Raw genomic sequence first — 56136 nt, 5'->3', positions numbered from 1 at the left:
TCATCCGGTGGGCGGCACGCGTGAGCGCGACGTACAGCACCCGCACACCGCCGGGCGACTCGCGGGTGACCTCGTCGGGGTCGACGATCACCGTGGCGTCGTACTCCAGACCCTTGGTCGACATCGGGTCGACCAACACGATTCGCTCGTCGCCGCCGTCGAGCGAATCGGCCAGCGCCGCAAAGTGTTTCGCCGGGGCGATCACCGCGACGAGTCCTTCCACCTCGGCCAGCAGGTTGTTCGCGGCCGAGACGGAGCCGGCGACGACGTCGCGCTCACGAACCTCCGCCGGTTCGACGCCGGTCTCGCGCACGGCGTCGGGGATGTCGGCGTCGGGCACCGACCGGCGCACCACCTTCGCGGCGTACTCGAAAATCTCGCGGGCGTTGCGGTAGTTGGTCGTCATGTGGAACGAGCGGCGCTCCTTCTTGCCGAACGCCTCCTCGCGCGCGGCGCGCGCCTCGGCCTCGTCGGGCCACGACGACTGCGCGGCGTCGCCGACGACGGTCCACGACGCGTACCGACCGCGGCGACCGACCATCCGCCACTGCATGGGGGAGAGGTCTTGAGCCTCGTCGACGAGCACGTGGGCGTACTCGCTCCACCGCTCGATGCGGCCCTGCAGCAACTGCTCACGGGCACCGGCCGGACGGCGGCGGTACTGCACCTCCTCGTCGGTGACCAGGGTGCCGGCGGGCCGCACTTCCTGCACGTCGTACTGGGTGGGGTCGTCGAGCAACTCGATCTCGTAGAACCCGCGCTCGGGGTTCTCCTGCTCGACGACGAGCCCGAGACGGGCCGACAGGTCGTCGACCAGGGCGGCGTCGGCGACGCTCCAGGTGCCGGTGGCCAGCGCAACGTCGAGCGACCGGCCGAGTGCCTCAGTCTCGGCGGCGGAGAGCAAGCCGTCGCAATACCGTTGCAGGCGTTGGCGATCGGTCATCCACAGCAGCACCTCGCGCGGGTCGGTCTGCGGCCACCACGCCTGCATGAACGACTCGACCTCGAGGTGGTCGGCGAAGCGTTCGAGGAACTCCGAACGCTCGAGCGTGCCGGCGTGCGGACGCACCTGGGTCCACGCCGCGTCGGCGAGGGCGTCCTGCGCAGCCGCGGTGGCGGTGTTGTGCTGGTGGTTGCGCAACACCCGGCGGCGGATGTCTGCCAACTGGGCGGCGCCGACGTGCACCGGGTGGCCGGACACCATCGCGCGGAACCGGTCGGGGGCGTCTGGGTGCGCGTCGCGGGCGGCGCGTCCGAGCACGGGGCGGATGCGCAGCGATCCCTTGACGACGGCCGCGTCGGGCTCGTCGAGACGGACGGTGGTGAGGCCCTCGATCACGTCGCCGAGCGACCGCAGGGTCACGGTGTCTTCACCCAGCGACGGAAGCACGCGCTCGATGTAGGCGGTGTAGGCCGCCGACGGGCCGATCACCAGGATGCCGCCGCTCTCGTACTTGCGACGGTCGGAGTAGAGCAGGTAGGCCGCCCGGTGCAGCGCCACCACGGTCTTTCCAGTGCCGGGGCCGCCGCTGATCTCGGTGACGCCGCGCGCGGTGGCCCGGATCGCTTGGTCCTGGTGCTGCTGGATGGTCGCGACGATGTCGCGCATGCGTCCGCCGCGGGTGCGGGTCAACGCCGCCATCAGCGCGCCGTCGCCCACCACGACCATGTCGTCGGGCGCCTCGGGCACCATCAGGTCGTCCTCGACGCCGATGACGCGTTCGCCGCGGCAGCGCAGCACCCGCCGGCGCAGCACGCCCTTCGGGTCGGACGGCGTGGCCTGGTAGAAGGCGGCGGCCGCCGGGGCGCGCCAGTCGATCACCAGCGGTTCGTAGTCGTCGTCGCGCACCCCGAGACGTCCGACATAGCGCACCTCGCGGGTCTCGCCGTGCTCGTCGGGCCGCTCGTGCTCGAGGTCGAGGCGGCCGAACACCAGGCCCTCGTACTGGGTCTCGTAGCTGCGTCGCTGGCGGCTGGCGTGGAAGACGAGCACGTCGCGCTCGAAGAGCCCGGTGATCTCCTCCTCGCGCACCTCGCCGGTGCGGGAGGAGCGGCCCCGGGTGTGTCCCTCGGCCTCCACCAGCGCGGCCCGGTCGGAAGCCTTCTTCAGTTCGGCGTAGACACGGTCGACGTGCGCCTGCTCGAGCTCGATCTCCTGCTCGACGGCAGGTGACACCTGTGGTGTCGATGACGTCATACTTCCCCCAGGTCGAAGGTGCGGCGGTTGGTCGGAGCCGCCGAATCAACGAGTTTACGGTCCGGCGTGGCAGCGGACGAAACGTGTCCGGCCGTTGCTCAGATCAATCCCGACTTCGCCGCCAACACGCCTGCCTGGAAACGGGTTTCGGCGCCGACCCGCTGCATGAGGTCGCGCACCCGCCGTTCGACGGTGCGCTGCGAGACGCCGAGCCGCCGGGCGATCGTCGAGTCGGTGGCACCGGCCGCCAACAGTTCCAGGACGCGTCGATCGCGCGGCTCGAGGGTGTGACCGGTGTCGCCGATCTGCCACGGCGAGGCCTGGCGCCAGGCCCACTGCACGGCGTTGTCGATCGCGAGCGTTGCCTCGGGTGTGCTGATCAGCAGGCCGAGGGCCTCGCCGTTCGGCCCGTCGATGTCGACTACCGCCATGCCGCGATCGTTGACCAGCGCCGAGAACGGCAGGAACGGCAGGTAGCGGTGCTGCTCGCCCGATCGCAGGTGGGCGGGCAGCACCTCGGCGGCCCGCGGATATCGCAGGGTGGCGGTCTCCAGGGTGAGACGAACCTCGAGCGCCACGCCGCGCTCGTTGCGCAGCGGTTTGCGGTGGATGTCCATCGGCCGGTCGAACAGGTAGCGCGTGTAGGCGGTGTTCTTGCGCACCCCGATCACGCGTTGCGACGCCAACGCCATGACCTGCTGTGACGCGGCGCCGATCTCCTCCTCGCCCGCGAGCCGGTCGTAACCGCTGGGGGCGGGCTTGTCGCCGAGGCGGCTGGCGTAGGTGCGGGTGATCGCTGCGGTCGATGCACGGATCGTGCTCGCGTACTCCTCCAGGCGGGAGGCGAACGCCGGTAGTGCGATGTCGGGTGGCGTGGCCTCCCAGGCGCCCACCGCCGACTGGCGCGCGAGCCCGCGATGGACGAACGAATCCATCACCCGCTCGACGTATTCGGCGTCGAAGCCGCGCACCACGAGTTCGTCGCGGGTCACCGACGGCGCCTCGACCAACGCCAGGTAGAGCGCGGTGTGGTCGTCGGCGGGGTCGAAGTCCACCCGGGGAGCCCCGGACACCCCCGGTGCTCCGGACGCGGGGTGCGCAGCGGACGTCGTCCGGCTCGGCGTCCGCTTGCTGCTGGTGGGTGGCATGACGGGGTCCTCAGAGCGCTCGTCCGGGTGGGCTGATTCACAGCTTAGTGGCGGTTATACGACACCGTCATACTTCCGACAGCGTTGCGTTGGACAACGATGATTCACGTGAGTAATAGTTGATCCCGCAACCTTCGGGTTGTGCGAGCTGTGAGCGAGTCGCCGAGTCCCCCTACGGCTGACCCCGCGGCTCGCGGATCGGGCTTCTCCCGAGAGACCTCCCCCCTGACTTTCGGGAGGCCCGATCCTTCTTATTTCTTCTGGAGCCTCCTGCGGCGTTCGTCCTGCGGCTCCTTCGTCGCTCGCAGCACGAGCCGTCCCGGCTCCGTGAGCCTTCCGCTGTGGTCCGGCGGTTGCCACCACCGGCGGATTCGATGGCGCGTTCGTTCGTTGCCAGCGGGTGGTCGGTAGCTTTGTGGGCGTGAAGATCCTGGTCATCGGTTCCGGCGCCCGCGAACACGCCATCCTGCGCAGCCTGGCTGCCGACCCTGACGTCGATGCGCTCGTCGCCGCGCCGGGCAACCCGGGGATGGCGCAGTTCGCCGACCTGGCCGCGGTGCGACCGACCGATCCCGACGACGTGCTGCGCCTGGCGCGTGAGACCGGCGTCGACCTCGTCGTCATCGGCCCCGAGGCACCGCTCGTGGCCGGGGTGGCAGATGTGTTGCGCGACAGCGGTTTCGACGTCTTCGGTCCGTCGGGGGTGGCCGCCCGGCTGGAGGGCAGCAAGGCCTTCGCCAAGGAAGTGATGGCGGCGGCCGACGTGCCGACCGCGCTCAGCCGGGTCTGCTCCGACCACGACGAAGCGGCCGATGCGCTCGACGCGACCGGGGCGCCCTACGTGGTGAAGGACGACGGTCTTGCGGCCGGCAAGGGGGTCGTCGTCACCGACGATCTCGACGAGGCGCTCGCCCACGCCGACGCCTGCTTCGCGGCCGGCGCAAAGGTGGTCATCGAGGAGTTCCTCGACGGTCCGGAGGTGTCGCTGTTCTGCATCACCGACGGTGAGACCGTGCTCGCGCTCGAACCCGCGCAGGACTTCAAGCGGGTGGGCGACAACGACGAAGGGCCGAATACCGGTGGCATGGGCGCGTATTCGCCGCTCGACTGGGCACCCGACGGACTGGTGGAACAGGTCGTGAGCACGATCGCGCAGCCGACGATCGACGAGATGGCCCGTCGTGGCACGCCGTTCAACGGGGTGCTGTATGTCGGGCTCGCGCTCACCTCGCGTGGCCCGCGGGTGATCGAGTTCAACGCCCGGTTCGGCGACCCGGAGACCCAGGTCGTGCTAGCCCGGCTGCGCACGCCGCTGGGCTCTCTTCTCTCTGCCGCCGCGAAGGGCCGGCTCGACCAGCACGAGGCGTTGCGCTGGCGGGAGCAGCACGCGGTGACCGTGGTGCTCGCGGCCAGTGGCTACCCGGCCGCCTCGCGCTCGGGTGACCCGATCGACGGTCTCCCCGCCGCAGACGCACCCGCGTACGTGCTGCACGCCGGCACCGCCACGGATGGCGACCGGCTGGTGTCGGCAGGCGGACGCGTGCTCTCGGTGGTCGCCCTCGGCGACGACCTCCCCGACGCGCGACAGACCGCGTACGCCGCGATCGAGGACATCACCTTGGCGGACAGCCACTTCCGCACCGACATCGCGCTGAAGGCCCAGCGCGGCGAGATCACGGTCTAGCCACCAGAACCGAACCACCACGAACGGCAGAAGCCCGGCCCCACCGAAGTGGGGCCGGGCTTCGTGCATCTCGCCGAGATCAGTCGCCGGTGATGGCGTCCTTGGCGTCGCCGAAGGAGTCCTTGGCGTTCTCGCCGGCCTGCTTCAGCTTGGCCTCGGACTGGTCGGCAGCACCGTCGGCCTCTTGGCCGGAGTCGCCGCGGGCCTCACCGATCTTCTCCTGGGCCGCGCCCTTGAGTTCCTCGGCCTTGTTCGAAATCTTGTCACCGATACCCATGTGGGTCTCCTTCCGTCGAACGTCGACCGGCAGGTGCCGGCCGCTGCTGTTTCAATCCTTACCTCTCGGGTGCGCGGATGGGGCGGTGCGCGTCAGTGAATTCGAGCACTGCGCGAGAATGTGCGCATGACTGCCGAACTGCCGGGATATGCCCACGTCTATTCGGGCAAGGTGCGCGACCTGTACGCCCCCCTCGAGGGTGATGTGGTGCGCGACGATCGGGTGCTACTGGTCGCGTCCGACCGCATTTCCGCCTACGACTTCGTGCTCGATTCGGTGATTCCGGACAAGGGCAAGGTGCTCACTCAGCTGTCGCTGTGGTGGTTCGAACAGCTCGCAGACCTGGTGCCCAACCACGTGATCTCCACCGACGTGCCCGACGAGGTGGCCGGCCGCGCCGTGCTGGTCGAGCGGCTGGAGATGGTGCCGGTCGAGTGTGTGGCCCGCGGCTACCTCACCGGCGGTGGCCTCGCCGACTACCAGCGCACCGGGGTGGTGTCCGGGGTGACCTTGCCGGCCGGTCTGGTCGACGGTTCGAAGCTGCCCGAACCGATCTTCACCCCGTCGACCAAGGCGCCGGTCGGCGAACACGACGAGCCGATTTCCTACGAGCAGGTCGTCGCCGAGATCGGCGAGCCGACCGCAGCCCGGGTGCGCGACCTCACGGTGGCAATCCTGGAGCGGGGCAACCGGATTGCCACCGAGCGCGGCATCATCCTGGCCGACACCAAGGTCGAGTTCGGCACCCGCACCGACGGCACGCTGGTGCTCGCCGACGAGGTGCTGACGCCCGACTCGTCGCGGTTCTGGCCCGCGTCGTCGTACGAGCCCGGTCGGGCGCAGCCGTCTTACGACAAGCAGTTCGTGCGCGACTGGCTGACCTCCGCCGAAAGCGGTTGGGACAAGAACTCCGGGGAGGCTCCGCCGGCCCTGCCGGAGGCGGTCATCGAGCAGACCCGCGCGAAGTACATCGAGGCCTACGAAGCCCTCACCGGACGCACCTTCGCCTGAGAATCAACGAAACCGAAGCGTGCCTTCGGTCTGAGCCGGTGGCGCGGGGTCTTCGGACGGGTCGAGCACCGGTTTGGCGGCGCGAGCCCATGCGGCGGTCTCCGCGGGGCCGACCAGGCTCGTCGGGAAGTCGGCACGGGCGATCGCCCGGCGCAGGTCGGTGACGTCGAGGGGCGCGGCGGACGCGACGAGCACGTAGTTGCCGAACCGCTTCTTCTTCAGCACCTCGGTCGTGGTGATCAGCAGCAGCTCGTCGAATGCCGTTGTCGCCGAGGCGAGTACGCGTCGCAGGAACACGCGATCGGGGCGGTCGGCGATGTTGAACAGCAACACCCCGTGCGGTTTCAGCACCTCGGTGCACCGTGCCATCGCCCCGGTGGTCACCAGGTCGCCCGGCACCCGTCCGTCGTCGAACGCATCGATGACGATCGCGTCTGCGCTGTCGGCCGCCAACTGCTGCAGTCCCGACCAGCCGTCGGTGGCCCGCACCCGGATGCGGTGGCCGCGCGGCAACGGCGCCTCCCGCCGCACGGCCTCGGTCAGCGCGGCGTCGGGCTCGAGCACGATCTGCGGCGACCCCGGTCGGGTGTGCTGGATGTAGCGGGGGAGCGTCAGCCCGGCTCCGCCGATGTGGGTGATCGCGAGCGGTCCTACGGGGAGGGCGTCGAGCACCAGCGCGAAGTGCTGCACGTATTCGAAGGCCAGCAGGCCGGGGTCGTCGGGGTCGACGTACGACTGAGGGTGGCCGTCGCGCAGCACCGTCACCCCGCCGCGCTCGTCGGTGCGGAACTCGATGCGATCGGGAGGGGCCACGGACACCGAGCCTAGGGTGCACGCGCTCCCGTGCTCGTCCGAGCGTCATTACGATCGCGGGAGAAACCGACGAAGGAGACCCGACGTGCCCGCACGCCGTATCGACCCGGCGGCCGGCCGGCAGGCCGTGCTCGACTGGTGTGCCGACCCTGCCGCGCCCCGACAGGTGGTCGCCACCGCCGTCCGTTACACGCTGGAGGAGTTGGCGCTCACGGCACCGGGCCGGTCGGTCGAGGTGCGCGTGCCGCCGTACGGTGCGGTGCAGGTGATCGAGGGCACCACCCACCGCCGCGGCACCCCGCCGAACGTCGTCGAGATGACCGCCCAGACCTGGTTGTCACTGGTGGTCGGAGACCTCGCCTGGACCGATGCCGAGGACTCGGGGGAGTTGCGTGCATCGGGTGGACGCTCCGATCTGTCGCGTTACCTCCCGCTGCTTCCCCGTCCCTGAGCACGGCTGCAGCACAACCAATCGGCGTGAGTCCGTGCCGCTCGCCGAGACGAAGGGCACGAACTCACGCCGATTTCGGGTGAGTCGCGCGGTCAGCGCTTGGACGCGTCCCAGTGCCGGAATCCGGCGGCCGTCGCGGTCTGCTCGTCCTTGAAGTAGACCTCGGCCTCGGCGCGCTCGTAGTGCGGCGAGTCGGTGGTGTGGAAGAGCATCGTGTCGGCGTTGCCCTTGATCCAGCCGGCCGGGCCCGATCCGTCGTCCTCCGGCATCGCCGAGCCGGGGCCGAACGGTCCGTCGGCGGGGCCGTCAGCGACCTGCGTGGACGCGGCAGGTTCTGCGGGCGCGGCGGCTTCTGCTGCTGCGGGTTCAGCAGCGCTGGCGGCGGAATCGGCGCTGTCGGCGCTGTCGGCCGCGGGTAGTTCGGGCTGCTCGGCCTTGACCGACTGCACCTCGCGGGTCGGGGTCTCTTCACGCGCCGGTGCCGACTTCGCCGGTGCCTGGTCGAAGTCGCCCAGCGGGAGCGCCGGGGTCGACCAGTCGTCTCCACGGGATGGGGCGGGTGCCTCGTCCTTGGTCGGCTCGGTGGCCGGCTCTGCCGGTGCTTCGTCGGCAGCCGGCTCGGCGGGTGCCTCGGTGGCGGCCGGTTTGGCGGGAGCTTCCTGCGTGGTCGGCTCTGCCGGTGCTTCGTCCTTGGCGGGTGCTTCGTCCTCGGCCGGTGCCTCGTCCTTGGCGGGTGCCTCGGTGGCCGCGGGTGCGTCGTCGAGCGGCGGGGGCGGGGTGGCCCAGTCGTCGCCGCCGGACGCGACCGGCGCTGCGGCCGGTGCCGGTTCTGCGGTGGTCGCGACGGCCTCAGCCTCGGGGGCTTCCTCCGTGGCCGGCTCAGCCGGTGCAGCGGACTCGGTCGGCTCAGCCGATGCTTCGTCGGCAGCCGGTTCGGCGGGAGCTTCCTGCGTGGTCGGCTCGGCCGGTGCTTCGTCCTTGGAGGGTGCCTCGGTGGCCGCGGGTGCGTCGTCGAGCGGCGGGGGCGGGGTCGCCCAGTCGTCGCCGCCGGACGCGGCCGGTGCTGCGGCTGCAGCGGTCTCAGCCTTGGGCGCCTCGTCCGTAGTCGACTCGGCGGCCGGCTCAGCCGGTGCGTCATCCTTGGCGGGTGCCTCGTTCTTGGCGGGTGCCTCGGTGGCCGCGGGTGCGTCGTCGAGCGGCGGGGGCGGGGTGGCCCAGTCGTCGCCGCCGGACGCGGCCGGTGCTGCGGCCGCGGGCTCGCTCGGCTCGGCCTTCGCAGGCTCGGCGGACGCGTCTGCCTTGGCCAGGTTGGCCGCGGGGGCAGCGTCGTCGAGGGCGGGCGGCGCGGCGTCCCAGTCGTCGCCGGAGGACGCGGCGGCGGGGGCAGCGGGAGTCGTCTCGGTGCGCGCAGCCGGCTTGTCGTCGAGAGCCGGGGGCTCGGCGTCCCAGTCGTCGCTCGAAGAAGCGGCGGCGGCGGGCTTGGTGTCGGCGACCGGTGCGGGTTCGGCGTCCCAGTCGTCGCCCGAAGAAGCGGCGGCGGCGGGCTTGGTGTCGGCGACCGGTGCGGGTTCGGCGTCCCAGTCGTCGCTCGAAGAAGCGGCGGCGGCGGGCTGGTCGGCGACCGGTGCGGGTTCGGCGTCCCAGTCGTCGCTCGAAGAAGCGGCGGCGGCGGGCTGGTCGGCGACCGGTGCGGGCTCGGCGTCCCAGTCGTCGCCCGACGAAGCGGCAGCGGGCGCTGCCTGCTCGGAACCGGCGGGCTTGTCAGATGCCTTGTCGGCGGCGGCCACGGCGGCGGTCGTGCCGACCGCACCGGCAGCCGACGCACCGGCGGCGGCGTTCACGGTGCCGGAGTCGGCCTTGGCCACCTTCTCCTCGGCCGGCTTGTCAGCGGCCTTCGCGGGAGCCTTCTCGGCAGCCTTCGGCGCCGGCTTGTCGGCCTGATTCACCGGCGCAGCGACCTGTGCAGGCTCCTCCTGCTGCTCGATCGCCTCGGGCTCGCCGACCTTCTTCTTGCCGTCGACACCGTGGATCCCGACGGAGCCACCACGCTTCGGGTCGCGCATGACGATGATCGCCAACTGCACGAGAATGATGATGACGAGGACGAGAATGACCCACTTCATGGGCGCTCCTTCGGCAAGCAGGGGATGAGGACCTGCCCGCAACCCTAACGACCGGTCGCATACCGTAGGGACGTGTCAGACCAGGAGCGCGACGGATCACCCGACAACGACGAGCAGCCGGTGCAGTTGGTGCCGGTGCGCCGCCGGCCGAACATCATCGCGTTCGTGCTCACCGGCGCCGTCATCGGAATTATCGCCGCAGTGGTGATCGCCAACGTTTCCGACGGTGACGGCAACTACTCGGTCTTCACCACGTTCGGCTACTTCGCGGTGATTTTCGGTGGCCTCGGTGCGCTGCTCGGCGGTCTCATAGGGGCCCTGCTCGACCGTCGGTAGGGTCGCTGACCGCGGCGTGGGAGAATGTCGGTGTGGCTCGCTCTGACGGACGTCTGTCCCACGACCTGATGCCCGGCGAGAAGGGTCCGCAGGATGCCTGCGGAGTCTTCGGCGTCTGGGCCCCCGGCGAAGAAGTCGCCAAACTCACCTATTTCGGGCTGTACGCGTTGCAGCACCGCGGCCAGGAATCGGCCGGCATCGCCACCAGCGACGGCCAGAGCATCCTGGTCTACAAGGACATGGGCCTGGTGTCGCAGGTGTTCGACGAGTCGAGCCTGGGCAGCCTGCGCGGACACATCGCCGTGGGCCACACCCGCTACTCGACCACCGGCGGCAGCACCTGGGAGAACGCCCAGCCGACCCTCGGCGGTCACGCCGGCGGCACGGTTGCTCTCGCCCACAACGGCAACCTGATCAACACCGTCGAACTGCGCGAGATGGTCGACGCCGAGCACGCCGGCCGCACCGTTCGCGGCGAGTTGGCCCGCGGCAACACCTCGGACACCGCACTGGTGACGACGCTGCTGTCGGCCGACGAGGACAAGACGCTCGAGCAGGCCGCGATGGACGTGCTGCCCAAACTGCGCGGCGCGTTCTGCTTCGTGTTCATGGACGAGCACACGCTCTACGCCGCGCGCGACCCGTACGGCGTGCGGCCGCTCGCGCTCGGACGGCTGGAGAACGGCTGGGTCGTCGCCTCGGAGACCGCGGCGCTGCAGACGGTCGGTGCCAGCGTCGTGCGCGAGGTCGAGCCCGGTGAGCTCATCGCGATCGACGAGGACGGCCTGCGTTCGCACCGGTTCGCCGAGCCGCAGCGCAAGGGTTGTGTGTTCGAGTACGTCTACCTGGCTCGTCCCGATGCGGTCATCAACGGACGCGTGGTGCACGAGGCGCGCGTCGAGATGGGCCGCCAGCTGGCCCGCGAGCACCCGGTCGAGGCCGACCTGGTCATCGGTGTGCCGGAGTCGGGCGTGCCTGCCGCGACCGGTTACGCGCAGGAGAGCGGCATCCCGTTCGGCCAGGGGTTCGTCAAGAACGCCTATGTCGGCCGCACCTTCATCCAGCCGAGCCAGACCCTGCGCCAGCTGGGCATCCGGCTGAAGCTCAACCCGCTCGAGCACTCGATCCGCGGCAAACGCGTCGTGGTGATCGACGACTCGATCGTGCGCGGCAACACCCAGCGCGCGCAGATCCGGATGCTGCGCGAGGCGGGAGCCGCCGAGGTGCACGTGCGCATCTCCAGCCCGCCGGTGCAGTGGCCCTGCTTCTACGGCATCGACTTCGCCACCCGCGCCGAACTCATCGCGACCGGCCTCGGCGTCGAGGAGATCCGTTCGTCGATCGGTGCCGACTCGCTCGGTTACATCTCCACCGAAGGCATGATCGCGGCGTCCGACCAGCAACCGTCGCAGCTGTGCACCGCCTGCTTCACCGGGGAGTACCCGATCGAGCTGCCCGAGGACGGCCGCATCGGCAAGCACGTGCTCGAGACGCTCCCGCTGGAGATCGCTTCCGGGCACGACCGCAGCGTGGCCGTCGCCGCGGAAGACCGCGCCCCTGACCGAGCGGGCGGTCGAGCCCCGTCCCAGCGCTCGGACGCCGAGGGCGTCAGCGTCGGAGTCGGCACCGGCGGTGCCGGAGCGCTCGACCACCCGTGAACCACCTTTCGACCGACCCGAACGGAAACGCCCCGATGAGCGATACCTCGCGACCGATCACGTACGCCGACGCAGGAGTCGACGTGCACGCCGGCGACAAGGCGGTCGAACTGATGAAGGCGTCGGTGCGCCGGGCGCAGCGGCCCGAGGTGCTCGGCGGTCTGGGCGGGTTCGCCGGGTTGTTCGACGCGTCGCTGCTCACCCGGATGCAGCGTCCGGTGCTCGCCACCTCCACCGACGGTGTCGGCACGAAGGTGGCCGTCGCGCAGGCGATGGACAAGCACGACACGATCGGTTTCGACCTGGTCGGCATGGTCGTCGACGACATCGTGGTCTGCGGCGCCGAGCCGCTGTTCATGACCGACTACATCGCCACCGGCAAGGTGGTGCCCGAGCGCATCGCGGCCATCGTCGGCGGAATCGCCGCGGCCTGCGAACAGGCCGGAGTGGCCCTCGTCGGCGGTGAGACGGCGGAGCACCCGGGTATGCTCGAACCCGACGAGTACGACGTCGCCGGCGCCGCCACCGGCGTCGTGGAGTACTCCGACCTGCTGACGCCCGACCGCGTCCGCACCGGTGACGTGGTGCTCGGCATCCCGTCGTCGGGTCTGCACTCCAACGGCCTCTCGCTGGTGCGCAAGGTCGTCGCGTCCGCCGGATGGGGGTGGGAACGCGAGGTGCCGGAGTTCGGCCGCACGCTCGGTGAAGAGGTGCTCACGCCGACCCGTGTCTACGCCGCCGACCTGCTGCGGCTGATCCGCACCGACGGCGTCGACGTGCACGCACTCTCCCACGTCACCGGCGGCGGGCTGGCAGCGAATGTCGCCCGTGTGCTGCCGCAGGGCGTTGCCGCCGTCATGGACCGCGCCACGTGGACTCCCGCGCCGGTGTTCCAGGTGATCGGTGAGCTCGGCAAGGTGCCGCAACTCGACCTCGAGGCCACGCTGAACATGGGTGTCGGGTTCGTCGCGGTGGTGCCGCAGGACAGCGTCGACACCACGCTGGAGGTGCTCGAGTCGGTCGACCTGCCCGCCTGGCGGATGGGGGAGATCGTCGGCATCGACAGCGTCGACCGCGACCGGGGCGAACTCGTCACCGGCTCCAAGGGCGTGGACGCGGGTGGCGCTCAGCTCGTCGGGCAGTACGCCGGCTGAGCCGACGCGGCTGGACGGTTGGCCGCGCGACGCGAGGTGTGCTCTGCGCGTGCCTGTGCACTGGGTCGGCGCATGCTGACACCGCCTCACCGGCAAACGGAGAGGCGGTCACGTGTGCTCGGAACAGATCACCCGTGCGAGGTCAGCAACGCGATAAACCGCGGCGGTGTGCCGCGGGTGGGTCAACGACCGTGCGACGCCCAGTCCGCGTAGTCGTCGTAGTCGTCGTCGTCACCCTGGTCGACGTCCGCGGCGGCGTTCTCCGCGGCGTGAGTGGATGAAGATGACCGCAGTTCACGCTCAAGTGCGTTGAGGTCGGTGTCGGGAGAGAAGTACTTCAACTCCCGGGCAACCTTCGTCTGCTTTGCTTTGGCCCGGCCGCGCCCCATGGCGAGACCCCCTCGTGTGTGTTGCCGGGTGCCTGAACGAATGAACCCCCGAGCCGAAGCCCGAGGATCGATCATCCGGAGACCCCGGGATCTTTGGTATCTGTCGTGGGGTCAACGGTACATCAGTGTGCGGCCCGGCGATGCATCAGTCGTCCGGATCGCGGTCCGCATCGTGGGAGGTTTGTCCGGAAACGGTCTCGTCGTCGGCATTCGGGCCCGCAGAACCGGCAATCTCGGAGCCGTCGGCGTCGGCATCGGGCGACGAAATCGGTGTGGCAGCCGGGGTGTCGGTGCCGTCGGCGAGGTCGGCGTTGTCGTCCTTGAGCCGCGTCCGGGCGAGGAAGGCGCCGCCCGCGATGAGCAGCAGCGCCAACACGGCGGCCGTGATGATCAGGGGCGCGTTGTTGTCGGTCGAGCTCGTCGGCACCTGCTGCACCGGCGGCGTCGGCGCGCTGGAGGACGCGCTCGGGGTGGTCAACGTCTCGTCCGACTGGGTCGCGCCGGCGGTCGCGCTGGAGGTGGTGGAACTGCTGCTCGCGGTGGCGCCGGCCACGACGAAGCTGAAGCTGCCCGAGATCGGGTGTCCGTCGGACGACAGGACCCGCCAGGTGACCTTGTACGAGCCGTTCGCAAGCGGCTGGCGCAGGTCTTGGGAGACGGTCGCTGCGTTGATCGACGGCGAACCCTGCGCCACCGCGCCGTCCGGGCCGTCGACGGTGACGGCGGCCCCGGTGGAGAGCACGGCCTCGTTGAAAACCATGGAGACCGACTGCACCGGCGCCGTCGTGGCACCCGACTTCGGGGTCGTGCTCAGGAGGGTGTCGTGGGCCTGTGCCTCGCCCGGTGCGAGGAAGAGCAAGGGGAGCAGCAGGAGGGCGGCGCTCAACCGCGCAAGGATCCGCATGGCACCCATCCTGACCCACCGGGCTGGGTGGCCCTTGAGCCGGGTCGGTGGCAGCTCGCCGACAACGCGAAAGCCCGCCGCGGCGAACCGGGCGGGCTTCCAGTGGAATGTGGCCAGAGACGGGGTCGAACCGCCGACCTAGCGATTTTCAGTCGCTCGCTCTACCAACTGAGCTATCTGGCCATTCGGCTTGATGACCACGTCACCAAACTGGCGACCCCGACGGGACTCGAACCCGCGACCTCCGCCGTGACAGGGCGGCGCGCTAACCAACTGCGCTACGGGGCCTTGTTTGCACAAGACCTGCTTGCGTATCCCCAACGGGATTCGAACCCGTGCCGCCGCCGTGAAAGGGCGGTGTCCTAGGCCGCTAGACGATGGGGACCTGTCCTTGCAGGTTCCCCACCAAGCGAACTCGGCTCGGATCCGTTGAGGACCTGCGCAACTATAGGGGAGTCTCGGCGGGTTTACCAAAACGGCTCCGGCGAGGCGGCCGCCGAAGAGCGTTTGTGCAGGTCAGCGACGTGCCGCCCACTCCAGCAGGCGCTCCTTCGGCCAGGTGTTGACGATGCGGTCGAGCGGGATGTCGAACTGCTCGGCCCGGGCCGCACCGAACTGCAATAGGTCGAGTTGGCCGGGGGCGTGGGCGTCGCTGTCGATGCTGAACAGGCACCCCGCGTCGCGGGCTTGCGCGAGCAGGTCGTCGGGTGGGTCGCACCGCTCGGGGCGGGAGTTGATCTCGACCGCGACGTCGTGTTCGGCGCACGCCGCGAAGACCGCCGCCGCGTCGAACGACGACTGCCCGCGGGTGCCGCGCGAGCCGCCGGTGAGCCGTCCGGTGCAGTGGCCGAGGATGTTGGTGCGCGGATTCTTGATCGCGCCGATCATGCGACGGGTCATCGGCGCCGACGCCATCGCGAGCTTGGAATGCACCGAGGCCACCCGCACGTCGAGCCGGTCGAGCATCTCCTCGCTCTGGTCGAGCCCGCCGTCGTCGAGGATGTCGACCTCGATCCCCTTCAGCAGCGTGAACGACCCGTCGAGGTGGGTGTTGATCGCGTCGACGACCCCGAGCTGCTCGGTGAGCCGAGCCGCGGACAGTCCGTTCGCGATCCGCAGCCGCGGCGAGTGGTCGGTGAGCACCAGGTAGTCGTGGCCGAGCTCCATCGCGCTCGCGACCATTTCCGGGATCGGCGAACCGCCGTCGCTCCAGTCGGAGTGGCTGTGACAGTCGCCACGCAGCGCCGCCCGCACCTGCTCGCCGCCCTCCACCATCCGGTCGGGGTACTTCGCCTCGACGGTCTGGAGGTAGTCGGGGCGTTGCCCGCTCAGCGCCTGCGTGATGACGGCCTCGGTCGACTTGCCGATGCCGGGGAGCTCGGCGAGGGTGCCGGCGGCGGCACGCTGCTCGAGCTCGTCGCGCGCAGTGGCGATGACGGTGGCCACCGCCTGCCGGAACGCCTTCACCCGGTATTGGCCGGCCCTGGCCCGCTCGAGCACGAAGGCGATGCGGCGCAGGGCGTCGACGGGTTCGATCTGTTGCGGCTCGGCCATGCCCCCGAGACTATGCGTCAGGCCTGACATGGGCCGACTACGCGGACGGCTATCGTCCCGTGGGTGAGGGCGTGGATCTTCCTGGTGCTGCTGGCCGCGGCACTGGCCTGGATGCTGTGGGCGCAGGCGCGGATGCAGCACCGCGTGCTGTGGTTCCTGGTGCGCCGCGCCGGCCGCAGCCCCCGCCGTGGGGCCACCCTCACCCACCTGGTGCAGGGCGGCGCGTTCCTGCTCGCCGTCGTTGCGCTCGCGCTCGCGATGGTCGCCGACGTGCACTGGCAGGCGCCCTGGCTGCGGATCCCGATCGGCGTGCTCGTGCTCGCCGCGTACGTGCCCTTCGGCGCCACCCTCGGTCGCACCCGCCTGCGCCGGTTGCGCCGCACGGTGGAACAACGGATGAACGACTTGGGCGCCCCGCCGGACGTCGCTGTCGCGATCGCCCGGGCGGGACGCCCGTGGAGTCTGGTCGCCTCGGTGGTCATGCTCGCCACGGTGCTCGTCGTCACCTGGCACCACCTGCGCGCCTGATCATTCCCGCTGCAAGCCGTCTGCGAGAGGGCCGTCGACGTCGTCCGGGGTGGTCTCGGCCAATTGCTGCTCGAACCGCGACGGACGGTAGGCGGTGCTGCCGCCGGTCTTGTCGGCCTTCTCGTCGGCGTTGTCCGCTGCGTCGGGCGTGCCGGCAGCCTTGGCGTCGGAGGTGACGTCGGACGCGTCGGTGGACTCGTCAGTGCTGTCGGCGCCGGCTTCGTCCGCGGCTGCCCGGTCGGCGGTTTCGTCGGTCGCACCGGCCGCGCCACTCGCGTCGGATGCGTCGGACTGACCGTCGGCGTCGGCGATCGTCTCGGCACCACCCTTGCGCTCGGCGACGTCCTTCCAGATCGGGGTGTCCTCGACGTTCGGCGTTGCCGTGCCGGGGGCGTCGGCGGCGTCTGCCGCAGACGCGGCCGCCAGGGCCGGGGCCTGATCGGACGAACCGTCCGTGCTCGACACGACCGGTCGCGCCTGATCGGTGGCAGTCGTGGAATCTGTTGCGGGAGCTATCTTTTCGGCCTTCTCCGCAGATTTCTTGTCGCCGTCCGAGGCGCTCGATGCGGCGGTCGAGTCCGCACCGGCGGACCCGGCAGACGCGCCAGAACCGGACGACCCAGTGGACCCGGCAGCCGTCGGGGCCGTGGTCGAGGTCGAGGGCTTGGCGCCGGTGACGGCGGGCTTGCTCGTCGCCGCGATGTCGCAGCGGCGCACCTTGTCGCCGGCCGCCGGCGGGACCTGGCGGCTGTCGGCGAACTTCGTCGCGGCGTCCTCGGCCTTGCGGGTGGCGGCGTCCTGCACCGTCTTGATCACGAAGACCAGGCCGATGGCGCCGACGGCCATCCACAGTCTCGGACGCTTCACGCCGCGCTTGGTGAGGTAGCTCTCGGCCTTCGCGTCGAGCTTCAGACCGATGCCGGAGGTCAGCAGGCTCAAGCTGCCGGCCGCTGCGGCCAGCGCGGAACCGGTGGAGGCGGCGGTGTCGCGGGGACCGCTCACCGGCTTGACGCCCAGGGCGCCGGTGTTCTCGGCGGCCTTGTTGGTCATCAACATCGACCCGGCGGTGCCGGCCGTGTTGGCCACGGTGAGGCTGCGGCGTGCCCACACCGGGATACGGGCCGGGCGCACCAGCACACCGACTCCGGCGACGGCGGCTGCGAGCAGATTCTGTGCGGCAGGGGATCGAAGAGCAGAGTTCGTCGGCATGGCGCCCACTCTATGAGTCCAGGGCTGTCGGCTGCGCCGAACGCTCGGAACCAAAACGGTGGCTTTGCGGGTGCTGATCCCGGATGTGTCGATCTGGGGGTTGGCTGGATGTTCGGTGCACGCCGGCGGCAGATTCGGTAACGAATGTGCATGCGGGCGGCGCGCCCCGTCATCTCGGCGCCGTGCGGATGACATCCTCAGCGGTGGAAACGGTCGGCATCGGGTTGGGAGGCCCGGTCGATCGGATTCGTCGACGAAGGGGAGAACGATGACGAACCACATCCGCCGGCGTTCGGTGCTGGCGTCCGGTTTCGCCGCGGCAACGCTGGCGTCGTGCAGCCGGGAGGTCACCGACGAGGTCGGCGTGGCCGACGGACCTGACGAGGCCACCAAGGTCGGCGTCACGACGACGACCTCGCCGCCGTCCGGCCACACCGGACGGCAGATCGGCGACGGGTCGACGTCCGACACCGGGCCGCAACCCAAGCAACCGAAGCCCGAGAAGTTGGCGCCGGGCACCAAGCCGCCCCAGTTCGTGGTCATCTCCTGGGACGGCGCAGGCGAGAACAAGCACATGCCGCTGTTCGAGCGGTTCCTGGAGGTCGGGCGCAAGTACGACTGCCCGCAGACCTGGTTTCTCACCGGGTTGTTCCTGCTGCCGGAGAGTAAGCGGACGCTCTACCGCCCGCCGCACCACCGTCCGGGTGCCTCCGAGGTCAACTACCAGGACGACGGCGAGATCCACCGCACCCTCGAACTGCTGCGCTCGGCGTGGCTCGAGGGGCACGAGATCGGCACCCACTTCAACGGACACTTCTGCGGGCCGGGCGGGGTGCAGGACTGGTCGGTGAGCGACTGGCTGAGCGAGATCGCGCAGGCGAAGCAGTTCGTGCGCACCTGGCGCACCAACACCGGGTTCACCGATCTGCCGTCGTTGCCGTTCGACTACGACAAGGAACTCGTCGGCGGCCGGACGCCGTGCCTGCAGGGCGCCGACAACCTGCGCAAGGCGGCCATGAAGCTCGGGTGGCGCTACGACACCTCGAAGGCGAACCGGCAGGTGTGGCCGGTCAAGGACGGCACCCTCTGGGATCTGTCCCTGCAGTCGATCCCGTTCGCGCACAAGGGCGGCACGATCCTGTCGATGGATTACAACTTCATGGTCAACCAGTCGGGCGGCACCAAGGGCGACCCGGCCAAGCGTCCGCAATGGCGCAAGCAGACCGCCGACAGTTACCTGGCCGGCTTCGAGTTCGCCTACGACGGCAACCGCGCGCCTCTGGTCATCGGCAACCACCTGGAGGGCTGGAACGGCGGCATCTACATGGACGCCGTCGAGGACGTCATCAAGCAGATGGCCGACCGACCCGACACCCGGTTCGTCACCTTCAAGCAGCTGTGCGACTGGCTCGACGCGCAGGACGACGCCACCCTGGCGGCGCTGCGCCGGTTGGAGGCGGCGCCGCAGGGCGGCTGGGAGTCGTTCGGCGGCTGAGCCGGGCTCACTCGCCCGGTTGCGGCCCGTCGTAGCCCTCGACGACGATGAGTTCGCCCTCACTGGCGGCCTGCCGGAAACCGATCACCGACTGGTACTCCGGCGAGTGGTAGCAGTCGAGTGCCGCCTGGTACGAGGGGAATTCGATGACGACGTTGCGGTCGCGGGCCTCACCCTCGCTCACGTCGAACTTGCCGCCACGCACCAACATGCGTCCGCCGAACTTGGCGTAGGCGGCGCCGTTGCCGGCCACGTACTTGGCGTAGGTGTCGGGGTCGTGCGTCGAGATCCGGCCGATCCAGTAACCCTTGGCTGCCATCTCAGATCCTTTCGTGATCACTGCGCGGGCCGAGCACGACCACGCCGTCGGGATCGACGACGACGGCACCTCCGGCGTCCATCGATGCCTCGAAGGCTGCCACGATGTGCAGCCCCGACTCGACCCGGGTCGGTTCGGTGCCGAGGTTGGCGACCACCCAGTGTGCGCCACGGTGCACCGTCAGCAGGTCACCGTCGCGCTCGGCGCGTCCGGACGTGAGGGACGGGTCGCGCAGGTCGGACACCGCGCGGCGCAACCGGATCAGCTCGCGGTACCACGCCAGCAGCGCCGCGTGCACCGGCTCGTCGCGTTCCTCCCAGCGCAGCACGGAGTCGGTCATCGTCGACGCGGCCTGCGGATCGGGCACCTCGTCGCCCCACCCGTGCTCGGCGAACTCGGCGCGGCGGCCCTTCGAAACCGCTTGTGCGAGTGCGGAATCGGTGTGGTCGGTGAAATAGGCCCACTTGGTGGAGGCACCCCACTCCTCACCCATGAACAGCATCGGGGTGTAAGGCGAGGTGAGCATGAGGGCCGCCCCGATCGCCAACCGACCGGGCGAGACCAGGTGGCTGAGCCGGTCGCCGGTGGCGCGGTTGCCGACCTGGTCGTGGGTCTGCAGCGACACCACGAACCGGTCGCCCGGCGTCGTGTCACCGTCGACCGGACGTCCGTGCTCGCGGTCCCGGAAGCTGCTCCACGTGCCGTCGTGGAAGAACGGCGTGCGGGCGGTCTTGGTGATCGCCTCGGGGTCGGCGAAGTCGGCGTAGTAGCCCTGCGTCTCGCCGGTGAGCAGCACATGCCAGGTGTGGTGGACGTCGTCGGCCCACTGGGCGTGCAGGCCGAGTCCGCCGGTGCCGCCGACGCCACGGTCGGTGACCGTCTTCGGGTCGTTGCGGTCGGACTCCGCGATGAGCAGCAACGGCCGGTCGAGCACCTCTGACAGTGAATCGGTCTGTGCCGCAAGCTGTTCCAGGAAGTGCACGGCGCGGTCGTCGATGAGTGCGTGCACCGCGTCGAGCCGCAGCGCGTCGAGGTGGAAGTCGCGGAACCACATCAGCGCGTTGTCGATGAGGTAGCGGCGCACCTCGTCCGACGAAGGCCCGTCGAGGTTGACCGCCCAACCCCACGGGGTGTGGTGGGCGTCGGTGAAGTAGGGGCCGAACACCGGCAGGTAGTTGCCACTGGGGCCCAGGTGGTTGTAGACGACGTCGAGGCAGACCCCGAGGCCGCGGGCGTGGGCGGCATCGACGAACCGTTGCAGGGCGGCCGCGCCGCCGTACGCCTCGTGCACCGCGAACAGGTCGACCCCGTCGTAACCCCAACCGCGGGTGCCCGGGAAGGTCGCCACCGGCATGAGTTCGACGAGGGTGACCCCCAGGTCGGCCAGGTGGTCGAGCCGCCCGATCGCGGAATCGAGCGTGCCCTGCTCGGTGAAGGTGCCGATGTGCAGTTCGTAGACGACGGCATCGGCCAGCGGCACGCCGCGCCAGTCGTCGTCCGACCACTGGTGAGCCCCGAGGTCGACCAGCGCCGAGCGTCCGTCGGGTCCGTCCGGTTGCGACAACGACCGCGGATCGGGGCGTTCCTCGCCGTCGTCGACCCGGAAGGCGTACCGGGCACCGGGCTCGGCCGGCGCCTCGAGCTGCCACCAGTCGTCGTCGGTGCGGGTCATCGGCAGGGCGTCGTCGCCGAGGCAGAGCGTGACGGTCTGCTCGGCCGCCGGCGCCCAGACCCGGAAGGTGTGCGTGCGGGTGCTCATCGTTCTCCCGTCGTATCGGGTGTCTGCGGGTGTCAGGTGCGCTCGAGCAGCGCGACCGGGGCGGCCGCGAACAAGTCGGCGCACCGGGTCGGTCCGGCGTCGTGCAGACGACCGGACAACAGGTCGGTCCAGGTGCCGTCGGGCAGGTCGACGGTCTCGTCGCTCCAACCGCCCTCGGCGGCCAGCGTGGCCGGGTTGCGAGTGGCCAGCACCAGCACGGCGCTCGACTGCTCGCGGCGCAGCACGCCCGACACCCGGCCCGGTTCGTGCGACCGCAGGAAGCCCAACAGGTGCGGGCTGCTCGTGGTCACCGGGGTGTACTGGCCGTTCGCTGCGAACGCCGACAGCCGTTTGCGGGCGAGCAGGGTGGTCTGCACCAGCGCCTGCTTCTCGCGGTCGAGGTCGGGGGTCTCCACCTCGGCGAGCGAGGCGGCGCGACGTTCGTAGTCGACCGGACGCCGGTTGTCGGGGTCGACGAGCGACGTGGTGACGTACTCCGTGCCCTGGTAGGTGTCGGGCACCCCCGGGAGGCAGAGCTGGATCAGCTTGGCGCCCAACGTGATTGCGCGAATCGGTTCGGCGAGCTCGGCTTCGATCGAAGCGGTGAGCGCGGCATGGTCGGGGTCGTCGCGCAGGTGCTTCGCGAACTCGATGACCGCCTGCTCGTAGTCGGCGTCACCGTCGACCCAGGCGGTGTGTTCCTTGCCCTCCCGCAGCGCCTTCTCCAGGTAACCGGTGAGGCGTTCGTCGTCGATGCCGGGCACGCCGAAGAGGGTCTGCCAGACCAGGTGCGCGGTGGGTCCGTCGACCCGTCCGGCGGCCACCCGCTGGGCGGACGTCGCCAACGCGCGCCACGCGTACGGCGCGCCGGCCAGCGCGAGCACCCGCGCCCGGGCGTCCTCACTGCGCTTGGTGTCGTGGGTCGTCAGACCGGTCATCGTCTGTGGCCAGTTCGACGCGGCGTGCGCGGCCCAGCGGTGCAGCAGGTCCGGGTCGGCGCCCGCGACCAGCGTCGGGTCGGAGCCGACCTCGTTGAGTGCGACGAGCCGGTGGTAGCGGTAGAACGAGGTGTCCTCGATGCCCTTGGCCATCACCGGGCCCCAGGTCTGCTGCAGCCGGATCGCGAAGTCGGTGGCCGACTCGTCGTCCTCGGCGAGGACGGTCACCGGCGCCAGTGCCTCCAGTTCGGTGCGCAGGTCGGGCCGCGAGTCGGCGGCCGTGGTGAACGCTTCCTGCAACCGGCGCCGCGCCTGCTTGGACAGCTTGTTGTCGGGGCGCACGTAGGCCCGGTAGACCTCGCCGGCGACGAGCAGCTCGACGACGGCCTCGCGCAGGCGCTCGGGGTCGAGGTCGGGTAGCGCCTCGCGGGCCCGGCGGGTGAGGCGGTCGACCTCGGGGGCGAGGGAGTGGGTGACGACATAGCGCTTCGACTCCGACACGATCGCGTGGAAATCGGGGTTGCCGCCGCACGCCTGCCAGGTCTTGTCGAGCACGGCGGCGCTCGCCGGGTCGGTGAACGCGGCCTGCACCACCTTGAGGGCGTCGTAACCGGTCGTGCCCGCGCACTGCCACGACTTCGGCAGCACCTCGTCGCCCTCGAGGATCTTCTCGGTCCAGATCGGGGTGTCCTTGCGGCATGCCGCGGTCAGGCGTTCCAGGTAGCCGGCCGGGTCGGCAAGGCCGTCGGGGTGGTCGATGCGGAAGGCGTCGACGAGGCCCTCGTGGTGCAGTCGCAGCAGCAGGTCGTGGGTTGCGTCGAAGACCTCGGGCAGCTCGACCCGGATCGCGATCAGCCCGTCGACCTCGAAGAAGCGCCGGTAGTTGAGCACGTCGTCCTTGTCGCGCCAACTCGCCAGCCGGTAGTGCTGACGGTCGAGGATCTCGGCGACGTCGTCGGTCGTGTCGGTGCCGAGAGCCACCGGCCAGACATGGTCGAAGTAGCGCAGCACGGGCTCGTCGCCGCTCCGGTCGAGGGTGAGCTCACCGGCGGCGAGCACCTCGGCCAGGGGCTTGCCCAGCACCGGCAGCCCGATGCGTCCGCCGCCGACCTTCCAGTCGATGTCGAACCACTGCTCGGTGGGAGCGTCGCGCCCCTCGCGCAACACCTGCCACAGCGGCGCGTTGAGCGACTCGGGCGCGACGAACGCCATGTGGTTGGGCACGACGTCGACGACGATGCCGAGGCCGGCCGCGTGCGCCCGCTCGGCGAGCTCGCGGAAGCCCTCCTCGCCACCGAGTTCGGGGTTGATGCGGGTGTGGTCGACGACGTCGTAGCCGTGCATCGAGCCGGGCACCGCGGTGAGGATCGGGGAGAGGTAGAGGTGCGAGACGCCGAGTTCGGCGAGGTAGGGAACCTGCCGGGCCGCGTCGGCGAAGGTGAAGCCGGAATGCAACTGGAGGCGGTAGGTGCTGGTGAACGCCATGGGTGCGATTCTCCCCGATCGGTGCGTAGCTTGGGCCCACCGGCGGTGCGGCGGACGTCACGGTACCCGCTGCTGGCCCATCGACGGGAGGTCTCGGGTGACCATCGCAACACAGGGCCGGCGCGCGCACGGATCGCCGTCTTGGCGGGCGCTCTGATCGGCTGTGTGATCGGACGCGAACGGGGCGCGGCACCACGTGCCACGCCCCGTCCGAATGAATTGTGATCAGGCGCCGTCGCCCTGACCGTCCTGGTCGCCGCCTTCGCCGCCGAAGCGCTCCTTGGCGAACTCCTGGCCCTGGTCGACCTTGTCGGCGTACTTGCCGCCGGTCTTGTCGTCGACGAAGTCGCCGCCCTTCTCGATGCCGTCCTGCGCCTTGTCGGCGTTGTCGCCGGCGAGGTCCTTGGCCTTGTCGCCGAGGCCGCCCAGGCTGTCTGCGAGACCCATGTCAATCTCCTCATTCGTTGATTGCAAACGGACGAGTTCCCCGTCTCCGGGGTACTGACTTCCACGCAAGCATGATTGTCGATCGATGTGGTGTTTCGGCGGCTGCGAAATTGCTCCGAGCCCCGCGCGCCGAGCCCGCCCCCGCGCCCGCCCGTGCACAAACGCTGCACTTCCCACCCGCAACCGCAGCGTTTGCGAGTAGGTCGCAGGCGTAGGTGAGGTGGGTTGGTGGTGGGCCCCCCGGGGCTCGAACCCGGAACCAATGGATTAAAAGTCCACTGCTCTGCCAATTGAGCTAGAGGCCCGCGCCCGCGTGCGGGCCACGACAGCGTACTCAGCCGCGGTCGGACGCCGGAAATCACCCGGCGCTCAGACCGGGAGGTCGGTCAGCGCGGGCCGGTCGCGTGGCACGGCCTCACTCGCCGTTTCGTCGGCACGGCCGCCGGGTTGGCAGGATGGACCCGCCATGACGACGACCCTCACCGACCTCATCCCGAAGAACCCGGACAGCGATTCCCTCTACGAGGCGTTCGCCGGTTGGGTCGAGGGTCGCGGCCTGAGCCTCTACCCGCACCAGGAGGAGGCGACGATCGAACTGCTCGGCGGCGCGAACGTCATCCTCGCGACGCCGACCGGTTCGGGAAAGTCGATGGTCGCCACCGCGGCCCACTTCATCGCGCTCGCCGACGACCGGGTGAGCTTCTACACCGCGCCGATCAAGGCGCTGGTCTCGGAGAAGTTCTTCGCGCTGTGCGAGATCTTCGGGGCGGACAACGTCGGCATGCTCACCGGCGACGCCTCGGTCAACGCCGACGCCCCGATCATCTGCTGCACTGCCGAGATCCTCGCCAATATCGCTCTGCGGGAGGGAAGTTCGGCCGATGTCGGACTCGTTGTGATGGACGAGTTCCACTTCTACTCCGAGCCCGAACGCGGCTGGGCATGGCAGGTGCCGCTGCTCGAACTCCCGCAGGCGCAGTTCCTGCTGATGTCGGCCACGCTCGGCGACACCGCCTTCTTCGCCGACGACCTCACCCGGCGCACAGGTCGCCCGACGGCCACCGTCGCCGGTGCCGAACGTCCGGTGCCGCTGTCGTTCCAGTGGGCGATGACGCCGCTGCACGAAACCCTCGAGGAACTCCTCACCACCCACCAGGCGCCGGTGTACGTCGTGCACTTCACCCAGGCGGCGGCGCTCGAACGGGCGCAGACGCTGCTGTCGCTGAAGATCCTGTCGGCCGACGAGCGGGCCGTGCTCGGGGAGTTCATCGGCGGGTTCCGGTTCTCCGCCGGCTTCGGCAAGACCCTGAACCGGCTGATCCGGCACGGCATCGGCGTGCACCACGCCGGGATGCTGCCGAAGTACCGCCGGCTGGTCGAGACCCTCGCGCAGAAGGGTCTGTTGAAGGTCATCTGCGGCACCGACACCCTCGGCGTCGGCATCAACGTGCCGATCCGCACCGTGGTGTTCACCTCGCTCACCAAGTTCGACGGCACCCGGCAGCGGGTGCTCAAGGCCCGCGAGTTCCTCCAGATCGCCGGACGTGCCGGACGAGCCGGCTTCGACACCAGCGGGTCGGTCGTGGTGCAGGCGCCCGACCACCAGATCGAGAACGCCCGGGCCCTCGCGAAAGCCGGCGACGACCCGAAGAAGCAGCGCAAGGTGCAGCGCAAGAAGCCGCCGGAGGGCTTCGTCAACTACACCGAGGAGACCTTCGAGAAGTTGGTCGCGTCCGACCCTGAGGCGTTGCGTTCGCGGATGCGGGTGAACCACTCGATGATCCTCAATGTCGTTGCCCGCGAAGGTGATCCGTTTGCCGCGATGGTGCGGCTGCTGCGCGGCAACCACGAGGACGAGCGCCAACAGCGCCGGCTGTCGAGGCGCGCGATCGCGCTCTACCGCGAGCTGCTGGCCGCCGGCGTCGTGCGCCGGCTCGACGAGCCGATGGCCGGCGGGCGACAGGTCGAACTCACCGCCGACCTGCACGAGAGCTTCGCGCTCAACCAGCCGCTGTCGCCGTTCGCGCTCGCCGTCTTCGACCTGCTCGACCCCGAATCGCCCGACTACGCCCTCGACGTCATCTCGGTGGTCGAGGCGATCCTGGAAGACCCGTTCCCGGTGCTGCGCGCACAGCAGTTCAAGGCCCGTGGTGAAGCCGTCGCGGCGATGAAGGCCGAAGGCATCGAGTACGAGGAACGGATGGAGTTGCTGGAGGAGGTCACCTGGCCCAAGCCGTTGGAGGAACTGCTCACGGCCGCGTTCGAGACCTACCGCAGCAAGCAGCCGTGGGTGCCGGTCGAGGCGCTGTCGCCGAAGTCGGTGGTGCGCGAGATGTACGAAAACGCCTGGAGCTTCGGCGAACTGGTGCGGCAGTACGAGCTGTCGCGGTCGGAGGGCATCGTGCTGCGCTACCTCACCGACGTCTATCGGACGGTGCGGCAACTGCTGCCGCAGGCCGCGCGCAACGAGGAGATCGACGACTTCGAGGAGTGGCTGGGCGAGACCATCCGGCAGACCGACTCCAGCCTGCTGGACGAGTGGGAGGCGCTGGTCGACCCGTCCGGGCTCCCGAGCGCCGAGGTGTTGCCGGTGCCGCCGCGCGCGGTCACCCGCAACGAGCGCGCGTTCCGGGTGCAGATCCGCAACGCGATGTTCCGCCGGCTCAAGTTGGCCGCCGCCCGCCGAGCCGGCGCGCTGGCCGCCCTCGACAAGGAGGCCGCCGCGTCGACCGAGCCGCCGACCCCGATCGTGATGGACGAGGCGGCCTGGGACGACGACATCGCCCACTACTTCGACGACCACGACGAGATGCTGCTCACTCCCGACGCGCGGGGCCCGCAACTGCTGCGCATCGAGAAGGAAACCGAGCTCTGGCGGGTGCGCCAGGTGGTGCTCGACCCGGCCGGCGACCTCGACTGGGGCATCGACGCGGAGGTGCCGTTGGCGGCGTCGGACGAAGCGGGGGAGCCGGTCATCGTCGTGCTGGGGTTGAACCGGCTCGACGGTTAGCCTGGTCCGATGCCCGACGAACAGCAGCGCCGTCCCCGCCGTCCGCAGCCGATGACGCCGGAGCAGATCGAGGTGCACGCCGAGTCGGTCGATCCGGCCAAGGCCAGCGAGATCGCCCACGAGACCGCGCAGATCCTGGTGCGCACCGGTCGGGCGAGCGACGACCCCAAGCTCACCGCGACGCTGGTCGACCTCGTCGCCGAGCTCGGGCTTTCCACCGTCGCCGACCTGTGGTCGCGGCAGCCCGCGGTGAGCCTGCCGGGCGCTCTGTGGCGCGTCTACGCCCTGCGCGAGTGGATCGAACGCGATGCCGCCGGTGCCTCACAGGACTACTTCGAGGGGCGTTTCCGCGCCGATGTGCCGGCCGCGATCGCGGGCAGCGCCGAACCGCCGTCGCCCGACGCGATGCGCGAACTCGGCCACGCGATCCTCACCGGTGTCTACCGGGGCGAGTTCGACACCGCGCTCGAGCGGGCGGCGGCGTTCTGTGAGGTGGTGGCCACCGGACGCGTGCACCGCGCCGACCTCAACGACGGGCGCGACGAACCGGCCGCGCGCACCCAGACCATCTCCGCGTCCAACCTGCGCGCCACCGCGGCCGACCTGCGCCGGGCGGCGGCGTCGTGGCGGGCCGGCACCCTCGACTGAGGTCGAGCGCCGGGCGACGCGAGGCGATTCTCCGTCGTCGAGACAGCTCGGTGCACGGCGTCGCCTCGGCGAGCCGGGCAGGGACGTCAGGGCTCGACGACCACCGTCTGCGCCGCGGTCACATCGCCGGCGCGCAGCACGGCGTCGACCGGCACATTGCGCTTCACGACGCCCAACGCGATCGGGCCGTCCTCGTAGTGGCGCACCACCGAGGTGAGCCGGCCGACCGGACGGTCGTTCGCGGGGGCGAAGAGGTCGGCGCCGGCCTCCGGCAGCAGGTGCCCCGAACCGTCGAGGTGCAGGAACACCAGTCGGCGCGGCGGACGGCCGAGGTTGTGCACCCGGGCGATCGTCTCCTGGCCGCGGTAGCAGCCCTTGTGCAGGTGCACCGCCGTACGCAGCCAGTCGAGTTCGTGGGCGATCGTGCGGTGGTCGGTGTCGACGAGGTGCCGCGGACGCCATGCGGCGACACGCAGCGCCTCGGACGCCCAGGTGCCGACGAGCGGCCGGTCGCCGACGACCGCTTCGAGGTCGTCGCGGGGCACGACGAGTTCGCGCCAGGCACGCCCGAACGCCGGGTGCGGGTCGACCGCCGAGTAGGCGGCGGTGTCGGGGCCGAGGTCGGGCCACGGGTCGACCCAGGTGATCGCCACCTGTGCCGGGGGAGCGTCGGTCGACGGGTCGCCCAGCACCGCGAACTCCGAGCTGCGGTCGGTCACCTCGACCCGGAGCATGAACTGCATCTTGCGCAGCCATTCGACCAGGGCCGGCGCCGTGCCCGGCTCGACGGTGATCCAGGTGGTCTCGCCGTCGTCGACGATGTGCAGGTCGTGCTCGACGTGGCCGTGCGGGCTGAGCACGAGCGACTCGGTGCCGACGCCGGGGGCGAGGTCGTCGATCTTCTGGCTGGTCATCGAGTTGAGCCAGCTGAGCCGGTCGGGTCCGGCGACGGTGACGACGCCGCGGTTGCTGAGGTCGACCAGCGCCTCACCGGACTCCAGCAGACGTTGTTCGCGCATCGGGTCGCCGTAGTGGGCCGCGACCCCGGCGTCGAGTCCGTCGGCTTCGACGGCGTGCTCGCGCTCGAGCAACGGCGACCGGTATGCCTGCATCTCATTGGCTTCCACGGCTTCAGGTTACGTCCGCACGGCCCTGCCTAGACTGGCGGCCATGACGGACCCGAACGAGCCCGCTGGTGCGGACGGGGCGCACGACGCCCCCGACCACCACGAGGCGACCGAAGCCCGCGACGACGATCTGCTGCCACCGCGCGGATCGGAGCGCCACCACACGGGTGCGCCGTCGCCGTCCGACGACGGCGCGGCAACGTCGGCGGTCGGCGCGACCGGGGCAACGGGTAGCGGACTCGACGGCGACACCGACGCCGACCTCGATGACGACAACGACAACGACGCAGACGGCGAGGAGCCGAAGAAGAAGGCCGGCTGCCTCAAGGTCGGGTGCCTGACCCTGCTGTCGATGGCGCTGGTCGCGGTGCTTGCGGTCGGCGGGTTCGCGGCCTACCTGAACTGGAAGCTGGACAACAACATCCAGCGCTCGAACATGATCCCGGACAGCGCCGGTCAGCCGACCCGTCGCGCCGAGGCCGGCGACGCTCTCAACATCCTGCTGATGGGGTCCGACTCGCGCAGCACCAACCTCAACGACGCCAGCCGTTCCGACGTCATCCAGTTGGTGCACATCAGCGACGATCGCAAGAGCGTGCAGGTCATCCACTTCCCGCGTGACCTCTACGTCTCCATCCCGGGGCACGGCAAGAACAAGATCAACGCCGCGTACGCGTACGGCGGTGAGCAGTTGCTGATCCTCACCCTGCAGAACCTGCTCGGCATCAAGATCGACCACGCCGCCCAGATCGGTTTCGAGGGCTTCGCCAAGCTCACCGACACCGTCGGTGGGGTCGACCTCTACGTCTCCCAGCCGTACAGCGAGGGGTCGTTCGGCACCTGGGACGTCGGCTGGCACCACATGAACGGGCAGCAGGCGCTGGGGTTCGTGCGCGAACGCCACCAGCTCAAGGAAGGCGACATCGACCGCGGCCGCAACCAGCAGGCGTGGATCAAGGCCGTCATGGCCAAGACGCTGAAGGCCGGCACCCTGCTGAACCCGGTGAAGCTCAACACGATCGTCGACGACCTCACCGCCGACAAGAACCTGCGCGTCGACCAGGACATGCCGGTGCAGAGCCTCGGCTTCAGTCTGCGCAACCTGCGCATGGGCAACGTCAGCTTCTACACCGCGCCGTTCACCGGTTTCGGCAGCGATCCGGTGGCCGGGTCGATCGACATCGTCGACGAGCCGAAGATGAAGGAACTCGGCAACGCCGTCGCGACCGACGACTTCAGCAAGTACACCGGTTCGGCGAACCCGCTGCGCTGAACCACCCCACGACCCGCAAGTACCAGACAGGACCTCACGCGATGCCGATCGAACTCGACCCGAACATGCCCCGTGAGCTCGCGCCCTTGGCGTGGCTCATCGGACGGTGGGAAGGAGCCGGCGTGGTCGGTTACCCGACCATCGAGTCCAAGCACTTCGGCCAGGAGGTGCACTGCTTCCACGACGGACGTCCGTTCCTGGAGTGGCACAGTCGCACCTGGTTGTTGGACGAGGAGGGCAACAAGGTGCGTCCGTTGGCCACCGAACTCGGCTTCTGGCGTCCGCTGCCGGACGGCGAGGTGGAGTTGCTGCTGACCCACCCGACCGGGGTGGTCGAGCTCTACTACGGGCGCACCACCCCGGCGAAGATCGAACTGCGCACCGACGGCGTGCTGCGCAGCCCGCACGCCAAGGAGTACTCAGCGGGTGCCCGGATGTACGGCTACGTCAACTCCAACCTGATGTGGGCGATGGACATGGCGGCGATGGGTCAGCCCCTGCAGAGCCACCTGTCGGCCGAGCTCAAGCGGGTCGCGAACAACTGACGCCTCAGCGGGCTCGACGGGGCCGATCGAGCCTCAGCGGGCCAGCAGCCAGAGCGCCGCGAACGGCACCACACCCACGAACAGCACGCCCGCCACCGCGACGGCGAGCTGTGCCGGGGGCTCCTGCGAGCGCGGCAGCGGGGCGGTTACCCGGCGCAGGGCGTGCGCGATGCCGCAGGCGACCAGCCCGGTGACCATCGGGACGTTCCAGGTGACGTCGGCGGCGAGACCGATGACTGTGCCGGCGGCGCCGGCAACGACCATGCCGATCGGCAGGCACCACTCGCCGAGCCGGGTGCGACCGACGGCGAAGTCGATCACGAGCCCGACCGCCACGCCGGCGGCCGCGGCGTAGGTCGCCACCGCGCCGTCGAACTGCACGAGGGCGTTGATGTGGAAGGCGCCCACGGCGAGCACGGCGAGCCCGAACACGGTGCCGGCGATCGAGGTGACGAGCGATCGGCGTCCGTCGGTGCGCAGGAGTTCGTGCAGGAAGGTCGCCATCAAGGAGACGGCGAGTGCGGTGACCAACCACCGCAGGCCGCCGGAGCGCTCGGCGAGGAAGGTGACCAGGCCGATGCCGACGACCCCGACGAGCAGCACTGCGGAGCTTCCGGGCGGGCGGGGCAGGTCGAGCAGGATCGGCCATCCCCAGGCGAGCACCAGCCCGCACACCGCCAGCACGGCGGCGAGCGCGTAGGTGCCGCCGGCGGCGCCGGCAGCCAGCGCGGCACACGCGATCAGACCGGCGCCGACGGTCGGCGCGGCCACGATCGGACGCGGGTCGGCGGGTGCGGCGGAAGTGTCGGGCACGGCCGACATCATGGCAGCCGGGCGCCCGGAATGCGTTATCCGTGCCGTGTCCGCACGGCGTTCTGCACGACTCTGCGCACGACTCTGCGCGGTCGTCTCGGTCGCCGGGCGAGGTTCGGCGGCGGCGTTCTCGCCGAGCCCGCTCATCCGCCGGCGAAGGGCGGCAGCACTTCGATGAGCGTGGCCGCACCGACCGGTTCGTCGGCGCCGACCCGGCGTCCGTCGACCAGCAGAGCGCAGTGCGGCACGACGCCCGCCAACGCGGGGCGTGCGGTCGTGACGAGTTCGAGTGCGGCGGAGACGGTGGAGGCGTCGACGACCTCGCTCTCGACCCCGGCGGCGGCCTTGGCTCCGGCCCAGTAGCGGATAGTCGGCATACGGCCAGGGTACGGCGCCGCGGACGGGCCGACGTGACGGGGATTACAGACGGATCGGGTCGACCGAACGTAGTCTGGTCTGTCATGGCCGGACTGCTGCTCCTCACCGACGCCCGTGGGGCGAGTGTCGAGGTGCTTCCGGCGCTGGCTCTGCTGGGCCACCGGGTGCGTGTTCTGCCCGCCGACGCGGAGCTGTTGGTCGACCCGCCGCCTTACGACGCCGTGCTGCTCGACGCCCGCCGCGACCTGGTCGGGGCGCGCACCCTGGCACGGATGCTGACCGGGTCGGGCAAGCCCGTGCTGGGCATCTTCACCGAGGGCGGTCTGACCGCGGTCAACGCCGATTGGCAGCTCGACGACGTGCTGCTCGACAGCGCCGGACCGGCCGAGGTCGAGGCCCGGCTGCGGTTGGTGCTGACCCGCGCGGCGCTCGACGAGGACGACGACTCGGCCAAGATCGTCGTCGGCGAACTCGTGATCGACGAGCACGCCTACTCCGCCAAGGTCGGCGGCACCACGCTCGACCTGACCTACAAGGAGTTCGAGCTGCTGAAGCAGCTGGCCACCTACCCCGGACGCGTTTTCACCCGCGCCCAGTTGCTGCAGGAGGTCTGGGGCTACGACTATTTCGGCGGCACCCGCACCGTCGACGTGCATGTGCGCCGGCTGCGGGCCAAGCTCGGACCGGAGAACGAGGCGTTCATCGGCACGGTGCGCAATGTGGGTTACCGGTTCGCCGGGCCGCGTGACGCCCGGGGTGGCGACGCCGACGGCGCGGATGCGGACGACGACGGTGACGCCGCGAGGTCGGGTGCGGCGGCCGAGAAGGACGCGACGGCGGACGCCTGACGCTCTGTCGGCGCGGCGTGGTGGAATCGACGACATGGATCGCCCCTCCCTCGAAGCCGTGAACCGACTCGCCGACGCCGCACGCGCGGCCGACGGTGTGGCGCCGTTGTCGGAGGCGACCTTGCTGTCGCTCGCCGCGCCGTCCGCCGACGGCCAACTGCACGGCTACGTCGAGGGTGAGAGCGGTCTCGACGCCTACTCACACCTGCGGCTCGAAGACGACGGCACCGCCTGGGCCGAGATCGTCGTGCATCCGCAGGCGCGTCGCCGCGGCCTGGGCACCCGGTTCCTGGAGTTCGTGCGCGACCAGAACCCCGCCGTCCGGGTCTGGGCCCACGGCGACCTGCCGCCGGCTCGGGCCTTCGCGGCACACCACGGGATGCGCCGGGTGCGTGACCTCTGGGTGATGTCGCGTGCGGTCGATACCGACCCCGCGATCACCGATCCGGTGGCGCCACAGGGGTTCTCGGCGCGTTCGTTCCGCCCGGGCGACGAGCAGGCCTGGCTCGACGTCAACGGCCGCGCGTTCGCCCACCACCCCGAGCAGGGCCGCATGACCCTCGCCGACCTGCAGGCCCGGATGGCCGAGTCGTGGTTCGACCCGGCGGGTCTGCTGCTGGTCTTCGAGAAGGGCACCGGACGGCTCGCGGCCAGCCACTGGACCAAGATCGCCGAGCCGACCTCCGGTGTCGGCGAGGTCTACGTGGTGGGTGTCGACCCCGACTTCCAGGGGCGGGGCCTCGGCGGTTACGCCACGGCGCTCGGCCTGGCTCACCTGCGTGACCGGGGCATGCGGGAGATCGAGTTGTACGTCGAGGGCGACAACGAGCCGGCGATCGCCACCTACCGGCGCAAGGGTTTCGAGCGGTCGGCGCGCGACGTGATGTACGCGTTCGAGCAGTGATGCGGCCCGTGAACCGCTGGTGTCCAACGGCATTGCCGGGCGGTCCTGCGCAAGCGGGCCGGGCCTGACACGATAGGCGGCATGGATGCCGTGGATGCCAAGGAACAGCAGGCAGAGAAGGTCGCGGAGGGGGCCCCGGAGAAGGTCTCGGAACGCACCGCCACCCCGGAACAGTCCGACACCCCCGCACCCGCGGCCAGCGATGTGGCGTTGGCCCGGATGGCGCAGCGCGCCCACCGGGCCCGGGGCAGCAACGGGCGGTTCATCCGCAACACGGTCGAGCCGACACCCGGTGACGCCGACGAACTGCCCGACGACCGCTTCCTCGACCGGGAGGTCTCCTGGTTGCAGTTCAACGAGCGGGTGCTCGAACTCGCGAACGACCCGGCGGTGCCGCTGTTGGAGAGGGCGCGGTTCCTGACCATCTTCGCCAGCAACCTCGACGAGTTCTTCATGGTGCGGGTGGCCGGTCTCAAGCGGCGCATCTCCGCCGGCATCGCCGTCCGGTCGGCGTCGGGGCTGGAGCCGCGCGAGGTGCTCGACGCGATCTCGCACGCGGCCCACGAACTCATGGACCAGCACGCGTACGCCTTCCACGAGGTGATCCGGCCGGCCCTGCGTGAGGAGGGCATCCGCATCCTGCGGCCCGACCAGCTGACCGAGGCCGAGCGCGCCCACGTCGACGACTACTTCGAGCGCCGCATCTACCCGGTGCTCACCCCGCTCGCGGTCGACCCGGCGCACCCTTTCCCGTACATCTCCGGGTTGTCGCTCAACCTCGCGGTGCTGCTGGAGAACCCCAAGACCGGCCGTGAGCACTTCGCCCGGGTCAAAGTGCCGTCGGTGCTGCCGCGGATGATCCACCTGCCCGCCGACGACGCCAGCGACGACGCGCTCTACGACGACCGCTTCGTCGCGATCGAGGACGTCATCGCCGAGAACCTCGAATCGCTGTTCCCGGGCATGCAGGTCACCGAGCACTTCACCTTCCGCGTCACCCGCAACGAAGACCTCGAGGTCGAGGAGGACGACGCCGAGAACCTCCTCACCGCCCTGGAGCGGGAGTTGACGCGCCGCCGGTTCGGTCCGCCGGTGCGACTGGAGGTCGCCGACGACATGGACGACCACGTGCTGGACCTGCTGGTGCGCGAACTCGGCGTGCACCGGTCAGAGGTCTACCGCCTGCCCGAACCGCTCGACCTGCGCGGCCTCGGCCAGGTGGCCGACCTGTCCCGCACCGAGTTGCGCTGGCCGGCGTTCGTGGCGAAGGCCCACCCGGCGCTGTCGCCGGTGGAGCGGTCGTCGGCGGCCGACATCATCGGCGAGATGCGTGGCGGCGACATCCTGTTGCACCACCCCTACGACTCGTTCTCCACCAGCGTGCAGGCGTTCATCGAGCAGGCGGCGGCCGACCCGCAGGTGCTCGCGATCAAGCAGACCCTCTACCGCACCAGCGGTGACAGCCCGATCATCGAGGCGCTCATCGAGGCCGCCGAGGCCGGTAAGCAGGTGCTGGCGGTCGTCGAGATCAAGGCGCGGTTCGACGAGGAGAACAACATCACCTGGGCTCGCAAGCTGGAGCGGGCCGGTGTGCACGTCGTCTACGGCCTGGTCGGGCTGAAGACCCACGCGAAGCTGTGCCTCGTCGTGCGGCAGGAAGGCGAGTCGATCCGCCGCTACTGCCATGTCGGCACCGGCAACTACAACCCGAAGACCGCGCGGCTCTACGAAGACCTCGGCCTGCTGACCAGCGACCCGGTGGTCGGCGAAGACCTCACCCGGCTGTTCAACCAGCTCTCCGGGATGGCGCCGCGGGCCCGCTTCAAACGGCTCCTGGTGGCGCCCCGTTCGGTGCGCGCCGGGCTGTTGGAGCAGATCGAGCAGACGATCAAGGCGGCCCGGGACGGTCGCCGGGCGACCGTGCAGATCAAGGTCAACTCGATGGTCGACGAGCAGATCATCGACGCGCTGTACCGCGCCTCGCAGGCGGGTGTCGCGGTCGACGTGTGGGTGCGCGGTATCTGCGCGTTGCGTCCGGGTGTGCCGGGTCTGTCCGACAACATCCGGGTGCGCTCGATCCTCGGCCGGTTCCTCGAGCACTCGCGGATCTTCCGGTTCGCCGCCGACGGCCAGGACGACGTGGTCTACATCGGCAGCGCCGACATGATGCACCGCAACCTCGACCGCCGGGTGGAGGCGCTGGTGCGGGTCGAGGACAAGGTGCACGTCGAGTCCCTCGGCGACCTGTTGGCGCTCGGGATGAGCGACGACACCGCGTCGTGGCACCTCCAGAGCGACGGCCACTGGGAACGCCACCACACCGACGCCGACGGCAACCCACTGGTCGACATGCAGGCCGACCTCATCGCCCGCTACGCCCGCCGTCGCTCGAAGGCGCGCCGGCGGTGAGCCAGTCGTCGGGGTCGTTGCCGACCATCGGGGCGAGCGGTCTGGTGTTGTGGCGTCGGCAGCGGTCGGCGTTGCAGGTGCTGCTGGTGCACCGCGCGAAGTACGACGACTGGTCGTGGCCGAAGGGCAAGCTCGACCCGGGGGAGTCGTGGGTGCAGGCGGCCGTGCGCGAGGTGCTGGAGGAGACCGGCCTGCGCGGACGCGTGGGCGTGCCGCTGCCCGACGCGAGCTACCCGCTGCGCTCGGGCGAGCTGAAGCACGTGAAGTACTGGGCCGGCGAGGCGATCGAGGGTGACGGCGCGCTGGTGAACGAGATCGACGACGTGGCCTGGCTTCCGGTCGACAAGGCGCACGCCCGGCTCAGCTACACCCGGGACTCCATCCAGTTGCAGGCTGTCGTCGAGGCCGACCGGCGCTTCGGCCTGGCCACCTGGCCGCTGGTCGTCGTGCGGCATGCCGACGCCCTCGCCCGGGACGGTTGGGAAGGCGACGACCCGGAGCGTCCGCTCTCGGCCGACGGCAAAGACCGCGCCGAAGCGCTCGTGCCGCTGCTCGAGGCCTACGCCCCCACCCGCATCGTGAGTTCGGCCTCGGTGCGCTGCGCCGACACCGTCGCGCCCTACGTCGAGAGCGCCGGGCTCGACCCGGTGTTCAAGAATGGGCTCTCGGAGGAGGGCTTCGCCGCCGACCCGCGGAGGGTCATCAAGCACGTCGCTCGGGCGTTCTCGCGGGCGGAGCCGGTGGCGTTCTGCACGCACCGTCCGGTGCTGCCGACGATGCTCATGCAACTCGCCGCCCACTCGACACCGGACAGCCTGGCGGCCAGCACGTTGCGGGGGCTCGCGGAGTCGGGCATCGACAAGGGCGAGGCGTTGGTCTGTCACGTGGCGGGCGAGGGCGACCTGGCCCGGGTGGTTTCGGTGGAGCGGCACCGGCCCTGACCTCGTCCGCCGGCCTGTGGGTCGGCTGAGCGGCAGCGCAGTCGGTCGCTCGTTCAATTTCGGCCGCAGTTCGGCGCCGAAACAGTCGTGATCCGTGTCACGATCCCGCGGTTCCGCTAGCAGAATCGTGACCTGAGGGGATATTTCGATGGACCTCGTTCATCGTCTGTTCACCGAACGAGGGCCATCCGGTCACGTGGCCTGCCTACCTTCACTGACGTCCGGTGTTTGGCCGGCGTCCTGAGAGTCACCCCTTGAGAGGTATTCCCCGTGAAGATCACGCGTTCCGGCCGCGCAGCGAGCGTGGCACTTGTTGCCGCCCTCGCGCTGACCGCCTGCGGTAGCGACAACAACTCCGGCTCCAGCTCGAGCGCCGGTGGCGACTCCTCGTCGTCCTCTTCCGCCGCCGGCTCGTCCTCCTCGGGCGGTGGCGACAGCACTGCTGACGAGTGCGGCACCACCAGCATCACCGCTGAGGGTTCGACCGCTCAGGGCAACGCCATCGACCAGGTCATCTCGGACTACAAGGACAAGTGCTCCTCGGCCACCGTGACCTACAACGGCACCGGTTCGGGCGCCGGCATCAAGCAGTTCATCGCCAAGCAGGTCAACTTCGCCGGTTCCGACTCGGCGCTGAAGACCGAGGCCAAGGACGGCAAGGTCGAGCAGACCGAGGCCGACAAGGCATGCGGTTCGCCGGCCTGGAACATCCCGATGGTCACCGGCCCGATCGCCGTCTCCTACAACCTGCCGGGCGTCGACAAGCTCGTCCTCACCCCGGCCGTGATCGCCGACATCTTCAACGGCAAGATCACCAAGTGGAACGACACCGCGATCGCCGCGATCAACAAGGACGCGAAGCTGCCGGCCACCGACATCAAGCCGTTCTTCCGCTCCGACGAGTCGGGCACCACCGAGAACTTCACCAAGTACCTCGCCGCCTCGGCGAAGGACAAGTGGACCGCCGAGCCGGCCAAGAAGTGGACCGGTAAGGGCGAGGGCAAGGCCAAGACCGCTGGTGTCGCTTCCGCGGTGAAGTCGACCGACGGTGGCATCGGCTACGTCGAGTGGGGCGCCGCCAAGGACAACAAGCTGTCCTACGCGCAGATCGACAACGGCGCGGGCGCCGTCGAGCTGACCGGTGAGTCGGCCGGTAAGGCCGTCGCCGCCGCGAAGATCTCGGGCTCGGGCAACGACCTGAAGCTCAAGCTCGACTACGCCACCAAGACCGCGGGTGCCTACCCGATCATCCTGGTGACCTACGAGATCGTCTGCTCGAAGTACCCGGACGCGAAGGTCGGCACGAGCGTGAAGTCGTTCCTCAACTTCTTCGCCTCCGACGAGGAGCAGAAGGCGATCGAGGAGATCGGCTACGCTCCGCTCCCGACCGAGATCTCCGGCAAGGTCAAGACCGCCATCGCGGCGATCAGCTGATTCACCGTCGGTGGTGGGGTCGACCGCGCGTCGATCCCACCACCCTCGTTTCACGTTCCACCCAGTTCTGTGACAGCACGATAGGTAGGCACGCATGACCTCCATCACCGGAGTCTCCGCCTCCGACAGCACCCCCGAGCCCGACGGCCGCCCGCCGCTCGAGGGTGACGGCGCCGGCACCGGTCGGCTCGGCGACAAGCTCTTTGCGGGCGCCGCCACCGCAGCCGGTCTCTTCGTGATCGCCGTGGTGACCCTGATCGGCGTGTTCCTCATCGCCCAGGCAGTGCCGGCGCTGAGCAAGAACAAGGACAACTTCCTCACCTCGCAGGCGTGGAACGTGTCCGACCCGAACAACATGCACTACGGCATCGCCCGACTGCTGTGGGTCACCGTCAGTTCCTCGGTGGTCGCGATGCTCATCGCGGTGCCGCTCGGCGTCGCGATCGCGCTCTTCCTCACCCACTACGCCCCGAAGTGGCTCGCCAAGCCGGCCGCGTCGCTGGTCGACCTGTTGGCCGCGGTGCCCTCGATCGTCTACGGCCTCTGGGGCGCCAACATCGTGGCCCAGTACTTCGACCCGGTCGGCACCTTCCTCAACAAGTACCTCGGTTGGATCCCGTTGTTCGGCGACGCCAGCAACAGCGTCGGCAGTTCGATCCTGTTCGTGTCGATCGTGCTCGCGATCATGATCCTTCCGATCGTCACCGCTCTCTCGCGTGAGGTCTTCGCGCAGACGCCGCCCGCGCACAAGGAGGCCGCGCTCGCGCTCGGTGCCACCAAGTGGGAGATGATCCGCACCGCGGTGCTGCCCTTCGGGCGCCCGGGCGTCATCTCGGCCGCGATGCTCGCGCTCGGTCGCGCGCTGGGTGAAACCCTCGCCGTGATGCTCATCGTCTCGGCGCTCGCCGAGGGCTCCGACTGGAACTGGTCGCTGCTGTCCGGCGGTGAGACCTTCGCCTCCAAGATCGCCAACAACGCCGGTGAGTTCGACACTCCGAGCAAGACCGGCGCCTACATCGCTGCCGGCCTGGTGCTGTTCATCCTCACCTTCGTCGTCAACGCGATCGCCCGAATCGTCATCGAGCGCCGGAAGGCCTTCACCGAATGAGCACCGTAGACACCACCGCCAAGGGCGGACACGTCGAGATCGGGTCCAAGTCCGGCGGCCGGGTGGCCAAGGACCGCGCGGCCACGATCATCATGTGGCTCGCGTTCTTCGTCGCGATGATCCCGCTGGTCTGGATCCTCGGCACCGTCGTGGTCAAGGGCGGCAACCTGCTGCTGGAGTCGCAGTGGTGGACCCACTCCCAGGACGGCATCACCAACCGCCGCGTCGGCGGCGGCGCGGCGCACGCCATCCAGGGCACCCTGATCCAGGCCCTAGTCACCGCGCTCATCTCGGTGCCGATCGGTGTGCTCACCGCGATCTACCTGGTGGAGTACGGCCGCGGCAAGCTGGCCAAGGCCGTCAGCTTCATGGTCGACATCCTCACCGGTGTTCCCTCGGTGGTCGCCGCGCTGTTCGTCTACGCCCTCTGGGTGACCACCTTCGGCTTCAACCGGTTGCCGATCGCCGTCTGTTTCGCCCTCACCCTGCTGATGGTGCCGACGATCGTGCGGTCGACGGAGGAGATGCTGAAGCTGGTGCCGAACGAACTGCGTGAGGCGTCGTACGCACTCGGTGTGCCGAAGTGGAAGACGATCGCCAAGATCGTGCTGCCGACGGCCTTCTCCGGCATCGTCACCGGCGTCCTGCTGGGCCTCGCCCGCGTCATGGGTGAGACGGCACCGCTGATCATCCTCGGTCCCTACTTCAAGGGCATCTGGGTCAACCTGTTCAGCGGCCTCATGCCGACGCTGCCCACGATGATCAACGAGGGGCGCGACAACATGGGTCTGGACGCCACCGCGAACCGCGTGTGGGCGGCCTCGCTCACGTTGATCCTGCTCATCCTCATCCTCAACATGCTCGGCCGGCTGATCAGCCGGATGAGCAAGGTCAAGTCCTGAACCCCCGCTAAGACACAAGGAATCACGTACATGGGTAAGCGCATCGACGTCCAGGACCTGAACGTCTTCTACGGCGACTTCAAGGCGGTCGAGGACGTCTCGATGACCATCGAGCCGCGTTCGGTGACGGCCTTCATCGGCCCGTCGGGTTGTGGCAAGTCCACCTTCCTGCGGACCCTCAACCGGATGCACGAAGTGATCCCGGGCGGACGCGTCGAGGGCAAGGTGCTGCTGGACGACCAGGACCTCTACGCCAACGGTGTCGACCCGGTCGGCGTGCGCCGCACGGTCGGCATGGTGTTCCAGCGTCCGAACCCGTTCCCCACCATGTCGATCGGTGACAACGTCACCGCTGGCCTGCGCCTCAACGGCATGCAGAACAAGAAGGAACTCGCCGAGCGCACCGAGCAGGCGCTGGTCGGTGCGAACCTGTGGAACGAGGTCAAGGACCGCCTCGACAAGCCGGGTGCCGGTCTGTCCGGTGGTCAGCAACAGCGTCTGTGCATCGCCCGCGCCATCGCGGTGCAGCCGCAGGTGCTGCTGATGGACGAGCCGTGTTCGGCCCTCGACCCGATCTCGACGCTCGCGATCGAGGACCTCGTGCACGAGCTCAAGGAGGACTACACGATCGTCATCGTGACGCACAACATGCAGCAGGCCGCCCGTGTGTCCGACCGCACCGCGTTCTTCAACCTGGCCGCCACCGGCAAGCCGGGCAAGCTGATCGAGATGGACGACACCACCACGATCTTCAACAACCCGAGCGTCAAGGCCACCGAGGACTACATCTCCGGTCGCTTCGGCTGATCGCACCCGCTCGCTGCGACGACGGTCAGGGGGAGTCGTCGACGCGCGGTGTGTCGGCCCGCACGGGACGAACGAGGCCCGCTCCACGAAAGTGGAGCGGGCCTCGGTGGTATCCGGACGGGGAGCGCCTCACGGCGCGTGGCCGCTCGTAGCGGCTGATTTTGGGACCCGGGGCTGCCGCCGTCCGAACACGTAAGAGACTAACCCTCGGCGTCGCCGGTTTGTTCCAGCCTTGTGGAAAGTGTCGGGGCACACAGTCCGTCGCGGGCGTGATCAGGATTTGACTTCGCCCGCGGCGACGACCGGCTTGCCGTGCTCGGGGTGCTTCGCGCGATGGGCCTTGACGTCGTCGCGGGCCTTCTCGCGGGAGCGGCGGCCGGGGCCACGCCAGTCGCACACGGTGCACAGGCCGAAGGTGAAACTGCCGACGTCCTCGGTGAGGTGTTCGGGTTTGACCTCGACGGTGAGCTTCTTGGTGCCGCCGATTGGTGGCTTCAACTTCAGCCGGACGGGGACGCGCTTCTTGCCCTTTGCCACGCGACAACGGTACGGCTGGGTGCCGGGTGCTGACCAGCCCGGTCTCACCCTTGTGGGTGAGATCACCTGTGAATGCACGCAATTCGCGGGTGTGACAGGCCTCACGCTTGCTCTGGCTTGCAAAGTGCTAACTACAGTTAGCATAATGAAGCCATGACACCGAACCCCGTCAGCGATCTCGGCGGCTACCTCAAGGAGCAGCGCCAGCAGGCGCAGCTTTCCTTGCGGCAGCTTGCGGAGCGTTCGGGAATCTCCAATCCCTACCTCAGCCAGATCGAGCGGGGACTGAAGAAGCCGAGCGCGGAGATCCTCCAGTCGCTGGCGAAGGGGTTGCGGATCTCGGCCGAACAGCTTTACGTGCAGGCCGGGATCTTGGACGAGGTCGGCGAGGCCGAGGCGATGATCGACACCCGCGTGGCGATCAAGTCCGACCCGCTGCTCACGGCCAAGCAGCGCAAGGTCCTGCTGGACCTCTACTCATCCTTCTTGGACGAGTGACGCTGCCCGCTTCGGCAGCACGACATCTCCCAAGAGCCCCCGAGTAACTGACTCGAAACCATTCGGAAGGAGTGGCCATGGCCACCAAGTTCGACATCAAGAAGTCCCTCACCGACGCCACCCCGCTGTACGCCGCTGTCGGCGCCGCGGACACCGTCTACACCACCGTTCGTGACCGTGCGCTGACCGCGTACTCCGACGCCGACGCCCGCATGCAGTCGCTGCGCGCCGAGCTCAAGCCGTCCGCCGTGCAGGCCAAGCTGACCAAGCGCGTCGCCGACGTGCGCGACCAGGTCGAGGCCATCCCGGCCACCGCCACCAAGCGCATCGACGAGGTCAGCATCGAGGCGAACGACCAGTACTTCGCGTACGCCAAGCGTGGCGAGAAGGTCGTCAAGTCGCTGCGCAAGCAGGTCGACGGCCTCGAGGCCACCGCCCGCAAGCAGGTCACCGACGCGCAGAAGACCGCCCGCAAGCAGGTCACCGACGCGCAGCAGACCGTTGTCTCTACCGTGGCCGCCGGCCGCAAGGACGCCGCCAAAGTCGTCGCCGACGCCGCCGGCAAGGTCGAGGCCGAGGCCCGCACCCAGGTGCGCTCGGGTGCCGCCAAGGAGGGTGCTGCGAAGCGTCCGGCGCGCAAGACCGTCGCCAAGAAGGCCACCGCGAAGAAGGCCCCGGCCGCCAAGAAGGCTCCGGCGACCAAGGCTTCGGCCACCAAGCCGGCTTCGACCACCGCTGCCGCGCCGAAGGCTGACGCCTGAACACAACTGAGCCTGCTGTGAACCGGGTCTGAGACCCGGCTCCGGCTCACCGAGCGAAGCCCCCACCGCGCCCCTGGTGGGGGCTTCGTCGTGCCTCGATAACCTGCTCGGGTGAGCAACGCGAGCGAGAACTCCACCCGATCCCTGGCCGAGGCACCGGTCGTCGCCGTCGTCGAGCGCAGCGGCTTCGTCGAGTCGGTGCACCGCGGCGTCGTGGTCGCGGTCGATGCCGACGGCAGTGTGCTGCTCGAACGCGGTGATGCTTCGGCACCGTCCTTCCCACGCTCGTCCAACAAGCCGCTCCAGGCGTTGGCGATGGTGCGGGCCGGCCTCGACCTGCGCGACGACCTGCTCGCGCTGGCGGCCGCCAGCCATTCGGGGGAGTCGTTCCACCTCGACGGGGTGCGCCGCATCCTCGCCGGCGCCGGTCTCACCGAGGCCGACCTGCAGAACACCCCCGACCTGCCCTACGACGAGCAGGCCAAGCGCGAGTGGCTCGCCGCCGACGGCGTCCCGACCTCCATCGCGCAGAACTGTTCCGGCAAGCACGCCGCGATGCTGGTCACCTGCGTCGTCAACGGGTGGGACACCGCCACCTACCGCGACCCGGCCCACCCCCTGCAGGTCGCCATGGCGCAGACCCTCGCCGAACTCTGCGACGAGCCAGTGGCCGCTACCGGCGTCGACGGGTGTGGCGCACCGGTGATGGCCGTCTCGCCGCGCGGCCTCGCGCTGGCCTTCGGTCGTCTGGCCGCCGCCGCTGACGGCCCGCAGCAGCGGGTCGCCGACGCGATCCGCGCCTCTCCGGAGTTCCTCGGCGGCACCCGTCGCGACGTCACCGACCTCATCCGCGGACTGCCCGGGGTCATCGCCAAGGACGGCGCCGAGGCGTTCTACGCCGTCGGCCTGCCCGACGGACGTGGCGTCGCGGTGAAGATCGCCGACGGCACCCAGCGAGCCCGGCCGGTGGTGCTGGCCGACGCGCTGCGTCGGATCGGCGTCGACGCCGAGGTGCTCGACCGGTTGGCGGCGTCGCCGGTGCTCGGCCACGGCGAGCCCGTCGGGTCGGTGCGGGCGGTCTGAGGTGCGCGCCGTCCTGCAACGCGCCACCACGGCGTCCGTCAGCGTCGACGACGAGATCGTCGGTGCCATCGACCGCCCCGGGCTCGTGGCCCTCGTCGGGGCGACCCACGACGACGGCGCTGCGCAGGTGAGCGCGATGGCCCGCAAGATCAGCGAGTTGCGCATCCTGCGCGACGAACGCTCGGTGCTCGACGAGGCGGCGCCTGTGCTGCTCGTCTCCCAGTTCACCCTGTACGGCAGCACCAAGAAGGGACGCCGTCCGTCGTGGAGCGCGGCCGCCCCCGGAGCTGTTGCCGAACCGCTGCTCGAAGCACTCGCCGCCGAGTTGCGCGACCTCGGGGTCGAGGTGGCCACCGGCCGGTTCGGCGCGATGATGCAGGTGTCGTTGGTCAACGACGGACCGTTCACCGTGCTCGTCGAGGTCTGACCCGCGCCCAGCCCGCGCCCACCGTCCGACCGTCGCCCGTGGGGATGTCGTCTAGGCTGGTGGTGTGCTCGAGCCGCTCTTCCAGATCCAGTCCACCGTCGCGATGGTGCTCGGTCTTGCGCTGCTCGCCACCACCGTCTTCGCTTTCGTCGACGCGCTGCGCCACCGCGAGGACGCCTATCGCGCCTCCGGCAAGATGACCAAGCCGCGCTGGCTGCTGATCATCGGTCTCGCCGCGGTCTTCGCGCTGCTGGTCGTGCAGCGGCCGTTGGGCCTCTTCGGCATCATCGCGGTCGTCGCGGCCGGGGTGTACCTCGCCGATGTCCGTCCGGCCCTGCAGCAGGTCGAATCCCGACGCGGCGGTAGCTCCCACCGGCCGTGGTGAGCACCCGCACCTCGATCCTCACGTATCCACAGGGCGGCATCGAGTACCTCACCACCGGCACCGGTCGCCCCTCGACGGTGTTCGCCCACGGACTTGCCGGTTCGATCGCCACCACTCGCCCGTTCGGGTCGGGCGTCGCCGGCAGCCAGACCTACTTCCACTTCCGCGGCCATGGCGCCTCGAGCTCGCCCGAATCGGCCTGGACCTATTCGGCGCTCGCCGACGAGCTGGACGCCGTCGCCACCCACGTCGGCGCGACGAACGCGCTCGGGGTGAGCATGGGCGCCGGTGCGATCTGCCACCTCGTCGAACGCGACCCCGACCGGTTCGAACGGGTCGTGCTCGCGCTGCCGGCGGTGCTCGACACCCCGCGCACCGACAGCGCCCTCGAGTGGCTGCTGGAGATGGGCCGGCTGGCGCAGGAGCACGACACCGACGGGGTGACCGAGTTGCTGCTGTTCGATCAGCCGGCCGAGCACCGCGACGAGCAGGTGGTGCGCAACTGGTGTCGCGACCAGGCCGACACGATCGTGCGCACCGACGTCTCCCGAGCCCTGCGCTCCATCCCGCACGCCACCGCGCTGCACGACCGGCAGTCGCTGACCCGGGTGACGGCGCAGGTGCTGGTGATCACCCAGCAGGACGACCCGGCGCACCCGCTGTGGGTCGGTCGCGAGATCGCCGAACTCGTGCCGAATGCGCGGCTGGAGGTGCTGCCACCCGGCGGCATCCTGTGGTCGCACCGCGCGCGGGTGCGCGAACTCGTGCGGGAGTTCCTGGCGTGATGTACCGACTCGACCCGGTGATCCGCAACTACGCGTGGGGCTCGCACACCGCCCTCGCCGAACTCGCCGGCCGGCCGGGCCCGACCGCCGACCCCGAAGCCGAGCTGTGGATGGGCGCGCACGAGGAGGCGCCCTGCGGGGTGCGCGGCGCGGACGGGCCGACGACGCTCGACCGGCTGATCGCGTCCGACCCCGTGGGCATGTTGGGGGAGACGACGGTCGGGCAGTTCCAGCGGCGACTGCCGTTTCTGCTGAAGCTGCTCGCTCCGGTGCAGGCGCTGTCGATCCAGGCCCACCCGAGCCGTGAGGAGGCGCTCACCGCGCCGAGCGGCACCTACGTCGACAACTGGCCCAAGCCCGAGGGGTGGCTGGCGATCACGCCCTTCGAGGCGTTCGTCGGCACCCTCACCTTTGATGAGATCGCTTCGATCGCAACAGAACTCGAGTGTCGTCGCTTCGAGAAGCTGGTGCAGGACGCTCCCGACGTGCGGCACCTGCTGCGCAGCGTGCTCAAGGCCGACCGGGCCGACCAGCGTGAACTCACCGACGAGGTCGTGGCTGCCTGTGCCGCCCGCACCGACATGCCGCACTTCGAGGCGGTGCACCGAGTGGCCGCACAGTTCCCCGGCGACGTCGGAGCGGCCGTCCTGCTGATGATGCGGCACCAGATCGTGCCGCCCGGGCACTACGTGTTCGTGCCGGCGGGGGTGCTGCACGCGGGCGTCAGCGGGGTGGCCGTCGAGATCCTCGCCAACTCCGACAATGTGGTGCGTGCCGGGCTCACCCCGAAGACCATCAACATCGACGAGTTGCTGCGTATCGTCGACACCGAGCGGGCCGTGTTGCCCGAGGTGCCCGACGGCGACCGACGACTGCACAGCTTCCCGGTCGACGTGCCCTACTTCCAGTTGCACCAGGTGCTGCCCGGCGACGAGCCGATCGAGGTGCCCGGTCGACACAAGCCGCGCATCGTGCTCGGCCTGGGCGGCCCGATCACGCTCGACGACGGCGACCGGCAGATGCATCTGGGCCCGGCGCAGTCGTGCTTCGTGCCGGCCTCGACCGGCCGGGTGACCCTGCACGGCCAGGGCACCGCCTACATCGCCACCACCGGCCTCGTCGGCTGAACCCCGTTACGACTCAACCGAACTCGGACCCGTTCGGCGCCACCGCCGACCAGTCGAGCGTCAGCTCACCGAGCCGGTGCCGACGGACGCCGTCGCGCACCGGCCACCCCCACTCCCGCACCAACCGGACGGTGGCCAGGAACCGTTGGCGGGCGCCGTACGACGCGTGCGGGGCGGCCGTCGCCCAGGCCCGGTCGAGGTCGCGCAGCAGTCGGTGGATCGGCTCGCCTTCGACATTGCGGTGGATGAGCACCTTCGGCAGGCGCTCGGCGATCATCGACGGGGTCTGCAGGCCGCCGAGCCGCCACGACAGGGTGAAGGTGAGCGGACGCTCGCGGTCGAGCGCGACCCAGGTCGCCAGGCGTCCGATCTCGTCGCAGGTGCCCTCGACGAACACCCCGGTGGGCGAGAGGCGCCGCTGCACGATCTGCCATGACCGCGCGACCTGCGACTCGTCGTACTGCCGCAGCACGTTGAACGCCCGCACCACGTCGACCTCGCCCTCGACCGGCAACTCGAAGCCGCCCAACCGGAAGCTCAGCGTGTCGTCCTCCAACGGTTTCGCCACCGCGACCCGTTCGGGTTCGATCTCGACCCCCACCACCCGGACGTCGGGGCGCACGGCCCGCAGTCGGTCGCGCAGTTCGACCGCGGTGATCGGCGAGGCGCCGTAACCCAGGTCGACCACCAGCGGCGGGGCGACGGGGGCGAGCAGGGCCTCGCGCTGGGTGGCCACCACCCAGCGGTCGCAGCGGCGCAGGCGGTTGGGGTTGGTCGTCCCTCTGGTCACCGTCCCGACCGGTCGCACCCTCGCCACCGCGCCAGCCTAATGAGGTCGGTGAGAGACTGGAGCCATGGTCGACAGCAGCGGATGCCCGGTGCGCAGGGTGGCAATGATCAGCGTCCACACCTCGCCGCTCGATCAGCCGGGCACAGGCGACGCCGGTGGTCTGAACGTCTACGTCGTCGAGACCGCCAAGCGGCTCGGCGCGCGCGGCGTCGAGGTCGAGATCTTCACCCGGCGCACGTCGGCGAGCCTGGCCGAAGTCGTCACCCTCGCCCCGAACGTCACCGTCCGGCACATCGACGCCGGCCCGTACGAGGGTCTCGACAAGGACGACCTGCCGGGCCAGTTGTGCGCGTTCGCCGCCGGGGTGATGCGGCTGGTCGCGAGCGTTCCCGAGGGGCACTACGACCTGGTGCACTCCCACTACTGGCTCTCCGGGCAGGTCGGCTGGCTCGCGGCCGACCGATGGAATGTGCCGCTGGTGCACACGATGCACACGATGAGCAAGGTGAAGAACCGCGCGCTCGCCGAGGGTGATCGGCCCGAGCCGAAGGGGCGGGAGATCGGCGAGGAGCAGGTGGTGAAGGTGGCCAGTTGGTTGGTCGCCAACACCGACACCGAGGCCCGCGAGCTCGTCGATCTCTACGACGCCGATCCGCAGCGGGTGCGGGTGGTGCCGCCGGGCGTCGACCTCGAGGTGCTGCACCCCAGTGATCAGGCCGACGCCCGTGCCCGGCTGGGGTTGCCGGTCGATGCCGAGGTGCTGCTGTTCGTGGGCCGCATCCAGCCGCTCAAGGCGCCCGACGTGCTGGTGCGTGCCGCCGCCGAGATGATCGCAGCCGACCCGTCGCGTCGCGAGCGGCTCGTGGTGGCCGTGCTCGGTGGGCCGAGCGGGTCGGGCCGGGAGAAGCCGCGTGCGTTGCAGGCGCTCGCCCGCGAGCTCGGGGTGGCCGACGTCGTGCAGTTCGTGCCGCCGCAGATCCGACCCGAGCTGGCCCGGTGGTTCGTCGCCGCCGACCTCACCGTCGTGCCGTCGCACTCCGAGTCGTTCGGTCTGGTGGCGATCGAGTCGATGGCCTGCGGCACCCCCGTGGTGGCGGCGAAGGTCGGCGGGCTGCCGACCGCGATCGGCGACGCCGGTGTGCTGGTCGACTCGCACGACCCTGCCGTCTGGGCCACCGAACTCTCCACCCTGCTCGACGACGAACCGAGGCGGAAGATGTTGCGCGACAAGGCGATCGAACGCGCTCAGGGTTTCTCCTGGGAGGCGACGACCGACAAGCTGTTCGAGGTCTACCGGCATGCCTGCGAGGCCGAGGTGTCGCAGGCGGCCACCGTGGTCGACTTCTCCACCGTGCCGACGGCGGTGGTGCCGTGAGCGGGGCGAACCGGCAGCAGGTGGGCGAGCTGATCGAGCGCGTGCTCGGCGACAACGACCTCGAATGGGAGCCGGGCGTCGACGACGGCGAGTACGTCGTCACGCTGCCGGGGGAGAAGAAGCTGAAGACCGTCGCCTCGCTGACGGTCGGTGACAACGACCTGCGGACCACCGCGTTCGTCGTCCGGCAACCCGACGAGAACCACCTGGAGTTCTACAAGTTCCTGCTGCGGCGCAACCTGCGGCTGCCCGGGCTCGCGTACGCGATCGACTCTTCGGGCGACGTCTACGTCACCGGACGCGTGCCGCACACCGCCGTCGACGAGACCTACCTCGACAACCTGCTCGGCGCGCTGCTGCACGCCGCCGACGAGCCGTTCAACGACCTGCTGGTGCTGGGTTTCCTCACCTCGATGAAGAAGGAATGGGACTGGCGCGTCTCGCGGGGCGAGTCGACCCGCAACCTCGAGGCGTTCAAGCACCTGCTGGCCTGAACAGCCGCCCGATCGAACATCGCGACTGGTTAGGCTGCGGACATGACCTACACACTCGTGCTGCTGCGTCACGGCGAGTCCGAATGGAACGCCAAGAACCTGTTCACCGGCTGGGTCGACGTCGACCTGACCGACAAGGGTCGGGCCGAGGCCGCGAACGGCGGAAAACTGCTGAGGGACGCTGACATCCTGCCCGACGTCGTGCACACCTCGCTGCTGCGTCGCGCGATCACCACCGCCCACCTCAGCCTCGACGTCGCCGACCGGCACTGGATCCCGGTGCACCGCTCGTGGCGCCTCAACGAGCGTCACTACGGCGCGCTGCAGGGCAAGGACAAGAAGGCCACGCTGGAGGAGTTCGGCGAGGAGCAGTTCATGACCTGGCGCCGCTCGTTCGACGTGCCGCCGCCGCCGATCGAGCCCGGCGCGGAATTCTCCCAGGACGCCGACCCGCGCTACGCCGACCTCGGCGACGAGGCCCCGCGCACCGAGTGCCTCAAGGACGTCATCGAGCGCTTCCTGCCCTACTGGGACGAAGCGATCGTGCCCGACCTGTTGGCCGGACGCACCGTGCTGGTCGCCGCCCACGGCAACAGCCTGCGCGCGATGGTGAAGCACCTCGACGGCATCTCCGACGACGACATCGTCGGCCTCAACATCCCCACCGGGATGCCGCTGGTCTACCGCCTCGACGACGACCTCAAGCCGACGGTGCCCGGCGGTGAGTACCTCGACCCGGAGGCCGCCAAGGCCGCCGCCGAGGCAGTGGCCAACCAGGGCCGCTGACCCCAACCCGCGAAAGGTTGCGAGGGTGTGCGCTTTCGGTGCGTGTTCTGTCGCAGGACATCGCAGTGCGCTTTCGGTGCGTGTCGCGCAAACTTTCGCGGAGGGGTCTAGTTGCCTTCGTACTTGTAGCCCAGCCCGCGCACGGTGACGATCACGCTCGGGTTGCCCGGGTCGTCCTCGATCTTGGCGCGCAGCCGCTTGATGTGCACGTCGAGGGTCTTGGTGTCGCCGACGTAGTCGTTGCCCCAGACCCGGTCGATCAGCTGGCCCCGGGTGAGCACCCGTCCGGCATTGCGCAGGAGCAGCTCGAGGAGCTCGAACTCCTTGAGCGGCAACGAGATCGACTCGCCGTTGACGCTGACGGTGTGGCGTTCGACGTCCATCCGCACCGGACCCGACTGCAGGGTGGCCGGCAGCAGCTCGCCCTCGCCCTGGCCGCGGCGCAGCACCGCCTTGATGCGGGCGAGCAGTTCGCGGCTGGAGTAGGGCTTGGTGACGTAGTCGTCGGCGCCGAGCTCCAGCCCGACGACCTTGTCGACCTCGCTGTCCTTCGCGGTCAGCATGATGATCGGCACGTTCGCCTTCTGCCGGATGATGCGGCACACCTCGGTGCCGGACATGCCGGGCAGCATCAGGTCGAGCAGCACCAGGTCGGCGCCGCCCCGGTCGAACTCGAGCAGGGCGTCCGGGCCGGTCTCGGCGACCGCCACCTCGTAGCCCTCCTTCCCGAGCAGGTAGGCGAGCGGGTCGGAGAGCGACTCCTCGTCCTCGACCAGGAGGATGCGGGTCATGTCGTCACCTTTCGGACTGGTTCGGCGGGTTCGCCGGGGGTGGGATTCTGGGGCTGCGCCGCGGGCAGGCGGATGGTGAAGGTCGACCCGTGGCCCTCCTCGGACCACACGGTGACCTCGCCGCCGTGGTTGGCACAGACGTGCTTGACGATCGCCAGGCCGAGGCCGGTGCCGCCGGTGCGGCGGGAGCGGGCGGCATCGACCCGGTAGAACCGCTCGAACACCCGGTCGAGCTCGGCCGCGGGGATGCCGCTGCCCTGGTCCTTGACCGCCACGGTGACCAGGTCGGCGCTGCCCTTCACGGTCACCGTCACGCGGGTGTCGTCGGCCGAGTAGTTCACCGCGTTCTCGACGAGGTTGCGAATCGCTGTGGTCACCAGATTCGCGTCACCGAACACCTCGGCCGGCGACCCGTCGTCGTCGGTGGTGATCGAAATGTTGCGGTCATCGGCGACCAGGCGCAGATGCTCGACGGCGTCGAGTGCACAGGCCCGGACGTCGACCCGCTCGGGGGCGTCGAGGGTCTCGGCGACCTGCAGCCGCGACAACTCGACGATCTCCTGCACCAACTGGTTGAGGCGCGCGGTCTCGGTGCCCATCCGGCCGGCAAAACGGCGGACGGCGTCGGGGTCGTCGCTGGCGTCGACGACGGCCTCGGCGAGCAGGCTCAGACCGGCCACCGGGGTCTTCAGTTCGTGGCTGACATTGACCACGAAGTCGCGTCGGGTCTCCTCGACCCGGCGCAGCTGGGAGCGGTCGTCGATCAGCGCCAGCACGTGACCACCCGACAGGGGTGTCACCCGGACACCGAGCACCAGGCGTCCGGCACCGTTGAAACCGCGGGTCAGTTCGAGCTCCACCTCGTGGAGGTCCTGGTCGCGGCGGGCGGTGCGCACCAGCGTCCGCAACTCGTCGTGCACCATCTCCGGGCCGCGCACCAGGCCGAGCGCCGACGCCGACGGCGACGAACGCACCACCCGGTCGGACGCGTCGACCACCAGCGAGATCGACCGCAACGCATCGAGGATCTCGGCGGCCTGTGCGCCGATCGGTTCAGGGGTCGCTACGGCCGAGACGGCCGGCTGCGTCGGGGTGGCCGAACGCGCGACACGGCCTATTGCCCAACCGGCAACCAGCCCGACGACCAACGCCGCCACCGCGATCACAACCTCCAACACGCGGCTCAATGTACGCGGGTCGCACAGACCCGCCGCGCCCGGTGAGCCAGCCGCGACGGGGGTACGACTGCGGTCTATCTGCCGTTCACCTTCGCGTTCGAAGGTGTTCATCGCAGCCTGCGAACCTCAGCTCGGCACTGACGGATCTGCGGCAGAATGACAGACCGACAGGTGCCTCGAAGACATCCGGGGAACCACCCACGAAGCAAGGACGATCCACGCATGCGTAACGCCTTCCACGACGATCTCGATCGTGTCTCCGACCAGCTGGTGGCCATGACCGGCATGGTCGGCACGGCGATGAAGCGCGCCACCGAGGCGCTGGTGAACGCCGACCTCGGGATCGCCGAGAGTGTCATCGCTGCCGACGACGACATCGACCAGGTGCGCCGCCAGGTCGACGACCTCTCCGTCGACCTCCTCGCCCGCCAGCAGCCGGTCGCCACCGACCTGCGCATGGTCGTCACCGCCATGCACATGGCCTCCGACATCGAGCGCATGGGCGACCTCGCCCGCCACATCGCCAAGATCGCGCGGATGCGCTACCCCAACCGGGCCGTGCCCGCCGAGGTGCTGCCGCACATCACCGCGATGTCCGAGTGCGCGATCGACCTCGCCGCCAAGACCGGTGAGGCCATCGACAGCAAGGACGTCCACGCCGCCCTCGCCATCCAGCAGGCCGACGAGAAGATGGACGAACTGCACCGCCAGATCTTCCAGGCCCTGCACTCCGAGCGCTGGGACCACCCGACCGAGACCGCGGTCGACATCACCCTGCTCTCGCGCTACTACGAGCGCTTCGGCGACCACGCGGTGGCCGTCGCCAACCGCATCGTCTACTTGGTCACCGGCCGCTACGGCGATCCGGACGAGGGTCTCAGCCGATAGTTCCTTTGGCAGGCTCCTTCGGCTGAGGCCCCCAGCAGTCACTCCGTTCCTGCTGGGGGCCTCAGCCGTCCCGCCTGCGTGAGCCTGTCGCTGTGGTCACCGGAGAGCCACCGCCGGCAGATACTTACCGCAGACGCTGCGCTCGCCTGCAGGTGCTGCTGTTGCAACAGCAGCGTCTGCAGGGGACTGCAGCGTTTGCGGGTTGGAGCGTCTGGTTCTGGCTGGTTCTGGCTCTAGTTCTTTGTGACGAGGGCATTGGCGATCGCGCCGATGCCCTCGCCGCGTCCGAGGAAGCCGAGGTGGTCGGTGGTGGTGGCCGACACCGAGACCGGCACTCCACCGAGCGCGGCCGACATGGCCTGCTGGGCCTCCTCACGGCGCGGACCCACCTTGGGGGAGTTGCCGACGATCTGCACGCTCACATTGCCGATGCGCCAACCGGCCGCGGCAAGGGTGCGGACGACGTCGGCCAACATCGCGGCGCCGGTCGCACCCTTCATCTCCGGACGGTCGACCCCGAACTGCGTGCCCAGGTCGCCGAGACCGGCCGCCGACAAGAGCGCGTCACACACGGCGTGCGCCGCGACGTCGCCGTCGGAGTGGCCCTCGATCCCGCGCTCGCCCGGCCAGGTCAGGCAGGCGAGCGAGAGCGTGCGGTCGTCGTCGGCGTACGCGTGCACGTCGACGCCGATCCCGGTGCGCGGCAAGAGCATTGAATCCTCCGGTTCGGTGTTCTCCGGTTCGGCGTTCTCCGGTTCGGTGTCCTCCGACTCGGTGCTCTCGGACGGCGCCAGCAGGCGCCGCGCGGCGTCCAGATCGGCCGGCACCGTCACCTTGAGGGCGGCGGGATGCCCGGGCACCACCACGACACGTCCGCCGTCGGCCTCGACCAGAGCGGCGTCGTCGGTAGCCTGCAGCCCGTGGGCGTGCGCGGCGTCGAGGGCCGAGCGGCGGAAACCCTGCGGGGTCTGCACCGCGCGCAACGACGAACGGTCGGGAGTGGCCACGACGGTGCCGCCGCCGTCGACCTGCTTGACCGTGTCGACGACGGCCAGCCCGGGCACCACCGCGTCGGCGCCGTCGAGCACCGCGTCGATGACGGCATCGAACAGCGTCGCCGGGGCGAGCGCCCGGGCGGCATCGTGCACCAGCACGATCTCGACGTCCGGCGCGAGCGCGCGCAGACCTGCGGCGACGGAGTCGGTGCGCTCGGCGCCGCCGTCGATGAGCAGAACATCTCCCACCATGTCGCCGAGCACGCCGGCGAACTCAGCCCGATGACCGGCCGGCACCACGACCACGACCTGGCGCACGCGGCCGACGGCCCGCACCGAGCGCAGCGCGTGCACGACCAACGGCTCGCCGCCGATCTCGACCAGCGCCTTCGGGATGCCCGCAGCGAGGCGGGTGCCCATGCCCGCGGCGACGACAACGACGCCCACGGAAACTCCGTGGGCGTCGTTCATGTCTGTTGCGTGACTCAGGACGCGAGAACCTCGTCGAGCGTGGCCTCGGCGGTGTCTTCGTTGGTGTGCTCGGCGAGCGCCAACTCCGACACGAGGATCTGGCGCGCCTTGGCCAGCATCCGCTTCTCGCCGGCCGACAAACCGCGGTCTTGATCGCGGCGCCACAGGTCGCGGACGACCTCGGCGACCTTGATCACGTCACCGGACGCGAGCTTCTCCAGGTTCGCCTTGTAGCGGCGCGACCAGTTGGTGGGTTCCTCGGTGTGGTCTGCGCGCAGCACCTCGAACACGCGGTCGAGGCCCTCCTTGCCGACGACGTCGCGGACGCCGACCAGATCGCAGTTCTCCGCCGGAACCTCGATCGTGAGGTCGCCTTGGGCCACCTTCAGGACGAGGTACTGCTTCTCCACGCCCTTGATCGTTCGGACCTTGATCTCTTCGATGAGCGCCGCCCCGTGGTGCGGGTAAACGACCGTCTCGCCGACCTTGAAAACCATGTGTTGTGTGCCCCTTTCGCGAACACCAGGATACCACGGGTGGTCGGGGTCACAGAAACCGTTTGTGCTGGTCAGCGGCGCGCGGGCCCCCTCCACCGGGGTGGATGAGGGGTTGACATCGGCGCCCGGCTGTGGTGCGCGCGCGGTTGTGTGGGGCAGGGGTCCACGACGGTCCGGCGACCGGTACCATCCGGGGTGTGATGCGACGTGTGACTTCCCGGCAGGCCGTCCGCCGTGGCGCTGGAGCGATGCTTGTCGCCGGCGTCGCCTCGACCACGCTGACCGGTTGCTTCTACTTCAGTGACCCGACGACCGACATGCAGTACGTGGCGGCCGACGGCAACATCGCGACGGTTGGTTCGGTGAAGATCACCAACGTTCTCGTCGTGTCCGCGGGCAAGGGCCAGAAGGGTTCGATGCAGGGGCTCGCCACCAACAACGGCACGTCCCCGGCGAAGCTGGTCGTCACCCCGCAGGGCGGTTCGGCCACCACGATCACGATTCCGGCGCTGCAGTCGGTGCGCCTCGACGGCAAGCCCAGCGGCGACGGCACCGCCACGGTGCCGCCGGTGCAGGTCGCCGCGACTCCGGTCGCCCCGGGCGAGCAGTTGCCGGTCACCTTCGCCACCGCCGACGGCGGCAGCAAGCAGGTGTCCGTTCCGGTCGTGCTCGACCAGGCTCCCTACGGCAGCGCGACGGCCGACCACCCCGGCAGCCGCACCGACGAGTCCAAGCCCAGCGCCGAAGGCCACTGAGCAACGAACCACTGAGCAACGAACGCGTCGGCGGCCCGATCTCCATCCCGGAGATCGGGCCGCCGTCTCGTTGCTCGGCGCACCTTCGTAGGGTGGGCACGAGCCAGAAAATTCGTCCCGAGGAGGCCGCAATGCCGCAGACCGTCCAGGGCGTCATCGCCCGCGCCAAGGGCGCACCCACCGAAGTCGTCGACATCGTCGTTCCCGATCCCGGCCCCGGTGAGGCGGTCGTCGCGATCGAGGCGTGCGGGGTGTGCCACACCGACCTGCACTACCGCGAGGGCGGCATCAACGACGAGTTCCCGTTCCTGCTCGGCCACGAGGCGGCCGGACGCGTGGAGGCCGTCGGCGAGGGCGTCACCGAGGTCGCCCCCGGCGACTTCGTGATCCTCAACTGGCGTGCGGTCTGCGGGCAGTGCCGCGCCTGCGCCAAGGGCAAGCCTTGGTACTGCTTCAACACCGCCAACGCCACGCAGAAGATGACCCT

Annotated in this window: 55 protein-coding genes and 4 tRNA genes (2 of these 59 only partly in view); 33 read left to right on the top strand and 26 right to left on the bottom strand. The window is 69.9% G+C overall.

The genetic code is table 11. The features are described 5' to 3' along the window. Together DFJ65_RS16745 and DFJ65_RS16740 are read right to left on the bottom strand one after the other, a co-directional pair. Positions 1–2197, bottom strand: partial view of a HelD family protein gene (locus DFJ65_RS16745; protein ID WP_115924005.1) — the 5' portion only. It extends 20 nt beyond the left edge of the window; 2197 of the gene's 2217 nt are visible here — the first part of the coding sequence; it begins with the start codon at positions 2195–2197; its stop codon lies off the left edge, out of view. Between the two features lie 98 nt (positions 2198–2295). Further along, positions 2296–3345, bottom strand: a complete 1050-nt coding sequence (locus DFJ65_RS16740; protein ID WP_115924004.1) for a helix-turn-helix transcriptional regulator — start codon at positions 3343–3345, stop codon at positions 2296–2298. A 421-nt stretch (positions 3346–3766) separates the two neighbouring features. On the opposite strand from DFJ65_RS16740, the gene purD reads away from it, so the two are divergent. Then, positions 3767–5029: a phosphoribosylamine--glycine ligase gene (purD, locus tag DFJ65_RS16735; RefSeq protein WP_115924443.1), complete on the top strand. Its 1263-nt coding sequence runs from the start codon at positions 3767–3769 to the stop codon at positions 5027–5029. Positions 5030–5108: 79 nt separating this feature from the next. On the opposite strand, the gene DFJ65_RS16730 is transcribed toward purD, so the two are convergent. Then, positions 5109–5306 carry a CsbD family protein gene (locus DFJ65_RS16730; protein WP_115924003.1) on the bottom strand — a complete coding sequence of 66 codons (198 nt, stop codon included), beginning with the start codon at positions 5304–5306 and terminating at the stop codon, positions 5109–5111. A gap of 126 nt (positions 5307–5432) precedes the next feature. On the opposite strand from DFJ65_RS16730, the gene DFJ65_RS16725 reads away from it, so the two are divergent. Then, complete coding sequence (locus DFJ65_RS16725) at positions 5433–6317, top strand: phosphoribosylaminoimidazolesuccinocarboxamide synthase (protein WP_115924002.1); 885 nt, start codon at positions 5433–5435, stop codon at positions 6315–6317. A 3-nt stretch (positions 6318–6320) separates the two neighbouring features. On the opposite strand, the gene DFJ65_RS16720 is transcribed toward DFJ65_RS16725, so the two are convergent. Continuing rightward, positions 6321–7130, bottom strand: a complete 810-nt coding sequence (locus DFJ65_RS16720) for a spermidine synthase (protein WP_115924441.1) — start codon at positions 7128–7130, stop codon at positions 6321–6323. An 85-nt stretch (positions 7131–7215) separates the two neighbouring features. On the opposite strand from DFJ65_RS16720, the gene DFJ65_RS16715 reads away from it, so the two are divergent. Beyond that, positions 7216–7581 (top strand): sterol carrier family protein, encoded by a 366-nt coding sequence (locus DFJ65_RS16715; protein ID WP_115924001.1) that lies wholly within the window; start codon positions 7216–7218, stop codon positions 7579–7581. Positions 7582–7673: 92 nt separating this feature from the next. On the opposite strand, the gene DFJ65_RS18295 is transcribed toward DFJ65_RS16715, so the two are convergent. Then, positions 7674–9704, bottom strand: a complete 2031-nt coding sequence (locus DFJ65_RS18295; RefSeq protein ID WP_115924000.1) for a sunset domain-containing protein — start codon at positions 9702–9704, stop codon at positions 7674–7676. 72 nt (positions 9705–9776) lie between these two features. Here DFJ65_RS18295 and DFJ65_RS16705 point away from each other — a divergent pair, with 72 nt between their 5' ends. The 3 genes from DFJ65_RS16705 to purM are packed head-to-tail and all read left to right on the top strand — an operon-like array spanning position 9777 to position 12852. Further along, on the top strand, positions 9777–10040 hold the full coding sequence (locus DFJ65_RS16705; protein ID WP_115923999.1) for a hypothetical protein: 264 nt from the start codon (positions 9777–9779) through the stop codon (positions 10038–10040). Between the two features lie 32 nt (positions 10041–10072). Further along, positions 10073–11698: an amidophosphoribosyltransferase gene (gene purF, locus DFJ65_RS16700; protein WP_115923998.1), complete on the top strand. Its 1626-nt coding sequence runs from the start codon at positions 10073–10075 to the stop codon at positions 11696–11698. A gap of 35 nt (positions 11699–11733) precedes the next feature. Further along, positions 11734–12852 carry a phosphoribosylformylglycinamidine cyclo-ligase gene (gene purM / locus DFJ65_RS16695; protein WP_115924439.1) on the top strand — a complete coding sequence of 373 codons (1119 nt, stop codon included), beginning with the start codon at positions 11734–11736 and terminating at the stop codon, positions 12850–12852. A 182-nt stretch (positions 12853–13034) separates the two neighbouring features. Here purM and DFJ65_RS16690 read toward each other — a convergent pair whose 3' ends face one another. From DFJ65_RS16690 to DFJ65_RS16665, 6 genes are all read right to left on the bottom strand, one after another. After that, positions 13035–13241, bottom strand: a complete 207-nt coding sequence (locus DFJ65_RS16690) for a DUF3073 domain-containing protein (RefSeq protein ID WP_115923997.1) — start codon at positions 13239–13241, stop codon at positions 13035–13037. Between the two features lie 145 nt (positions 13242–13386). Beyond that, positions 13387–14145 carry a copper resistance CopC family protein gene (locus DFJ65_RS16685; protein ID WP_170144135.1) on the bottom strand — a complete coding sequence of 253 codons (759 nt, stop codon included), beginning with the start codon at positions 14143–14145 and terminating at the stop codon, positions 13387–13389. Between the two features lie 110 nt (positions 14146–14255). Continuing rightward, a tRNA-Phe gene (locus tag DFJ65_RS16680) sits at positions 14256–14328 on the bottom strand. 28 nt (positions 14329–14356) lie between these two features. Next, a tRNA-Asp gene (locus tag DFJ65_RS16675) sits at positions 14357–14433 on the bottom strand. Positions 14434–14457: 24 nt separating this feature from the next. Continuing rightward, a tRNA-Glu gene (locus DFJ65_RS16670) sits at positions 14458–14530 on the bottom strand. A gap of 131 nt (positions 14531–14661) precedes the next feature. Then, entirely contained in the window at positions 14662–15699 is a 1038-nt protein-coding gene (locus DFJ65_RS16665) for a PHP domain-containing protein (protein WP_115923995.1), read from the bottom strand. Positions 15700–15762: 63 nt separating this feature from the next. Here DFJ65_RS16665 and DFJ65_RS16660 point away from each other — a divergent pair, with 63 nt between their 5' ends. Next, positions 15763–16227 carry a hypothetical protein gene (locus tag DFJ65_RS16660; RefSeq protein WP_115923994.1) on the top strand — a complete coding sequence of 155 codons (465 nt, stop codon included), beginning with the start codon at positions 15763–15765 and terminating at the stop codon, positions 16225–16227. On the opposite strand, the gene DFJ65_RS16655 is transcribed toward DFJ65_RS16660, so the two are convergent. Continuing rightward, positions 16228–17436, bottom strand: coding sequence for a hypothetical protein (locus tag DFJ65_RS16655; protein ID WP_115923993.1), 1209 nt, complete (start codon positions 17434–17436; stop codon positions 16228–16230). 268 nt (positions 17437–17704) lie between these two features. Here DFJ65_RS16655 and DFJ65_RS16650 point away from each other — a divergent pair, with 268 nt between their 5' ends. Further along, the gene (locus DFJ65_RS16650) at positions 17705–18931 is read left to right on the top strand and encodes a polysaccharide deacetylase family protein (RefSeq protein WP_115923992.1); all 1227 of its coding nucleotides are present in this window, start codon (positions 17705–17707) and stop codon (positions 18929–18931) included. Between the two features lie 7 nt (positions 18932–18938). Here the strand turns inward: DFJ65_RS16650 and DFJ65_RS16645 are convergent, their stop codons facing one another. From DFJ65_RS16645 to DFJ65_RS16625, 5 genes are all read right to left on the bottom strand, one after another. Next, complete coding sequence (locus tag DFJ65_RS16645; protein ID WP_115923991.1) at positions 18939–19250, bottom strand: DUF1330 domain-containing protein; 312 nt, start codon at positions 19248–19250, stop codon at positions 18939–18941. Between the two features lies 1 nt (position 19251). Further along, a complete protein-coding gene (treZ, locus tag DFJ65_RS16640; RefSeq protein WP_115923990.1) occupies positions 19252–21009 on the bottom strand; it encodes a malto-oligosyltrehalose trehalohydrolase in 1758 nt (585 codons plus the stop codon). 32 nt (positions 21010–21041) lie between these two features. Further along, positions 21042–23432, bottom strand: coding sequence for a malto-oligosyltrehalose synthase (gene treY / locus DFJ65_RS16635; protein WP_115923989.1), 2391 nt, complete (start codon positions 23430–23432; stop codon positions 21042–21044). Positions 23433–23657: 225 nt separating this feature from the next. After that, a complete protein-coding gene (locus tag DFJ65_RS16630; protein ID WP_115923988.1) occupies positions 23658–23879 on the bottom strand; it encodes an antitoxin in 222 nt (73 codons plus the stop codon). A 229-nt stretch (positions 23880–24108) separates the two neighbouring features. Continuing rightward, positions 24109–24184: transfer RNA gene (locus DFJ65_RS16625), tRNA-Lys, on the bottom strand. A 161-nt stretch (positions 24185–24345) separates the two neighbouring features. Here DFJ65_RS16625 and DFJ65_RS16620 point away from each other — a divergent pair. Both DFJ65_RS16620 and DFJ65_RS16615 read left to right on the top strand, forming a co-directional pair. Next, positions 24346–26889 carry a DEAD/DEAH box helicase gene (locus DFJ65_RS16620; protein ID WP_115923987.1) on the top strand — a complete coding sequence of 848 codons (2544 nt, stop codon included), beginning with the start codon at positions 24346–24348 and terminating at the stop codon, positions 26887–26889. Between the two features lie 9 nt (positions 26890–26898). Beyond that, positions 26899–27537, top strand: a complete 639-nt coding sequence (locus tag DFJ65_RS16615; protein ID WP_115923986.1) for a hypothetical protein — start codon at positions 26899–26901, stop codon at positions 27535–27537. Between the two features lie 86 nt (positions 27538–27623). Here DFJ65_RS16615 and ygfZ read toward each other — a convergent pair whose 3' ends face one another. Continuing rightward, positions 27624–28649, bottom strand: coding sequence for a CAF17-like 4Fe-4S cluster assembly/insertion protein YgfZ (gene ygfZ, locus DFJ65_RS16610; protein ID WP_115924437.1), 1026 nt, complete (start codon positions 28647–28649; stop codon positions 27624–27626). A 58-nt stretch (positions 28650–28707) separates the two neighbouring features. On the opposite strand from ygfZ, the gene DFJ65_RS16605 reads away from it, so the two are divergent. Together DFJ65_RS16605 and DFJ65_RS16600 are read left to right on the top strand one after the other, a co-directional pair. After that, positions 28708–29937 (top strand): LCP family protein, encoded by a 1230-nt coding sequence (locus tag DFJ65_RS16605; RefSeq protein ID WP_245950352.1) that lies wholly within the window; start codon positions 28708–28710, stop codon positions 29935–29937. Between the two features lie 41 nt (positions 29938–29978). Beyond that, entirely contained in the window at positions 29979–30482 is a 504-nt protein-coding gene (locus DFJ65_RS16600; RefSeq protein WP_115923985.1) for a heme-binding beta-barrel domain-containing protein, read from the top strand. A gap of 33 nt (positions 30483–30515) precedes the next feature. On the opposite strand, the gene DFJ65_RS16595 is transcribed toward DFJ65_RS16600, so the two are convergent. Together DFJ65_RS16595 and DFJ65_RS16590 are read right to left on the bottom strand one after the other, a co-directional pair. Next, on the bottom strand, positions 30516–31295 hold the full coding sequence (locus tag DFJ65_RS16595; RefSeq protein WP_147301439.1) for a hypothetical protein: 780 nt from the start codon (positions 31293–31295) through the stop codon (positions 30516–30518). A gap of 143 nt (positions 31296–31438) precedes the next feature. Beyond that, positions 31439–31672: a MoaD/ThiS family protein gene (locus DFJ65_RS16590; RefSeq protein WP_115923983.1), complete on the bottom strand. Its 234-nt coding sequence runs from the start codon at positions 31670–31672 to the stop codon at positions 31439–31441. 84 nt (positions 31673–31756) lie between these two features. Here DFJ65_RS16590 and DFJ65_RS16585 point away from each other — a divergent pair, with 84 nt between their 5' ends. From DFJ65_RS16585 to pstB, 8 genes are all read left to right on the top strand, one after another. Beyond that, on the top strand, positions 31757–32521 hold the full coding sequence (locus DFJ65_RS16585; protein WP_115923982.1) for a winged helix-turn-helix transcriptional regulator: 765 nt from the start codon (positions 31757–31759) through the stop codon (positions 32519–32521). Positions 32522–32555: 34 nt separating this feature from the next. Next, on the top strand, positions 32556–33425 hold the full coding sequence (mshD, locus tag DFJ65_RS16580; protein WP_115923981.1) for a mycothiol synthase: 870 nt from the start codon (positions 32556–32558) through the stop codon (positions 33423–33425). An 81-nt stretch (positions 33426–33506) separates the two neighbouring features. Next, the gene (locus tag DFJ65_RS16575) at positions 33507–35834 is read left to right on the top strand and encodes an RNA degradosome polyphosphate kinase (protein WP_115923980.1); all 2328 of its coding nucleotides are present in this window, start codon (positions 33507–33509) and stop codon (positions 35832–35834) included. Continuing rightward, the gene (locus DFJ65_RS16570) at positions 35831–36775 is read left to right on the top strand and encodes an NUDIX hydrolase (RefSeq protein ID WP_245950350.1); all 945 of its coding nucleotides are present in this window, start codon (positions 35831–35833) and stop codon (positions 36773–36775) included. Before DFJ65_RS16575 ends, DFJ65_RS16570 begins: the two co-directional genes overlap by 4 nt. A 270-nt stretch (positions 36776–37045) precedes the next feature. Continuing rightward, a complete protein-coding gene (gene pstS, locus DFJ65_RS16565) occupies positions 37046–38209 on the top strand; it encodes a phosphate ABC transporter substrate-binding protein PstS (protein WP_115923979.1) in 1164 nt (387 codons plus the stop codon). A 94-nt stretch (positions 38210–38303) separates the two neighbouring features. Continuing rightward, positions 38304–39317 (top strand): phosphate ABC transporter permease subunit PstC, encoded by a 1014-nt coding sequence (gene pstC / locus DFJ65_RS16560; RefSeq protein ID WP_115923978.1) that lies wholly within the window; start codon positions 38304–38306, stop codon positions 39315–39317. Further along, positions 39314–40219 (top strand): phosphate ABC transporter permease PstA, encoded by a 906-nt coding sequence (gene pstA, locus DFJ65_RS16555; RefSeq protein WP_115923977.1) that lies wholly within the window; start codon positions 39314–39316, stop codon positions 40217–40219. The genes pstC and pstA overlap by 4 nt, the downstream gene beginning before the upstream one ends. A gap of 30 nt (positions 40220–40249) precedes the next feature. Then, entirely contained in the window at positions 40250–41026 is a 777-nt protein-coding gene (pstB, locus tag DFJ65_RS16550; protein WP_115923976.1) for a phosphate ABC transporter ATP-binding protein PstB, read from the top strand. 273 nt (positions 41027–41299) lie between these two features. Here the strand turns inward: pstB and DFJ65_RS16545 are convergent, their stop codons facing one another. Then, positions 41300–41563, bottom strand: a complete 264-nt coding sequence (locus tag DFJ65_RS16545; protein WP_115923975.1) for a hypothetical protein — start codon at positions 41561–41563, stop codon at positions 41300–41302. 153 nt (positions 41564–41716) lie between these two features. On the opposite strand from DFJ65_RS16545, the gene DFJ65_RS16540 reads away from it, so the two are divergent. The 7 genes from DFJ65_RS16540 to manA all read left to right on the top strand — a co-directional run bounded on the left by DFJ65_RS16540 (position 41717) and on the right by manA (position 46629). Further along, on the top strand, positions 41717–42061 hold the full coding sequence (locus DFJ65_RS16540; RefSeq protein ID WP_115923974.1) for a helix-turn-helix domain-containing protein: 345 nt from the start codon (positions 41717–41719) through the stop codon (positions 42059–42061). A gap of 77 nt (positions 42062–42138) precedes the next feature. Beyond that, positions 42139–42822, top strand: a complete 684-nt coding sequence (locus DFJ65_RS16535) for a hypothetical protein (RefSeq protein ID WP_115923973.1) — start codon at positions 42139–42141, stop codon at positions 42820–42822. A gap of 111 nt (positions 42823–42933) precedes the next feature. After that, complete coding sequence (locus DFJ65_RS16530) at positions 42934–43905, top strand: asparaginase (protein ID WP_115923972.1); 972 nt, start codon at positions 42934–42936, stop codon at positions 43903–43905. 1 nt (position 43906) lies between these two features. Beyond that, positions 43907–44332, top strand: coding sequence for a D-aminoacyl-tRNA deacylase (gene dtd, locus DFJ65_RS16525; RefSeq protein WP_115923971.1), 426 nt, complete (start codon positions 43907–43909; stop codon positions 44330–44332). A 64-nt stretch (positions 44333–44396) separates the two neighbouring features. Then, a complete protein-coding gene (locus DFJ65_RS16520; RefSeq protein ID WP_245950348.1) occupies positions 44397–44717 on the top strand; it encodes a DUF2516 family protein in 321 nt (106 codons plus the stop codon). Next, entirely contained in the window at positions 44714–45502 is a 789-nt protein-coding gene (locus tag DFJ65_RS16515) for an alpha/beta fold hydrolase (protein WP_245950346.1), read from the top strand. Before DFJ65_RS16520 ends, DFJ65_RS16515 begins: the two co-directional genes overlap by 4 nt. Further along, a complete protein-coding gene (gene manA, locus DFJ65_RS16510; protein WP_115923970.1) occupies positions 45502–46629 on the top strand; it encodes a mannose-6-phosphate isomerase, class I in 1128 nt (375 codons plus the stop codon). Before DFJ65_RS16515 ends, manA begins: the two co-directional genes overlap by 1 nt. 13 nt (positions 46630–46642) lie before the next feature. Here manA and DFJ65_RS16505 read toward each other — a convergent pair whose 3' ends face one another. Then, a complete protein-coding gene (locus DFJ65_RS16505; RefSeq protein WP_245950344.1) occupies positions 46643–47419 on the bottom strand; it encodes a class I SAM-dependent methyltransferase in 777 nt (258 codons plus the stop codon). A 64-nt stretch (positions 47420–47483) separates the two neighbouring features. Here DFJ65_RS16505 and mshA point away from each other — a divergent pair, with 64 nt between their 5' ends. Genes mshA through DFJ65_RS16490 form a run of 3 tightly spaced genes read left to right on the top strand, consistent with a single transcriptional unit; the run spans position 47484 to position 50074 of the window. After that, a complete protein-coding gene (gene mshA, locus DFJ65_RS16500; RefSeq protein ID WP_115923968.1) occupies positions 47484–48794 on the top strand; it encodes a D-inositol-3-phosphate glycosyltransferase in 1311 nt (436 codons plus the stop codon). Beyond that, positions 48791–49288: a type III secretion system chaperone family protein gene (locus DFJ65_RS16495; protein ID WP_211308469.1), complete on the top strand. Its 498-nt coding sequence runs from the start codon at positions 48791–48793 to the stop codon at positions 49286–49288. The genes mshA and DFJ65_RS16495 overlap by 4 nt, the downstream gene beginning before the upstream one ends. A 42-nt stretch (positions 49289–49330) precedes the next feature. Next, positions 49331–50074 (top strand): phosphoglyceromutase, encoded by a 744-nt coding sequence (locus DFJ65_RS16490; protein WP_115923967.1) that lies wholly within the window; start codon positions 49331–49333, stop codon positions 50072–50074. A gap of 107 nt (positions 50075–50181) precedes the next feature. Here DFJ65_RS16490 and DFJ65_RS16485 read toward each other — a convergent pair whose 3' ends face one another. Together DFJ65_RS16485 and DFJ65_RS16480 are read right to left on the bottom strand one after the other, a co-directional pair. Further along, complete coding sequence (locus tag DFJ65_RS16485) at positions 50182–50865, bottom strand: response regulator transcription factor (RefSeq protein ID WP_115923966.1); 684 nt, start codon at positions 50863–50865, stop codon at positions 50182–50184. Next, the gene (locus DFJ65_RS16480; protein ID WP_245950342.1) at positions 50862–52043 is read right to left on the bottom strand and encodes a sensor histidine kinase; all 1182 of its coding nucleotides are present in this window, start codon (positions 52041–52043) and stop codon (positions 50862–50864) included. Before DFJ65_RS16480 ends, DFJ65_RS16485 begins: the two co-directional genes overlap by 4 nt. Positions 52044–52265: 222 nt before the next feature. On the opposite strand from DFJ65_RS16480, the gene phoU reads away from it, so the two are divergent. Then, on the top strand, positions 52266–52931 hold the full coding sequence (phoU, locus tag DFJ65_RS16475; RefSeq protein WP_115923964.1) for a phosphate signaling complex protein PhoU: 666 nt from the start codon (positions 52266–52268) through the stop codon (positions 52929–52931). Positions 52932–53164: 233 nt separating this feature from the next. Here the strand turns inward: phoU and ispD are convergent, their stop codons facing one another. Both ispD and DFJ65_RS16465 read right to left on the bottom strand, forming a co-directional pair. Continuing rightward, positions 53165–54397, bottom strand: a complete 1233-nt coding sequence (ispD, locus tag DFJ65_RS16470; RefSeq protein ID WP_115923963.1) for a 2-C-methyl-D-erythritol 4-phosphate cytidylyltransferase — start codon at positions 54395–54397, stop codon at positions 53165–53167. A 14-nt stretch (positions 54398–54411) separates the two neighbouring features. Then, positions 54412–54894, bottom strand: coding sequence for a CarD family transcriptional regulator (locus DFJ65_RS16465; RefSeq protein ID WP_115923962.1), 483 nt, complete (start codon positions 54892–54894; stop codon positions 54412–54414). 197 nt (positions 54895–55091) lie between these two features. On the opposite strand from DFJ65_RS16465, the gene DFJ65_RS16460 reads away from it, so the two are divergent. Together DFJ65_RS16460 and DFJ65_RS16455 are read left to right on the top strand one after the other, a co-directional pair. Beyond that, the gene (locus DFJ65_RS16460; protein WP_147301438.1) at positions 55092–55649 is read left to right on the top strand and encodes a copper chaperone PCu(A)C; all 558 of its coding nucleotides are present in this window, start codon (positions 55092–55094) and stop codon (positions 55647–55649) included. Between the two features lie 131 nt (positions 55650–55780). After that, positions 55781–56136: the start of an S-(hydroxymethyl)mycothiol dehydrogenase gene (locus DFJ65_RS16455; protein WP_115923960.1), read on the top strand. 742 nt of this gene lie beyond the right edge of the window; 356 of the gene's 1098 nt are visible here — the first part of the coding sequence; the start codon lies at positions 55781–55783; its stop codon lies beyond the right edge, outside the window.

The sequence above is a fragment of the Calidifontibacter indicus genome (genome assembly GCF_003386865.1).
Taxonomy (GTDB): Bacteria; Actinomycetota; Actinomycetes; order Actinomycetales; family Dermatophilaceae; genus Yimella; species Yimella indica.
Note: the sequence above shows the minus strand (reverse complement) of the source record. Positions and strands in the feature narration are given on the sequence as shown.

Bases quoted from the DNA above. Each gene is read 5' to 3' on its own strand.
- treZ (WP_115923990.1), bottom strand. From the start codon at position 21,009: ATGAGCACCCGCACGCACACCTTCCGGGTCTGGGCGCCGGCGGCCGAG.
- DFJ65_RS16615 (WP_115923986.1), top strand. From the start codon at position 26,899: ATGCCCGACGAACAGCAGCGCCGTCCCCGCCGTCCGCAGCCGATGACG.
- DFJ65_RS16600 (WP_115923985.1), top strand. From the start codon at position 29,979: ATGCCGATCGAACTCGACCCGAACATGCCCCGTGAGCTCGCGCCCTTG.
- DFJ65_RS16690 (WP_115923997.1), bottom strand. From the start codon at position 13,241: ATGGGGCGCGGCCGGGCCAAAGCAAAGCAGACGAAGGTTGCCCGGGAG.
- DFJ65_RS16575 (WP_115923980.1), top strand. From the start codon at position 33,507: ATGGATGCCGTGGATGCCAAGGAACAGCAGGCAGAGAAGGTCGCGGAG.
- phoU (WP_115923964.1), top strand. From the start codon at position 52,266: ATGCGTAACGCCTTCCACGACGATCTCGATCGTGTCTCCGACCAGCTG.
- DFJ65_RS16665 (WP_115923995.1), bottom strand. From the start codon at position 15,699: ATGGCCGAGCCGCAACAGATCGAACCCGTCGACGCCCTGCGCCGCATC.
- DFJ65_RS18295 (WP_115924000.1), bottom strand. From the start codon at position 9,704: ATGAAGTGGGTCATTCTCGTCCTCGTCATCATCATTCTCGTGCAGTTG.
- DFJ65_RS16740 (WP_115924004.1), bottom strand. From the start codon at position 3,345: ATGCCACCCACCAGCAGCAAGCGGACGCCGAGCCGGACGACGTCCGCT.
- DFJ65_RS16630 (WP_115923988.1), bottom strand. From the start codon at position 23,879: ATGGGTCTCGCAGACAGCCTGGGCGGCCTCGGCGACAAGGCCAAGGAC.
- ispD (WP_115923963.1), bottom strand. From the start codon at position 54,397: ATGAACGACGCCCACGGAGTTTCCGTGGGCGTCGTTGTCGTCGCCGCG.
- DFJ65_RS16620 (WP_115923987.1), top strand. From the start codon at position 24,346: ATGACGACGACCCTCACCGACCTCATCCCGAAGAACCCGGACAGCGAT.
- DFJ65_RS16605 (WP_245950352.1), top strand. From the start codon at position 28,708: ATGACGGACCCGAACGAGCCCGCTGGTGCGGACGGGGCGCACGACGCC.
- DFJ65_RS16490 (WP_115923967.1), top strand. From the start codon at position 49,331: ATGACCTACACACTCGTGCTGCTGCGTCACGGCGAGTCCGAATGGAAC.
- pstA (WP_115923977.1), top strand. From the start codon at position 39,314: ATGAGCACCGTAGACACCACCGCCAAGGGCGGACACGTCGAGATCGGG.
- pstB (WP_115923976.1), top strand. From the start codon at position 40,250: ATGGGTAAGCGCATCGACGTCCAGGACCTGAACGTCTTCTACGGCGAC.
- ygfZ (WP_115924437.1), bottom strand. From the start codon at position 28,649: ATGCAGGCATACCGGTCGCCGTTGCTCGAGCGCGAGCACGCCGTCGAA.
- treY (WP_115923989.1), bottom strand. From the start codon at position 23,432: ATGGCGTTCACCAGCACCTACCGCCTCCAGTTGCATTCCGGCTTCACC.
- DFJ65_RS16540 (WP_115923974.1), top strand. From the start codon at position 41,717: ATGACACCGAACCCCGTCAGCGATCTCGGCGGCTACCTCAAGGAGCAG.
- manA (WP_115923970.1), top strand. From the start codon at position 45,502: ATGTACCGACTCGACCCGGTGATCCGCAACTACGCGTGGGGCTCGCAC.
- purM (WP_115924439.1), top strand. From the start codon at position 11,734: ATGAGCGATACCTCGCGACCGATCACGTACGCCGACGCAGGAGTCGAC.
- DFJ65_RS16645 (WP_115923991.1), bottom strand. From the start codon at position 19,250: ATGGCAGCCAAGGGTTACTGGATCGGCCGGATCTCGACGCACGACCCC.
- DFJ65_RS16465 (WP_115923962.1), bottom strand. From the start codon at position 54,894: ATGGTTTTCAAGGTCGGCGAGACGGTCGTTTACCCGCACCACGGGGCG.
- DFJ65_RS16650 (WP_115923992.1), top strand. From the start codon at position 17,705: ATGACGAACCACATCCGCCGGCGTTCGGTGCTGGCGTCCGGTTTCGCC.
- mshD (WP_115923981.1), top strand. From the start codon at position 32,556: ATGGATCGCCCCTCCCTCGAAGCCGTGAACCGACTCGCCGACGCCGCA.
- DFJ65_RS16535 (WP_115923973.1), top strand. From the start codon at position 42,139: ATGGCCACCAAGTTCGACATCAAGAAGTCCCTCACCGACGCCACCCCG.
- DFJ65_RS16485 (WP_115923966.1), bottom strand. From the start codon at position 50,865: ATGACCCGCATCCTCCTGGTCGAGGACGAGGAGTCGCTCTCCGACCCG.
- DFJ65_RS16590 (WP_115923983.1), bottom strand. From the start codon at position 31,672: ATGCCGACTATCCGCTACTGGGCCGGAGCCAAGGCCGCCGCCGGGGTC.
- DFJ65_RS16725 (WP_115924002.1), top strand. From the start codon at position 5,433: ATGACTGCCGAACTGCCGGGATATGCCCACGTCTATTCGGGCAAGGTG.
- mshA (WP_115923968.1), top strand. From the start codon at position 47,484: ATGGTCGACAGCAGCGGATGCCCGGTGCGCAGGGTGGCAATGATCAGC.
- pstC (WP_115923978.1), top strand. From the start codon at position 38,304: ATGACCTCCATCACCGGAGTCTCCGCCTCCGACAGCACCCCCGAGCCC.
- DFJ65_RS16655 (WP_115923993.1), bottom strand. From the start codon at position 17,436: ATGCCGACGAACTCTGCTCTTCGATCCCCTGCCGCACAGAATCTGCTC.
- DFJ65_RS16730 (WP_115924003.1), bottom strand. From the start codon at position 5,306: ATGGGTATCGGTGACAAGATTTCGAACAAGGCCGAGGAACTCAAGGGC.
- DFJ65_RS16685 (WP_170144135.1), bottom strand. From the start codon at position 14,145: ATGCGGATCCTTGCGCGGTTGAGCGCCGCCCTCCTGCTGCTCCCCTTG.
- DFJ65_RS16585 (WP_115923982.1), top strand. From the start codon at position 31,757: ATGGCCGGACTGCTGCTCCTCACCGACGCCCGTGGGGCGAGTGTCGAG.